Genomic DNA, 55,058 nt, shown 5'->3' with positions numbered 1-55,058 from the left:
TCACCTGCGTGTCCTTGCCGCCGTCGTACCTCAAGTCGTAGTTGACCGTCAGCCCGGTGGCCGTGCCTGGCGTAATGGAGAAGTCGCTTTTTGAATCCGGGTCTGCCTGCGTGCTGCTGATCCAGTCCTCTGCCGAGGCCTCGGAGATCCCGTACCGCTCTACACCGTCCCGGATCAGGGCGAAGTACTCCTCCGGCGAACCGGCGGTGAGGAAGTAGGTCACTTCACTGAAGTCCGTCTGAGTGTCCGTGGTGTTGAAACGGATGCGGTCCGTCTCCGCGGTTATTTCGCCGTTCGGGGCCACGATGCTCAGGCTGATCTTGCCCGAGTCCCGGGTGTTGATCTCGGGCCCGTAGCTGTCCTGGGCAACACGCACGGCCTCCTTCTCAAGGCGGCCGGAACTCATGTCCAGGCGGGCGGTTTTGGTTTCCCGGATAGCGTCCACTCCGGCAGCGTCAAGGGTGGAGAATTCGGAGGTTTTCACGGTGCTCCCGGCTGTTGTTGAGGTGGCTGGAACGGGGTTGGCAGGCTGGCAGGCGCTGAGGGCAAGGCCAACTGCCAGCGCCGGCAGTATAAGAAGTACGACGGCGGGACGGTGCCGTACGTGCCTGGTGGCGGCGGGGCTGGTGTGCATCACTGGTGGACCTCCGCGTCAAAGCCGTCCAGGAACCTGTCCATGATGCCCGGGATGTTGTTGGTGGGCCGGTACTGTTGCACCCGGTCATCGAAGTCCGAACCGATGATCTGCGCCGCCCGGTCCGGATCGGTGGCCAGCAGATTCTGGTACGCAGGCAGGGTGTCCTGCCGGATGAGTCCCCAGCGCTGGCCCGCATCGGCGATGTTGCCGTCCGGAAAGCCGGTGGTGAAGTCGGTGCGGAACTGCGCGGGGTTGTCCCAGCTTGTCAGCGGAATGTTCTCCGGGCCGGGGCTTTCAACACTGAACGTGTAGGGGAACACCTCCGGATAGCTTCGCGCGCCCGGGATCGAAGGCTCGCCGGCGAGGGTCACCATGTAGGTCACGGCCTCGCCGCCGGCGTGGCTGCGCATGTTGTCGTAGTCGTCCGCGATGATTTCGTTCTGTTCGCGGTACAGGAGGGTTGTATTGCCCTTCTGGACCAGCTCCGGATCGCCGGAATCGATCTGGGCCCAGGCGTTGGCCGTGGACACGTCGATGACGCCGGAATCCCGGAGGCGGTTGATCTCGTCAATGCCGCCGCTCAGGTATGCCTGGTGCTGACGCGCCTGGTCCAGGAAGATTTCCTTGTTCATGTCCAGCATGCTGGTTTCGTAGAAACGGATCTCTTCATCTGTCATGCCCGCCAGCTGTTCGATCTGGTCCAGGACGGGAAGCGGGATGTCCGAGGCCGGATTATCGGCGATTTGCTGGGCGAGGTCGCGAAGCATTGCCATGTCGCGGAAACCTCCGGCGAAGGACGGCCCGATCATGTTGGCCATGCCTGCCCATTGCAGGTCCGGGTTGGCCAGATACGCCTGGCCGTAAAAGTCGTAGACCTTTGCAATGGTTTCCCAGTTGTGTTCCGTGCCCTTGGAGGTGTCCCAGTCTGCAGGATCGATGCCCATGTCCAGCATTGCCTGTTGGTTCCAGTAGGAGCTGAGGAACTCCTGGTACCCCCTGGAGTTGACGGGGATCATGCCCGAATCCGCAGCGGCGTCCAGGGCGGCCTTCGCCGCCTCCGGGTTTGCCAACGCCCACCGCTTGAACTCGCCGCTCTGCAGGTACTGCTTACGTTCTTCTGGTGTCATCGAGTTCAGCGTGTCTGTCAGTTCCTGCGCCGTCCCACCGCCGGAACCGCCCGGGCCGCCGGGGTCGCCGCCTGGCCCGCCGCCGGCCCCTCCTGTACTGGCCTTTTCCTGCTCGTCGGCATTGGCGAGCAGCACCTTCGACGCCGACTCGAGCCCGGCTGTGGCCGACCTGAGCAGCTTCACGTGGGACGAGGTCCACTCGCTCCGGAACCGCTCGCCGTCGTGCCCTTTCCACAGACCTGTGCCGATGCTGCTGCCCAACTGCTGGCTGAGGGCGTTCAGCCTGTTCGCACCGCTCGCCAGCTCTTTCGCCAGCCGCCGGAGCTGCGCCACGTCGCCGCCATAAAACGTCCCCGCCATGATTCCCCCTGATCGGATGCCCCCGGCTGCCAGCCTAACCGGGACGGGTGGCAGGCGGCGATGGGGAGAGGTCCCCGATGCTTGTTGTAGGGGCGGCGGGCAGCCTGGTCAGTCTGCGGCGAGCAGCCCCGTGGTGCGGTAGGGAATGACTTCCCGGAGGAACATGCTGGTGGAGGTGCGCACAATGCCCGGGCATAGCCGGATCTCCTCGGAAACCCGGTAAAGGTCGTCCGGGCTGGTGGCCACAACCCTGATCAGCAGATCGGTATCTCCGGCCGGGGCGTGGCATTCGAGGACCTCGGGGATTTCGCGTAGGGCCGCGATGGCCTCGTTGAGGTGGCTCTGGTCGAGCTCGGCACTGACGGATGCGGCCACTCCGCGTCCCAAGGCGGCGGGCAGCACCCTGCTGCTGTTGGGGCGGAGCGCGCCGGAGGCTGCCATGCGTTCCAGCCGGGTCTGCACCGTTCCGCGCGCCAGTCCCAACCGCTGGGCGAGCACCATGATGGGAACGCGCGGGTCCTCGTCGAGGGCACGAAGGATCCGCTTGTCGGTGGGGTCCAGCTCCTGCAATCTGATCAGTTCCTGTCTCGGGAGCGCGGGAGGATTGATCGGATTGACCAGTACAACTCACGCCGGTTGCACCAACTGTAGGGTGTCTGCTGAAATATTGGCAACTGGGCAACGGCTACCGCCGGACCCCGCAGGCCAACGGCATTTCGGCACACCACCCGGGCGCTGCAGACCGCCTCCCGCAAGGAGGCCGCCGCTGATTGACTCTTGTTCACGCATCGTCATTCCGCACCTTTCACGGCAAGAGCCCCTGAGCCACCGATCATCGGATTTCCGTAGCAATCGGTAGCTGAGGGGCTCTTGTGTTGTCCGCATAGGCTGGATCCATGACCTCAGCCGGCCGCTTCGCCCCCAGTCCTTCCGGTGAGCTTCATGTGGGCAATCTGCGCACTGCCATGCTGGCGTGGCTGTTCGCCCGCTCCACGGGGCGGAGCTTCCTGCTCCGGGTTGAGGACCTGGACCGCGCGCGGGCCGGCGCGGAGGCAGTGCAGTTGCGGGATCTTGAGGCGATCGGCGTGACGTGGGACGGCGGCGTGGTCCGGCAGACTGCCCGGGGCCGGCTCTACGAGGATGCCATCCGGCGGCTCGGCGATGCCGGGCTGACGTACGAGTGCTTCTGCACACGCCGCGAAATCCAGGAGGCGCCGTCGGCCCCGCATGCTCCGCAAGGAGCCTACCCGGGTACCTGCCGGAACCTGGGCCCCGCGGAGCTGGAGTTCAAGCGCTCCATCCGTCCTGCGGCCATCCGCCTGCGGTCTGCGGTCCAGGAGTTCACTGTCCACGACATTCTGCACGGCGGATGTACTGGCGTGGTGGACGACTTTGTCCTGCGCCGGAACGACGGCGTGGTGGCTTACAACCTGGCCGTGGTGGTGGACGATGCCGCCCAGGGCGTGGACCAGGTGGTCCGTGGCGACGATCTGCTTCCCTCCACCCCCCGGCAGGCCTATCTGGCATCCCTGCTGCATATTCCGCTACCGGAATATGTCCACGTCCCGTTGGTGATCAACTCCGACGGCGCCCGGCTGGCAAAGCGGGACGGGGCGGTGACGCTTGCCGACCTTGCCGGGGCGGGCATTTCCGCTGATGCCGTGCGGGACCGCCTGCTCGCCTCCCTGAACCTTCCCGCCGGCACCCTTGAACAGGTGCTGGCAGCCTTCAATCCGGCCGCACTGCCGCGGGAGCCCTGGATCTGGAGCGGCCCGTAGGCTTGGGGCATGTTAAATGACCATTTTCCGGACCACAGCCCGGCCCCCAGGTTCACCGTAGAGACTGCCAAGGTCCTGGCCGAGGTGGCCCACAACCGGCAGAAGGACAAGTTGAAGAGGCCTTACCGGGAACACGTCCTGGCTGTGGGCGACGCCCTGGCGGACTTCGACGACGATATCCGGATCGCGGGATACCTGCACGATATCGCCGAGGACACTCCGATCACCCGGCAGGCCTTGCTGGAGATGGGCGTCTCCGAGCGCGCAGTGGAGATCATTGAGCGGGTCACCAACCGGCTCCACAGCAACCCGGACGATTACCAGGCCGGGATTCGCGAGATCGCCCAGGACCACGACGCCGCCCTGGTCAAGATTGCGGACAACGCCCACAACTCCTTGCCGGAGAGGGTAAAGGCTCTTGCTGAAAAATGGCCGGACAAACCGCCGGTCACCAAATACCGCGACGCCCGGCCCGTGCTTTACGCCGCCGTCGAGGTGGAGGAGGTCCGCAAGATCCTGGCCCGGGTGAATCCGTGGCTGCTGGAGGAGCTGGACGACCGCCTGGACGAGGAAGACACCACCGACTACGAGAATCTCTCCTATGGTGAAGCGGACGCCGGCGCCGCATCGGCTGACGCTAGGGCTGAGGAGCGGTAGTTCCTGCTTCCAGCCTTTGCACCGCATGGTGCAGCCGCTCTGTTCCGCGGCGCTCATCGATGACAATGGACGCTGCCAGCCCCAGCACGATGACCAGCATGCACACCGGGACCGATGCCCCCAACGCCGCCAGGCCAACCGCCCCGGCCAGGACCACCATTATCCCGGCGGCAACGGCAATCACCGTCCGGTCCGGCCCCATCATGGTGCTGTACAGCCACGTTAGTGTGAGTTTGAAGACGGCAACCGGCACGGCAATGGAGGCGACGGCCGCTGCGGCACTGATGTGTGCCTCGTGGTCGATGTAGTAGGCGGCCACGTGGAGCCCGGCGCCGGTGGCCGCGATCGCCGCGAAGAGCGGAATGTGCCCGTAGCCGAAGAGGAACGAGCGGTGCCGCTGCAGGTGCAGGGCCCGTCCGGCCGGGAGCATGAAATACACCCACCACATCCCGAAAGCCAGGGCCGTACCGCCAAAGCCCACCAGCGCCGCTTCCACGCTCCAGCCGTGGTTTGCCACGATGGCCCGCAGGGTTTCGATCGCCCCGATCAGGCACTCACCCAGAGCGATGATGGCCAGCAGGCCGTACCGCTCGGCGATGTGGTGTGCATGCCATGGGGTCCTGTCATCGCGTTCCGCGGCATAGGGAGTGCCCATCTCCAATGCGATCAGGGGGATGGCAAGGAGGAATGTTGTGGCCACATCGGTGTCTACGATGAGCACGGCGATCCAGCCGAGCTGTACGAGAGCCAGGTATTTGGCATAGCGCAGGCACGTCTGGCGGCGCGCAGGATCCTGGCGGGACGCCCGGATCCACTGCGTTACAAGTGCAAGGCGCATGATCACGTAGCCGGCCACGATCACCCGGTTGTCCACGTGCCGTCCCTCCACAATGGAGTGGAACATCGGCTCGATCCCCATCGTGAGGATCAGCACCCCGACGATCTGGACCATGGTGACCACCCGGAACACCCAGTCGTCTGTGTCGTAGGCGCTGGCGAACCAGGTGAAATTGATCCAGGCCCAGATCACCGCAAACATCGCGAAGGAGAACCCGATGAGGCCCTCCATAAAGTGGGCCTCGGCAATCTCGTGGGCGAATTGGCTGCCCGCCACCCCGAAGGCGATGACAAAGGTCAGGTCGAAGAAGAGCTCCAGGGGCGTCGCGGCCCGGTGTTTTTCGTGCGGGTCACGGCCGCCCATGCGCGCGAAGGCATGCCGGAGAGGGTTTGAGGACATGCCTCAAAGATTACTCTGGACCGCCTTCTGCTCCAGGGCAGCCGCGAAGTCCTCCGTGAACCGCCGCACGCCATCCCATTCCGTCCAGATGTAGCCGCCCCTTCTCAGACGCGGGCCAGGGCGTCGATGTCCTCAAGGAAGTCCTGGTGGACCTCCTTGCTGACGGTGGTGCGGGTTTCGGCGATGGCATCCAGATAGTCCTGGGTGGACGGGCCTTTCCGCACGGCTTCCCGGACTGACGGCCGCGCTCCGGAGGCCAGCCCGCCGTCGTCGTACACGGCCTTTTCCAGGGCGCGCTGGGACGCGCTGCGGGCCGCGTACTCGATGTCCGCGGGGGAGAAGCCCTCCGTGCGTTCCACCAGGAGCTCGACGTCCACGTCGTCCACCACGGGTGCTGGGATGAAGCGCTGCCACATGGCTTCGCGTGCGTGGCGGTCGGGCAGGCCGATGGGAATGACGTAGTCGAACCGGCCGTGCCGCAGGAACGCCGAATCGAGCGCCCGGATGAAGTTGGTGGCGCACACCAGCAGCCGGCCCGGCTGTTCGCGGAAGGCAGGGATGATCTTCAGGAGTTCGTTGGTGACGCCCTGCAGCGGCGACGGCGGTTCACCGGACCGCTGCGAGGCAATCTCTTCCACTTCATCGATGAAGACCACCGCGTGTTCCAGTTCCGCGATCTCCAGGAAAGTTTCGCGCAGCGCCCCGGCCAGGCCTTGGGGATCGGCGGCCAGGCGGGACGGGAAGACCTCCACGAAGGGCCATTCCAGGCGGGAGGCGATGGCCTTGGCGAAGGTGGTCTTGCCTGTGCCGGGCGGGCCGAAGAGGACGACGGCGCGTGGCGGGACCACGCCGAATTCATCGGCCAGGTCCGCCTCGGCCAGCGGGAGCACCAGCCGGCGTTCCAGCAGTTCCTTTTCCCGGTGCATGCCGGCCACGTTTTCCCACAGGTCGCGGGCCAGGACCCGGCCGCCCAGCTGGCCCAGCGCGCCCAGCTCCTGCCGCTGGACGGGGATGGTCCGCTCGAAGTAGCGCAGGTTCTTCTTAAGGGCGAAGCCGCGGCCCAGGAATGCTTCCACGCGCGTTTCGGAATCCGGCATCAGCGCCGAAAGCTTGTTCAGTCCGTGGGGTGCCATCCGGTTTTCGACGGCGGCCAGCAGCGAGGTGCCGATCCCGCGGCCGCGGTATTCGGGGAGCGTGGCCAGGAAAACGATCCAGCCCTGGTCGTGCGCGGCGCGTCCGACGGCGGCGCCCACCACCTGCTCTCCCTGCACCGCTACCACGGCATGGTCCTTTTCGCAGGATGCGAGCACCTCTGAGAGGGCGTAGACCGGCTCGACGTTGCTCGCCTTCAGGGTTTCCCAGAGATGCAGGATCCCGTCCAGGTCGGCCGAATGGAAATCCCTGATGCGCCAGTTGGTCATATCCGCCTAATCTCCCGGGTGGTTCGTCATTGAGCCGGCATGTCCGTGCCACTGCCGAGCTTAGCGAACGGCGGCGGGCTGAAGGTTGCGGCGGCGTTGCATTACGGCGCTCTGGAACTGGCCGCCCGCGTGGGTTCAGCCACCACCGCCCGCGATTGTGGTGGTCCCGCTACGAACTGCGTGCCTTGGGCGAGGTGCAGGACCGGCGGGCACGTGCCCTGTTGGTGTACCGCCGACAATGCCAGCATGCCACCAACAAAGGGTAGGCCGGCGTGCCCGCAGGGTAGCCGGGGGCGTTGAGAGCCCCATTTCCGAGGAGTAACGTGTGGCTCACCTCACCCGCACCCCATTCAGGAGCAACCATGCCATATCTGGGACGCCGGTTTGCTGCCGTAACGGCAGCGCTGGCGATGAGCGTGACCACCGGGGCGATCATGAGCCCCGCCTCTGCGCACGAGCGGCAGAAGGACGTTTTCGTGAAGACCCCGACGGCTACCGGCTATGGCGGCGCCGTCAGTACCGTCGATGTGGACGCGTCTGCCGCAGCGATCGAGGTCCTGCGCAAGGGCGGGAACGCTGTGGATGCCGCCGTCGCCGCGGCCGCCACCCTCGGCGTCACGGAGCCCTACAGCGCCGGCATCGGAGGCGGCGGCTATTTTGTTTATTACGAGGCCAAGAGCGGGGACGTCGACACCATCGACGGCCGGGAGACTGCGCCCGCCGCTATGCCCAGGGACGCATTCATCAACAAGGCCACCGGGGAGGCTTACCCCTTCCGTAAGCAGGCAACCAGCGGAATTTCCGTCGGTGTCCCTGGAACCCCGGCCACTTGGGAACGTGCCTTGGACCGTTGGGGCAGCATGACCCTGGGGCAAACGCTGGAGCCCGCGATCGAGGTTGCTGAAGACGGCTTTGTTGTGGATGCGACCTTCAGGCAACAGACGCTCGACAACAGGGACCGGTTCCTTCCGTTTGAAGCCACCCGGGAACTGTTCCTCACCGGTCCAGACAATGATGCACCTGCGGTAGGGAGCATTCTGAAGAACGAGGATGTAGCCGAGACGTATCGACTCCTGGCGCATGAGGGCATGGATGAGTTGTATGACGGCCCGATCGCAGAGGACATTGTGTCTACAGTCCAGAACGCGCCCAGCAGTACGGACCCAAACGCCGTCCCCGGACCTGCGGGTGTTATGACAGCGGAGGATTTGGACGACTACAAGGTCCTGGATCAGGACCCCACGCACGTAAACTACCGCGGCTACGATGTCTACGGCATGGCACCTTCCAGCAGTGGCGGCACAACCGTGGGTGAGGCTTTGAACATCCTCGAGGTGTTTGACCTTGGCGAGCTGGCCAAGGGCGAGGGTAAGGGCAACGACAACACGGCCCGTGCTCTGCACCACTATCTTGAGGCCAGTGCCCTTGCTTTTGCTGACCGCGGAAAGTACGTGGGTGACCCCGCCTTTGTGGATGTTCCCACCGATGAACTACTGGACCCTGTCTTCGGAAAGGAACGGTCCTGCGCCATTGACCCGCACAGGGCAGCAACCAAGCCTGTCGCGGCAGGTGACGTTTATTCGTACGACGGCGTGTGCCCGGCCAAGCCGACGGCGCTGAACCACGCACCGGATACCGAGAACATCAACACCACCAACCTCACGGTTTCGGACAAGTGGGGCAACGTGGTGGAGTACACGCTCACCATCGAGCAGACAGGCGGATCGGGCATCACGGTTCCCGGCCGCGGCTTCATCCTGAACAACGAGCTCACGGACTTCTCGCCTGTCTACAGCGAGACGGACCCCAACCGCATCGAGCCTGGGAAGCGGCCGCGCTCATCCATGTCGCCGACCATTGTGCTCAAGGACGGCGAACCGTTCCTGGCGCTCGGGTCACCAGGCGGTTCAACCATCATCACCACCGTTCTGCAGACGCTCATCAACCGGATCGACCTCGGTATGAACATTCAGGACGCCCTGGCAGCTCCGCGTGCCTCCCAGCGCAACACAGCCAATGTGACCGCTGAACAGGCGTTCATTGACGCGCCTTATGGAAAGGACCTTGCCACGCGGTATGGGCACAATTTTGCCGCTGCAGGGGCCGCCGGCACCTCCGCCGCGGAAATCGGCGCTGCCACGGCCATCGAGTTCCGCCATGACGGCAGCACTGTGGCCGCAGCCGAACCGGTCAGGCGCGGCGGAGGCTCAGCGATGGTGGTCAAGCCGTCGCGGTAGCCTTCCGGCCAACCCCTTAAACCCTGACGGCGGCACCTCTGATTCCATGGTTGTGGATCCGGAGGTACCGCCGTCGGACGTTTGGAAGGGTTACTTCATGAACGTCTCCGCGGGCGGGTTTGCGACCACCGGGGAGAGTCCGGTGTGGCCGTCCCGGGTTGCGGCGATTTCGTGGATGCGTTTGCGGCAGGCGTACCAGCCGAAGACCATGAGGATGGACGCGATGGCGGTGACCAGCATGGTGAGCGGTGATTCGATGAAGACCATCACCAGCACTCCCACGAGGAAGAGCAGCGAGAGGTAGCCGGTGTAGGGGGCGCCGAACATCCGGAAGGAGGGGCGCTTGAGCCAGCCCTTGTCGGCCCAGCGCTTGAGCTGGATCTGGCACAGGACGATGGTGGCCCACGTCATGATGATGCCCACGGAGGCGACGTTGAGGACGATTTCGAAGGCTTCGGCGGGCACGAGGTAGTTCAGCGGGACGCCCAGCAGGGACACGCCGGCGGTGATGGCGATGCCGCCGTAGGGGACGCCGGCTTTGTTCATGCGGGAGGCGAATTGGGGGGCGGAGCCGTTGACGGACATGGAGCGCAGGATCCGGCCGGTGGAGTAGAGGCCGGCGTTAAGGGAGGACAGGGCGGCGGTGAGGACGACGAGGTTCATGATGACGTCCACGCCCTGGATGCCGATGGAGCCGAAGAAGGTGACGAAGGGGCTGACGCCTTTTTCGTAGGAGGTGTAGGGCAGCAGCAGGGCCAGGAGGATGACGGAGCCGACGTAGAAAACGGCGATGCGGAAGACCACGGAGTTGATGGCCTTGGGCATGATCTTTTCAGGGTTTTCGGTTTCGCCGGCGGCGGTGCCGACGAGTTCGATGGAGGCGTAGGCGAACAGGACGCCTTGCATGAGGATGATCATGGGCAGCAGGCCGTTGGGGAAGATGCCGCCGTTATCGGTGATGAGGCTGAAACCGACCTGCTGGCCGTCGACGGGGGTGCCGAAGATGACGAAGTAGGTGCCGACGATGAGGAAGATGACCAGGGCTGCGACCTTGATCAGGGCGAACCAGAATTCCATCTCACCGAAGACCTTGACGGAGACCAGGTTCAGGGCGAGGACGACGACGAGGGCGATCAGGGCCCAGGCCCATTGCGGGACGGCTGCCATCCAAGGGATGTAGTTGCCGAAGAAGTTCATGTAGAGGGCTGCGGCGGTGATGTCCACGATGGTGGTGGTGGCCCAGTTGATCCAGTAGAACCAGCCGGAGACAAAGGCTGCTTTTTCGCCGAAGAATTCACGGGCGTAGGAGACGAAGGAGCCCGAGGAGGGCCGGTGCAGGACCAGTTCGCCCAGGGCGCGCAGGATCAGGAACGCGAAGAATCCGCACACGGCGTACGCGATGACCAGGGACGGTCCGGCCGCGTTGAGCCGGCCGCCGGCGCCCAGGAACAGGCCGGTACCGATCGCGCCGCCGATCGCGATCATCTGGATCTGCCGGGGCTTCAGGTTCTTGTGGTAGCCCTTGTCCTCCGCGTGCAGCGCCTGCTCCGATGCATGCGCCTGCGGCGGGATGGTGTGGTCTGTGACGGGGGGATTTGTCATGGGGGTGTCCTTCTAAGTCCGTGGTGTTCGGGGACTACTTGCTGAGGTTTGCCAGGCGTTCGGGGCTGAGGAGTTCCTGGAGCTGGGCGCCGGTCAGGAGCCCGTGCTCAAGGACGAGTTCGGCGACGCCCTTGCCCGTTGCGAGTGCTTCCTTCGCGATGGCCGTGGCGGTGGCATAGCCCAGGTGGGGATTCAGGGCTGTGACCAGGCCGATGGACTGCTCCACGGTGCGGCGGAGGTGTTCGGTGTTGGCGGTGATGCCCCGGATGCAGCGTGCGGTGAGGGTGCGGCAGGCTGCTTCCAGGTGGGAGATGCTCTTGTGGAGGCTGTGGACAATGACGGGTTCGAAGGCGTTGAGCTGGAGCTGTCCGGCTTCGGCGGCCATGGTGATGGTCACGTCGTTGCCGATGACTTCGTAGGCCACCTGGGAGACCACTTCCGGGATCACCGGGTTGATCTTGCCGGGCATGATGGAGGAACCGGACTGGACGGCCGGCAGGTTGATTTCGCCGAAGCCGGCGCGCGGACCGGAGGAGAGCAGGCGGAGGTCGTTGCAGATCTTGGAGAGCTTCACGGCCACGCGCTTCAGTACGCCGGAAAGGTGGACAAAGGCGCCCACATCCTGGGTGGCTTCGATGAGGTCGACGGCGGTGACCAGCGGCAGGCCAGTGACTTCAGCCAGGTGCCGGCAGGCTGCCTCGGCGTAGCCGGCCGGTGCGTTCAGGCCCGTGCCGATGGCGGTGGCGCCGAGGTTGATCTCGTGGATGAGCAGCTCTGCTTCGGCCAGGCGGAGCCGGTCTTCGCCAATGGTGATGGCGTACGTGCCGAACTCCTGTCCCAGGGTCATGGGTACGGCGTCCTGCAGCTGGGTGCGGCCCATCTTCACCACGGTGCGGAATTCCAGGGCCTTGGCGGCGCAGGCTTCCTCAAGTTCGGCCAGCGCGTCCACCAGTTCCCGCGCCGCGAAGATGGTGCCCAGCTTCACGGCGGTGGGGTAGACGTCGTTGGTGGACTGGCTGAGGTTGACGTGGTCGTTGGGGTGCAGCCGCGCGTAGTCACCCTTGGGATGGCCCAGGATTTCCAGGGCGCGGTTGGCGATGACCTCGTTGGCGTTCATGTTCGACGACGTGCCGGCACCGCCCTGGATGACGTCGACGACGAACTGGTCGGCCAGTTGTCCGTCCAGGATGTCCTGGCACGCCTGTTCAATGGCATCTGCGCGTTCGGCGTCCAGCAGCCCGAGCTCCCGGTTGGTGCGTGCGGCGGCGAGCTTGACCGCTGCGAGGCCGCGGACCAGGTGCATGTTGGAGCAGAGTTTCTGGCCGGTGATGGGGAAGTTTTCCACGGCCCGGAGGGTGTGGACGCCCCAGTAGGCGTCGGCCGGAACGTCCCTGTCCCCAAGCAGGTCATGCTCGGACCGGGTGGTTGGAACGGATGTGGCGTCGGTGGCGGATTCGATGATGGTCATGGGAGTCCTCACAGGGCTTCGTTGTCGGGTTTGGACAGGCTGTTGCTCAAAAAGTCGGTGGCTTGCAGCAGGCCCACCTGGTGCCCGCCGCCGAGTACCGGTGCGGCGGCGATGCCAGCCAGCGCATCGGTGTCCACGCCGATCGCTTCCAGCAGGGCCACGGTGGCCGGCATCCGGGCACGGTCGCCGCCGTCGGAAATCTTCACGACCACGGCGCGGCCGTTGGGCAGGCCTACCAGCTGGACACCTTCAAAGCCGTCCTTGGCCACCGCTCCGGGGAGCAGCCGCATGAGCTCGGTGACGTCGCGCCCTTCCCCGGCCACCATTTCCGGGTGCTGCTGCATGGCGAGGCCGACGGCGGCTTCCGCGCCGCCGTCGTGGTTTCCGGTCTTGAAGGAGGCGGCACGCGCGATCCGGCCGAAAGCGAGGGCCATGCCGCCCAGCGTCAGCGCGAAGAGCGGGGTGCCGCAGCCGTCGGTGCTGACGGCGGACGGCTCCTCACCGGCCAGCTCAATGACAGTGGACCGGACGAGTTGCTGCAGCGGGTGCTGCGGGTTCAGGTAGCCCTGGACGGGCCAGCCGTTGATGACGCAGGTTGCGGCCATGGCGGCATGCTTGCCGGAACAGTTCTGCGTGAGCTGGGTGGCGCCGCCTCCGCTGCGCAGCCAGTCTTCGCGTTCGATACCACCGTAGGGGAGGTCGGTGCTGTTTTCCAGGTCGGTGACGGACAGGCCATGCATTTCGAGGATGCGCAGGGCGCCGTCACGGTGCTCTGCCGCGCCGGAGTGGCTGGCCGCGGCCAGGGCCAGGAGGTCTGCCGGGAGCTCAAGTCCGGCGCGGACCATGGCGACTGCCTGCAGCGGCTTGAGTGAGGACCGGGGGTAGAAGGGGGTTGCCGGGTCCCCTGCCGCTGCCAGGATGGAACCCTCAGCATCGAGGGCGATGGCCGAGCCGTAGTGGACGCTCTCCACCATTCCGTCGCGGATGGCGGCGACCAGGGGAGTGTGCTGCGGCAGGCTTGATGGTGCCGGCCCAGCAATGCGGGCAGCGGAAAACACAGGGGAGGGCATGGGGTCCTTGGGGTTGCTTTGTTGCTAGTTGTTGAGGATGGAGTCGAGGGCCTCGCCCACGGCGCGCAGGTGGTTGGCCATGGCTGCACTCGCGTCAGCAGCGGAGCCGGCCTCGATGGCTGCGAGGATCCGCTGGTGTTCAATGTCGGAGGCGTGCTGCCGGTCGGCCACCATGTTCAGCGTTTCCGACTGGTAGGCCAGGGCGTCACGGATGTCCGCCACCACGCTTTCAAAGACCTTGTTGCCGCTGGCGCGCGCGATGGTCGCGTGGAAGCTGGAGTCCAGGGCCACCCAGGACTCCGGATCCGTTTCGGTGGCCATGGCGCCCACGACGTGGCGGAGGGTTTCGAGCTCCTCGTCAGACCGGCGTTCTGCAGCCAGCCCGGCTGCCGGAACTTCAATATGCGGGCGCGCCTCGGTAAGATCCCTCGCCGAGTACTGGCCGAGTGTGAGGTCGTTGGCCACCTTGTTGGCGACCACGAACGTGCCTTTGCCTGTCTTGGTGACCGTCAGGCCCATAGCCGTGCAGGAGCGCAGCGCTTCGCGGATGACCGACCGGCTCACCCCGTACTGCTGGGCAAGCGTGGCTTCAGAGCTGAGCTTGCCGCCCACCGGAATCTGCCCGGACTCGATATCACCGCGGACGGCGTTGAATACCGCTTCGGCGGCGCTAAGCCGCGTGAGGGGGAGCGGAGCAGGCTGTCCTGCTGTCCGGCTGTCTGACAGGTTCACGCTTCAAATATGGCACCGGTCACAGACGGTGTCAATTCTCCGGGGGCCGAAGGCGTCAGATGAACTTAGGGTATTTCTCCCTGGAAACCCTGCCGTCTGAGGCGCCCGCCCGGTAGCCTCCTGCCATGGACGAATATTCAGAGGAACTGGTTGAGCTTGCTTTCATGGCTTTGGATCACGCGATCGATTCAGTGGTCTCGTCGGGCACCGATCTGGTGCCTTTTGTCATCCGGGAGCAGGCGGGCCAACGGAGCCTGCAGCGCTACCTCGTTGGGAACCAGCTCGAGGCAGGCGTTGCCGCAGCTAGGCAGTCCGTCAAAGACGAGCCGCTTCCGGACCGCGTGGCAGTAGCCTGGGATGGCTACATGACCACGTCCGAGGGGCGGCAGGAGGCGGTCTTCGTCGAGTCCTACGAGCATGGCACGCCTGCAGGGTTCATTATGGCCCAGCGCTATCAGCGGGCCGGGTTCCTCAAGAAGAAGCGTGAATCCGTAGGGAACCCCGCCCTTGTGGAGAAGAACACCGCACCGCTTTTCTGACCGCCTTTCCGGCGGGCAGGAGAAGCCTACCGTCAACTGACGCGGGCATGGTCCTCAATGGAACGCAGGATGCCGAACAGTTTCACAACGCCGTCGTCTCCGAACAGGATGTCCGGGCCGGAAGGCGCCAATTCGTTGTACGGCGAGTCGAAGAGGGCTGCTGGGTTAACCTTGCCGTTTTCCACCAGGTGGTTGGTCAGGACCTGGAGGAAGTCGAGCTGCTGGGCTGTCAGGGTTGTGCCGGCAACAAATTCCCCGAGCGCTTCCTCTACTGCCTCGCGATCCAGGCCCACCAGCGACCGGACATAAAGCCCCAGGCCGTCGGCCGCGGCCCTGTCCAGGTCTTCCCGGGAACCGAGGCCGCTTTCCAGCAGGATCCGCTCCAGTTCGGACAGGTCCATGGCGGTCAGCTGCCTGTTCCGCCGCAGGCGCTGGATGGAAGCGTGGTCCTGGTGGTCGGCAAGGTACAGGCGGATCTTCTCGCGGTATCGGGCCAGATCAAGGGTGCCATTGGCTGCACCCGTGAGCTCGGCCTCCTCAAGCTCCCCGAGCTCGTCCAGGAAGTTGGTGTAGACAACGTTGCGCTTGCGTTTTTCGATCAGGTGCACAAGTTCGCGAAGCCGCAGCCTGATTTCTTCGAGCCATTCCGCTGAAACGGACTCCCACTCGCCGTCGTCCAAGATGGCCTCGATCAGGGGCAGCTGCGCTGCGATGGCTGGAACGTCCGGCTGGTCCTGAAGGGCGGCGGCCACAGCCTGGACTTTCTTCCGGAATGGGACCAGGGGCTTGCCCTGGAGTGCTGCCAGTTCGGTCTGCAGCAGGAGATAGTCGAAGCGCTTGGCTTCTTCCGTGTCGGGCAGTGCACCGATGGGTGCCAGCCGTGCCACTTCCGCCTCTAGGGCGTCAAAGTCCTCTGCACCCAAAGACTCCCAGGCGGATGGTTCAACAAACTTGTCTACCCATTTGCGGGCTGGCTTTACCAGGAAATTCTCCAAGGGCAGCCTGCCCACCGTGTGCTTCAACGACTCCTGCAACTCCACAACAAAGGGCAAGTTCGAATCCCAGGCGAGGTCCGCCGTCGTACGCAGCAAACGGACGCGCGTGGCGAAGGTGCTCTCTGCGAGGGACTTGCCTAGGGATCCTTCGTTGCCGGGCATGCCGGCATTGAAGTATTCCGCGTTGCGGCAGAGGTCGAAGATGAAGAAGTCCTTCTTGTCCTCGCCAGGGCCGAAAAGGTCGGGGCAGAGGCGCGTGCCGCGGCCCACCATCTGCCAGAACTTGGTCTTGGACCGGACCATTTTGAAGAAGACCAGGTTGACGGCTTCGGGAACATCGATGCCCGTGTCCAGCATGTCCACGGAGATCGCGATGTGCGGGTCGGCGTCACGCCGCGAGAAGTCGTCGATGAGGTTCTGCGCGTAGTTGACCTGGTACGTGACCACCCGGGCGAAGTGGCCCTTGAGGTGCGGATAGTTCTTGTCGAAGCGTTCGGCAATGTAGTCGGCGTGCCGGTTGTTCTTGGCGAAAATGATGGTCTTGCCCAGCCGGTCGCCGCCCGCCACCTTGTGGCCGTGCGTCATCAGCACTTCGAGCGCCTTGTCCACGGTATCGGTGTTGAAGAGCCAGGAATTCACGACGGCGGGGTCCACGGATTCGGGGATCTCGCCGTCCTCGTTCCAGTCGAGCTCGTCCCATTGTTCTTTTTCGTGCTCGGGGAGGTCGTCGTACGCGATGCCTTCATACGGGAACTTCAGCGGCACCGGCACCACGCGGGGCGGTACGAGATAGCCGGCCTCGATAGCCTCGTTGAGTTCGTAGGCAAACGTGGGGACGTTGTCCTCGATGCCGAACAGGCTGTAGGTGTTGCGGTCCACCTCCGACTGTGGGGTGGCGGTGAGGCCGATCAGGAGCGAGTCAAAGTAGTCGAAGATCGCCTTGTACTTCTGGTAGATGGACCGGTGGGCCTCGTCCACGATGATGAGGTCGTAGTGGCCCACCCCGAACCGGCGCTGACCCAGTTTCCCTTCGGTCTGGTTGATGAGGTTCATCATCGTGGGGTACGTGGCCACATGGATGCGGCTGTCAGTATCTTCGCCGGCGCCGAGGATCACCGGGCCCGAGCCGGGCAGGTGCGTCTTGAACGCGTTGGCCGCCTGTTTCACGAGGGCGACGCGGTCAGCCAGGAAGAGAACGCGCTTGGCCCAGTTGGCTTCCTGCAGCAGTTTGGTAAGTGCGACGACGGTGCGCGTCTTGCCCGTGCCCGTCGCCATGACCACCAGAGCCTTGCGTTCGAAGCCGTTCTCGTAGGCTTCGGTGACGGCGCGGATGGCGTTGTGCTGGTAGGGCCGTTCGACGATTGCGTCGTCAATCTGCTGCTGCGCCAGCGGTTTGCGGGTCTGCCGGCGGTTGACGAGGAGCTGCAGCTGGTCCCGGGTGTGGAAACCCTGGACGGCACGCTCGGGATACATGCTGTCGTCCCAGATCCAGGTTTCGTAGCCGGACGTGTAGTAGATGATGGGCCGCCTGCCGTACCGGCGTTCCATGCAGTCGGCGTACAACTTTGCCTGCTGCTTGCCTACGTGCGGATCTTTGGTGGTCCGCTTGGCCTCGACGACGGCGAGCGGGAGTCCGTCGGCGCCCCAGAGGACATAGTCCACGTAGCCGGTGCCGGTGAGCGTGCCGCTTTGGGTAGGCATGGTGTCCACCCTGAATTCGCGGTCTTCGGGATTTTCGAGTGGCCAGCCCGCTTCCTTGAGGTCCCAGTCGATGAGGTGCCGGCGGGTCAGCGCCTCATCGTAGTCGTGCTGGTCGGGGACTGCCTGGTTCTGTTGCTTGGTGGCGGCGATTTCGGCCTGCAACTGCGCCAGCTGTGCTGCGAGGTCTGCCGATTCGGCCGCGGCCTGAGCAAGGGCCTCGTCCTTTGCCTTGAGCTCCTCCTCCAGTTTCTGGAGTGCTTCGGGGGAGTGCTGCTGGGCGGGAGTGGCGCTGGCCGGAGCGAGGTGGCCGGCGTCGAACGCCAGCGACGGCGGCAACTGGCTGCCGTTCTTCGCGTAGTTCCGGGCAAGCCAGTAGCAGACGTGGTGCAGTTCCCGGAGGACGATTTCCGCGCCCTGCGCGGTTGGGTTGACGGGGTTGTGTACGGCGTTGTTGCCGGCTTTGCGGATGATGGTGAGCTTGCTGCCGATGGCGCCGCCCACCAGACCTTTGAACGCGGGCTCATTGAGCAGAGCGTTGAGGTCGTCCTTGTACGGGAGGGCCAGCGCCTTCTCCACCTTGTAGAGCCATTCAACCAGCCGCTCAACCGTGTACCGGGAGTAGAACATGGAAGCGCGCGGGTCGATGCGGGCGAACTTCTCGGCCCGGCGGGCATTCTGGGCAAGGTCGGGCCAATCGGCCAGGAGAAACCTGAAGTTGCTGTTGCCTGCCCCCACTATTGACCCCCGTTACTGCCACACCGCGTATGGGCACTAGTCAACCATGGGCAAGCGACAGTCCAGAACTTGTAGAACAAAGACTACTTCGGGAATACACTGCACGTATGGATAAGGTCGGCGTTCGGGAGCTCAAGCAAAATCCCAGGGCTGTCATAGAGCGGGTTGAGCACGGAGCCACCGTGGAGATCACCTTGCAGGGGCGGGCTGTGGCCAGGATGTCACCCATTACAGACCGCAGGAGGTGGACGCCTTCCGCCGACGTGGCCCGGGCTCTTGGAGTGGCCGGGCTCGGCGCGGACCAGACCGGTTGGCTGGAGCAGCACCGGGAATCCCGGGACGCGGACCCCTTGGTGGACCCATGGGAGTCTCAGTGATCCTCCTTGACACAAACATCCTGATCAGCCCGCCGTCGCAGTGGCCGGAAGGGGAGATGCTGGGTTCGAGCATTATTTCGCTGGCGGAACTGCACTTTGGCATCCGTTCGTCCGTCTCGGAGGAGATCCGGCGGCAGCGGGTACGACGCCTCGCCGTCTGGCGGGAGCTGATGGACTGGATCCTTTTCGATGAGCCAGCGGCGGAGAGCTACGGCGAGCTGGCGGCCAAAGTACGCTCACTCAGGCCGCAGCATGCCAGAAGCAAGGACATCATGATCGCAGCGCAGGCCCATTCGCTGGGCATTCCGCTGATGACGAGGAACGCCCGGGACTTCGATCTGGTCAATGACGTGGTCGAGATCATTGAGGTGTAGTGACGCGGCCTGCCGCTCATGTCAATAGGCGCCTAACGCGTCATCGGATCCATCCACAGGTGCACCGTGCGGCCATGAGACCTCTGCGCCTTGTGCACGCAAAGCGTCAGCAACAATCAGCGGGTGCCGGCGGCTCATCGCCCTAAGTTGCCGCTCCCTCCAAAGTTTGCGCCCCGTGGCCAAGTGGTCACGGAATCCGGGGAGCGTGTCGAGCCGAAAATCTGTTGCCAAAAACTCGAGAATGTCTTCCAAACAAGGCCGGAAGCGCTTGCCGCCAACCGGAATGTGCAGATGTGACAGCTTAGGAATGCTCAGGCCGCTCGAATTTACTTGGTCTTTCTTCCCCGCGCGGGCCATGGCGTAGACGAATTCGTCACGGTGCGCGTGGACATTTACATGCGCGCCAGCAAGACCACCGAGAGGGTGACGAAGATAGTCGAAGCGAAGCAATGGTTCGCTGACGCCACTCAGCCCTATTTTGAACTCAGACTCCTCGACAGCCAGGTAATCCCCGTCCCACGTGCACTTGTACTTGAGTTGCACGGTGAATAGGCGGTCGCCATCCACGGCTTTCAGGTCGAGGCCGAGACGGGGCTCCTGGGTGATCAGGACGTTCCTGTGGCCACTTCTCCCTTCGCTCACAAGCACGTTGAAGGGCGCGAAGGGCCCAGGAAAGGTGTTGGAAAGAGTCTGGTGAAGTTCGGAAGCGAAGTTTGCAGCGGCCTTATCAAGTGCATTGGCGCCGAGGTCGGTCATGCCGACTGGAGGAACTTCAGGTCCTGGATCTCTTCGTAATCGGCCTGCTCATCCACGGTCAGTTGGTAGTTAGCAGCGCGATCTGCCAGTTCTTCGTCGGACATGGCGAAGTGAGAACGGAGCTGGTCGATTCGATCGCCAACGTCAGCGCGGCTTAGGTGAATTACTTTCGGTGTCATAGTGGCCTCCTTTGGTGGTGGTTCCATGGTGCACCGTGGCTATGACAATCTTGGCACGCCATGCCTACTCGAAGAAGTCCTCATCCAGTTCCACCACGTCGTAGCTCTGCTTCACCTGGACGCCTACCCGGTACTTGATCATGAGACTCACCAGGCGGGCGGAGTCGATCAGGATGATCCGGGAGGGAACGTTCTCGGCGTACTGCCGGGCGCCGGATGTGAAGGTGCTGGTGGTGATGAAGACTCCGCGCGATGCCCCGACGCCGTGCAGCGCGCCCACAAAGGCCTGGATGGTTTCGCGCCCCACCGTGTTGCCATCGGCGTAGCGTTTGGCTTGGACGTAGATCCTGTCAAGCCCGAGTGCGTCTTGGTCGATGACGCCATCGACGCCGCCGTCGCCCGATCCGCCGATGCGACGCCCCCGCTGTTCTGCGCCGCCGTAACCCATCTTGAGGAGCAGCTTGACCACTGCCTCTTCGAAGAAGTCGGGATGGCCTTCACGGAGCCTCCGGATGAGCGTTGCGCCTACCTCATCGTGGATGCGGTTGATACCGTCCTCGATTTGTTCGACGGGTTCCAGTTCTTCCACGGCTGGAAGGCTGGTGGTCAATTCTTCCCGCGTCGGTATCTGCTTCTCGGACTTGGGCCAGTACTGGGCGAAAAGCTCGTGGGCCTGGCTGTAGTTGATTCCATCCGGGTTGGTGTGAAGCCACTGCCTGCCGGCATCGGTGATGCAGTAGTGGCCCTTCGCCGGACGGTCGATCCAGTTGGCGCGCGTGAGGTGGCTGAGGACCCACCCCATGCGCTGTTCGTAACGCAGTCCCCCGGAATTGAGCGTTTCCAGTCGGGCCGACTCAGAAAGTCCTGCTTGCTCCGCCGCCTGATGGAACAGGTCCTTACGGTGCAGCGTCCGACCATCTTCAAGAGCCCGCAGAACAGGAACAATCAATGCTGGCCAGATCGGAACTTCTGTAGCTGTCGACTCCGCTTGAACTTCCGACATCACAGTTCTCCCTTGAACGCTCGGTGCTGAAGTGATGCGAACAGGACGTCCAGCTCAGCCAGGTGCATGCGGTGCATGTCCCTTAAACGCTCGACGGCGGCAACGCGGTTAGCGAAGGTCTGCTGAAGCTCGAACGGCGGAAGTTTGACGGGAGCGGCTGACAGTTGGGTTTTGTTGATCGAAGCGATTCCGGTCGTCTGCTTTGCCATCCGCAGGAAGTACGACTTCGCGTCACGGGAAGAGAGATACCAATTGAGATAAATCGGAACGACATCCTTTTGCGGACGGACCCGGAAAACGTGGTTCTGATGTAGGCACCAAGGCAACTCATCATTCCAGATAGTCCCTCGGCCCAGCTTGTCAGGGTCACCGCCTTCGGTTAGCAGGAGGTCACCCCGTTTTAGCCGATACCGTTCCGCTTCAAGTTCAGTGACTTGAATTTCCTTCACAATCGACATGTCGAGGGCACGATCCTGGACGTTGGAAACGGCAAGGTATGGGAAAGCGGTGAGTTCGGTTGCCGAAGTCTTGCGACCTTTGGTTATGCCCGAGCTGATTTCGCACAGATCGTCCAGTCTTACCTTTTCAAAGCCTCCTCGGGCATTGCTGAACATGGAGTGGAAGATCGACTGGGTGAGGGTGGCGAGGTGGGCAAGGGCTTCGCGGCGCTTGGTGCGAAGCTCGTCGACCTTGTCCAGGATCGCCGCAATCCGCCGCTGCTCGTCGAGGGGCGGAAGGCTGATTGGAATCCGAGAAGCCGCTGCTTTGGTTAACTTTGCGCGGGTTGTTCCCGTTAGGAATGGGCGAACGTCATAGTTTTCGAGAACGCGAGCAAGAAATGCAATATCCGTACCGGTTCGGGGGCGGAGTACATGCGCATGGTTGTTTACCCAAGACTTACCTTCGATCCTGTATGCGATGCCACGGCTCGGGTTGTCAAAATAGCCGCCGTCTTCGGCTAGGAGGACGAGCGGTTCATCGAAAATGTGCCCGCGCACGGAATCTTGTTGGCCGTTGGCTCCGTAATAAGGAATTTCACCAGGGATGCGGTCCTTCGCAGTAATTGGGCTGCGACGATGATCGAGGAACTCAACAACGTCTCCGAGCTTCACCTGGGAGCTGGGTATCTCTGCTTTCATCACTTCAGCAGCTCCCGCAGCTCTGCCAGTCCTTCGGCAATCTGAGCCTCGAGCCCGTCCAGCGCCGCCAGAATCTCCTGCGGCTCGGCGTGCTCGACGTCTTCGTGCTCGATTTCCTTGTACCGGTTCAGTGACAGGTCGTAATCATTCGCGACTATCTCCGAAAGCGGCACGCAGAACGACTGGTCCGTGCGCACCCGCTCAAGCTCCGTCGTCGTGCGATTATTCCAGCGGGCGAGGACATCGGGAAGGTCGGATGTGCCGAGTGGGGTGCGCTTGTCGTCGAGGCTGAAGCCGTCGGACTTCACGTCGTAGAACCAGACGTTGTCCGTACCGCCGGAGTTGGTCTTGGTGAAGAACAAGATGGCGGTTGAGACCCCCGCGTACGGCTTGAAGACGCCGGACGGGAGCTTTACCACGGCGTCGAGCTTGTGGCCCTCGACGAGCGTCTTCCGCAGGGACTTGTGCGCCCCGGTGGAACCGAACAGCACGCCGTCGGGAACGATGACAGCCGCCCGGCCGCCGGGCTTGAGCAGCTTGATGAAGAGCGCCAGGAACAGGAGTTCCGTTTTCTTCGTCTTGACGACCGTCAGGAGGTCCTTGGCGACGTTCTCGTAATCCAGGCTGCCGGCAAACGGCGGGTTGGCCAGGATGACGTTGTACTTTTCCTCCTCCTCGGCGTGGAGGTCGGCGAGGGAGTCCCTGTACGAGATGTCCGGGTTCTCCACGCCGTGCAGCAGCATGTTCATGGAGCCGATGCGGAGCATGGTGTTGTCGAAGTCGAAGCCGTGGAACTGGTGGTTGTGGAAGAACTTGCTGCTCTCGTCATTGGTGAGCAGGTTCGGGTTGTTCTTCCACAGGAACTCGCCGGCCTGGACCAGGAAACCGCAGGTGCCCGAGGCTGGATCGCAGATGGCTTCCAGCGGCTTGGGCGCAGTCATGGCCACCATCAGGTCGATGATGTGCCGGGGTGTCCGGAACTGGCCGTTCGTGCCGGCGGAGGCGAGCTTGGACAGCATGTACTCGTAAAGGTCGCCCTTGGTGTCCTTGCCGTCCATGTTGATGCTGTCGAGGACATCCACAACCTGCTTGAGGACACCGGCGTTCGGGATCTTGAACTGCGCGTCCTTCATGTGGCGGCTGTAGGTGGAGTCCTCACCGTTGGACAGCTTGGGGAGTTCGTTGCGCAGGAACGGGAAGATGCTCTGCGAGAAGACGGTGAACATCTCGGCCTGAGAGAAGTCCTTGAAGCGGGACCAGCGGAGGTCCGAGTAAGGCCGGCCCTGCGGGTCCACGCCGTCCGGGAACACGGCGTTCTGCAGCGGCTGGCCCAGGAGATTGGCCCGCTTTTCCTCACGGGTGTGGTTCTCGTCCAGGCGCTTCAGGAACAGCAGGTAGGTGATCTGTTCGATGACTTCCAGCGGGTTGGAGATGCCCCCGCTCCAGAACGTATTCCAGACCTTGTCTACTTGGGACTTGATTTCACCTGTGATCACCCATGTGAGTTTAGTGCCCAGACCGGTAGCGCTCGGCCTTCGTCGGTTGTGCCGCCAAGTGTTGGATCGAACACTCAACGCGGCGCCGGCTGACTGTCTGAACCATGTGTGAAGATGTCCCCTATGAATGATTTGAATCCGGACCTTGCCCTCTACGTTGAAGGCGAGACCGCCTTGGTAGCAGGGTCACCTGACGCGATTGCGGAGCTCTTCCGGAAGCTTGATGTACCGCCCGAATCAACCTCAAAGGTCGGGACGGCCGTCACTGACATGCTGGCAGCTGCAGGCGGACTGCTAAGCATGATGGGCCAGGGAGCAGTCAGCGGCAACTCTTTCCAAATGACACCGGAGTCCTACGCCAAGTACCTGGAGTTGGCCGGTTCCACCAAAGAAGCGTTCGGCATCGTCAGCGGCGTCCTTCGCCAGCCTGATGGAAGAATCGACACCGTCGTCGAGCTGGTGAAATCCTCCCCCGTGGGCCTTCCAGCCGGGCCAAACCCGGCGATGTTAGCGGCCGCGATCGCGATTCGATCTGCTATCCACAGCTTGGAGGTGCAGCTCGAATCCATTGACGCCAAGCTCGATACAGTGCTGCGGGATACCCGGAACGAAGCGCTGGGCAACATCCAGGGGACCACCTTTATCTTGGACAAGGCCTTTGGGTACTTTGAAGAAACTGGAGAGCTGACCCCCACGCTGTGGGACCAGGTGGCGGGGCAAGCTGCTGCTCTGTCACAAATGCACGCGGTGGCTCTGAACCACATAGATGCGCTTGCGGATGGACTCAGCGCCAAGAGCTTCGGAAAGCGGTTAGAGGGTGCACGGAATGCCGCGTCCGGTGAACTCCAGCACTGGCTGATTATCACGGCAGTCGCACTCACGAACATGGTTCGGATGGATTCTCTCGAAATTGTCCATGGCGCCAAGGGGGACCAGGCAGGCGCGCATATCCGGCACGTGGAGCATGCCAGGGACCGCCGCCTTGAGCTCACGAGGTCCAAAGTGCAGAAATTGGCAGACGCCGCCGCGAAAGCCTCCAAAGTGGACACCCTAACCCGCGTGGCGAATCCCTTCGAGCTGCCGAAACTCTATGACGCGGTATCCGAAATCCAGCGGCTTCTCACGGTGTTCTCTAAGGCTTACGGCATGCCGGCGACGGAGGCATTCGAGCGCAAGGAATGGCATACGTCCCTTCTCGATCTGGGCCACGCAGCCGGAAGCGCCGTGGCCGGAGCTCTTGGTGCTGCGGCTGGCACCGTTGCGGCAGCACCAAAGGCCATCGCCGGAGGCGTGGAGGACGGCATTCTGCAGGTCGCCCAGAGCATTGAGGAACGCCGCAAGAGCGCCCACTCGGACGATCAAACGACGTCCTGATTCGACAATTACAACAGCGGGTCCGAAGAGCATCCAAGCTCTCGGACCCGCTGTCCTTGGGTGTTTAGCAGGGGCTCCAGGTCTTCCCGCCCGGTGCGTAACACCTCGGACCTGTGTATTTGGACGGTGCCGGTGGTACATACGGGGCAGGAGCCGGTGGAACGTATGGCTGGGGGGCCGGAGCCACGTATGGCGCCGGTACGGGCAGCTTACGGAGCCGCTCTGCTTCCGCAGCGGCCTGCCGGGACGCCTCCTCTGCGGCTGCCTTGGCCGCGGCAGCTGCTTCGTCGGCAGCCTTCTTCTCAGCTGCCGCACGTTCCTCCGCGGCCTTCTTTTCTGCGGCAGCGCGGGCTTCAGCTGCCAGGCGTCCTTCTTCCGCCTTCTTTTCGGCTGTGGCCAAGCTTGTCTGTAGGGACTTGAATTCGTCCCGCTTCTTTTCACCCAACGAAATCTTGCTGTCGAGGATAGACAAAGCGGCCGCAGTTGCGGCAGCGGAAAGCCCAGCCCAATAGATCGCCCTGTTTGCGTCCTTTGTCGCAGCAAAGACTGCCCGTAGAGACTTTGCGGTTGCCAGTTCGGTCGCGAGCAGTGCGGCGGCTGCGCCGGCGGCGGCCGAAGTGGTTGCAGGTGCAGCACCGGCAGCTTCTTCGAGTGCCTGCGCAGTTTGGGCCAGCTGTGCGGGTAGTGTGCAATCCATGGTTTCGGAGAAGAGCCCCGTCTTCGCGGTTCGCGCTTCCTCGTAGGCTTCTTCCACCGGCGGCAGGAATTTGACGTTCCCGTCGTACTGAACCGGTATGCCCAGTCCCTCACGGGCGATTTCTGCGTTGACGAGTGTGCCGTCAGGAGCGAATACGCCTGCGAGAGTACGGCCGAAGCGGTCGTGCCGGTCCTTGTCGAACTCAAGGCGAACGGAGGTGCCAGGCGGGAGGGTGCTGGCAAGGTAATCAGTGGCCTGCGGCCCGAGGCATTCGACAGGCTGGTTCGGGTCCTTGGTCTCTGGGGTGTCCACGTTCAGCAGGCGGATTGTGTGATCCGCGTTGTTGATCGACACCACCAAGGTGTCGCCGTCCACAATTCTGACGACCGTGCCATTATCAGCGTTGGCTGCTGCGCTGACGGCTATCGAGCCTGCAACCAGACCGGCCGTTGCGACTGATGCAATGATTAGATTCTTGATGGAGGTCCCCCTTGGGTTGGCGCATCAGAAATCCGCGGCACCCTGCTTGACCTCGATGAACCCTGAAGCTTTCTCCTTAATGCTGGGCGCTACCCCTCAGCTTCAGCTCAAGTTCTGCTCAAGGTTGCCGTAGTCTTGCCATCCCCCTCCCATTCGCCCAAGGGTAAACCGGCACGTTCGTGCCGCTTTACCCTTTCCTCCGCGTGGCTCCGCGAGTAGGCTTGCGAATACGCCTAAGACCAGCACGAACGTACCTATAGGACTGTCATGGACCAGAACTTCACCGACTCTCTGGCTTTTGAAGTGCGCTCACGCCGGAGCGCCCTCGGCCTCACCCAGCGGGACCTGGCCGACATGGCCGGGGTCTCGGAGCGCTTCGTTCGCTTCGTCGAGCAGGGCAAGCCGAGCGTGCAGCTGGACTCCCTGGTCGCCGTACTTGAGACGTTGGGGCTGGAATTGAAGGTCGTCGCGAGGACCAGCCGTGCCGGCCTTGCGCTTGCCGGGCTGCCCACTGACAACAGCACTGAACAATGAGGCACCGCATCGCCGATATCTACAAAGCGGGGATCCTGGCCGCGAAGCTGGAACGGTATGACGGCGGAACCCGCTTCAGCTACCTCCCCGCGTATCTCGCCTCCGGGGGTCCCGCCGTCGCCTCTTCCCTGCCGCTCACCCGCGAGCCCGTCCTGTCCGCCGCCGGGGCCGCCCCGCCGTACTTCACCGGGCTGCTGCCGGAGGGCCGCCGGCTCAACGCGCTGCGGCGTTCCATCAAAACCAGTGCGGACGATGACCTGTCCCTGCTCATCGCCGCCGGCGGAAACCCGGTGGGGGATGTCCAGATCGTGGGCCACGGGGAACCGCTGGACCCCGACGAACACGCGGTGCAGCTGGACCCGAAACAGCCCGTGGATTTCGACCAGTTGCTGGGCGATCCGGACCTGATCGACCCGGTTGCGCTGGCCGGCGTGCAGGACAAGCTGTCGGCAGGCATGATTTCGCTTCCGGTGGCCAGTGCAGGCAAGAGGTTCATCCTCAAGCTCAACGCCCCCGAATTCCCCCACGTGGTGGAGAACGAGCTGGTCATGTTCCGCTACGCCGCCAAGCTCCGGATTCCGCTCAGCCGGGTCCAGCTGATCCGGGACGTGGCCGGCCGGCCGGGCCTGCTGGTGGAGCGCTTCGACCGCATACCGCGTCCAGGTGGCGGGCCGGACGATGTGCTGCGCCTCGCCGTCGAGGACGGCGCTCAGGTTCTGAAGCTCTATCCGGCAGACAAGTACAACGTAGGGTACGGACAGGTCTGCCACGCGCTGGCGGACCACTGCTCGGCACCGCTTCCCGCGCTCCGCAACCTCGCCCTCCAGGGCGCCTTTGCATGGCTCACCGGCAACGGCGACCTCCACGCCAAGAACGTCTCCATGGTCCAGCAGCCACATGGCGAATGGGCGATCGCTCCGGTCTACGACATTCCCTCCACAGTGGTTTACGGCGACAAGACCCTGGCGCTGACCCTGAACGGCAAGCGGACAGGGATCTCGCGCCGCCACTTCCTGGGCTGGGCCACGGAGCTCGGACTCCCCGAACGCGCAGCCGCCCAGGTGCTGGAGCTCGCCCTTAAAGCATCGGGACCCCTGGTAGCGGACCTTGAGGCAGGAACGGCCTTCGCCGTCGTCAAAGGTTCACAAAGGGACGACGACGGCGGCTCACCCTTCCCGGACATGGTCACCAGGGCGTGGGTCAAGGAGCTGAAGCACCGCCGGCGTCTCCTTGAGGGGTAAGGCAAACCCCGCCTGGTGGAGGCTCAAGGACCGTCGAACCAACGGAGAACCCGAAGGGCGCGCAGCGTGTTCCAGCGGCTGGGGCTGCCATCGCCGTCCTCCAGCGCAAAATGGACCTTCCCGGGATGCGTGTTCTCCAGCAGCCAAGTTCCGTCCGGCTGCTCTTTCTTGCGGACCAGCTCCACGCCCTCTGCCAGGCGCTGGTCCGGGGCAGCTCCCGCGGCCCGAAAGTAGTCCAGGCCGCGGAGGACGTCATAGAACCAGCGGGTCGGATAGGAGAAGCGAAGCCAGTCCTCACTGATGATCTCCGCGGTCGCTTTCCGCCGCATCAGCCGGCGCTCCAGGAGGTAGTCTTCAGCCCGTTCCCGGGCAGCCCTGGATGCGGTCGTCCCGCCGGTGGCCTGCTCGTATTCCAGCAGTCCTTCGAGGACGCAGATGGTGCTGTGGAATGAGGAGCGTGTGGAGCCATTGACGGCCTCGCAGTTCCAGCCGCCGTCGGGCAACTGGTCACCCGTCAGCCGCTCCACAACGCTGTCCACGTTCTCCCCGAAGTAGGCGCCCAGCTCCGTGGCCATGCCGTTGATGCAGGGCTCCACTTCACCTTCGAAGAACGGCTGGTTGCCTTCTTCCCAGCGGCTGTTGTCCCTGACGAGCGAGATAGCACGGCGGGCCTGCGGGCTGCCCGGGACCAGACCGAAGTCCTTCAGGAGCAACAGACTGTAGGTGGTGGCGGTCCAGGGCTGGTTGTCGGGATCATCGTCGACTGCCGGCCAGTAGGTGCCGCCGGCCCACTGCCCGTCCGTTCCCTGCAGGGCGAGCAAACGGGAACCCCAGCCTTCGGTGGCAACGCGGTTCCGTTCGGCCCTGACTTCGGCGGCAGGAGCATCAGCGAGGTCCCGCAGGGCCTGCCAGCGGATGGCAGGGTCGCCGGCCAGGAGCCAGTCGAGCACCATCCGCTGCGCGGCAGGTGTCACAGGTGCTGGATGCCGGCCCGCTGCATGGCGTCTTTATAGATCTCGACGTTCTTTGCCAGGAGTTCTTCCTGCTTGGCTTCGGAGACGGCGAACGCCCGGCCTCCGAGCGCGGTTGCCTTGTAGATCTTGATGCCGCTGTTCTTCAGTGACGAGTGGTAGGTCTTCTCGTAGAGGGTGAGGAAGGCGGAGGCGTCGGTGCCGTGGGCGATGATCGCCGAGACACGGGAGTTGATTTTGAGGAACTGGCGGAACGGGCGCAGGCCGTCGGTCTTCTCCTGCACGCTCAGCGCTGACGGGCTGCCGGGCTCCCGGACCCAGGGATAGGCGTTCCACGGCATCACATAGCGGGGGTCGAGCTCAGCGAGTTCGTAGATCTGGGTGGCCCGCCGCGCGGCCTCATCGTCATTATTGTGCGACACAAAACCGGACTCGGTGCCTTTTCCGGGGCTGCCCTGCAGGCTGACGATCCGGCATTCGTCCTCGTCGTGCACCGGATCAATGTACGGAACGGTGGAGCCGGGCTTCCTTTCCATAAGTTCGTCGCAAAGCTGGGTTACCTTCGCGATGTTCGGTTCCTGTAGCAGGGCCTTCTTTTCATCCCAGTCAATCGTCACGATCTCTCCCTCACAGCAAGGTGGTCAGAACCAGGCGTCTTAGGCCACTCTACGCTTCCGCTCTGAGGGTAGGCAGGAAAATTTGGGCCATGGCACCCTACCTGGAGCAGTTGATTGAAGTGCGCGCGGGAAAACGGAACGCAGCAGCGCGGGCAGGTGCTGTTGAATGACACTATGCAGTTCACCAGGAAGGGCCTGAAGGCCGAAGGCTTTGCCGGCTTCCGCCTTGTCCGTGACCTCGAGACCATGCGGGTCCCGCAGGGGACAGGGCTCTTCGCTGTCGTGGCCCCGGAAGGCTTCGAGCCGCGCTTCCTGAAGAAAAGCAGGGCCGGCACCTTCAAGAAAAAGGACCCGTCCCTCCCCGAAGCCGCACTTATCGCGGCGTGGGTGGACGCCGCCGTCGTTCTTTACGTCGGAAAGGCGGGGCCGGGTAGTAAGGGCAACCGGGGGTTACGGCGCCAGATCCAGGAATTTGTGGACTTCGGGCAAGGAAAGCCGCCCGGGCACTGGGACGGCCGGGCCATCTGGCAGCTCACTGATGCCGGATCGCTGTCAATTGCCTGGAAGGAACTGGCCCCCGAACAGCTGAACGACGCGGAAGCTGACTACCACGCAGCATTCCTGCAGGAATTCGGGAAGCTGCCGTTCGCCAACCTCGTGCAGGCGCGCACAAAGACCGGCCGCTGACGCCAAGACGAGTTCGCAACGGGCACGAGCTCGGTGTCCCTGGCCGGCTCGTCAGGCCTGCCCGCGGAGCCGCTCCATCTCGCGGCGGTCCTTCTTGGTTGGCCGTCCGGTGCCCCGGTCCCGCTGCGGGAGGCCCAGCGCCGGCGCGAGCGGCCGGGGCGGGGTGTGGTCGGTGAAACAGTGCGATGCCGCTTCCGCGCCCACCCGCTTGGCGATGAGCCGCCGCACTTCGAGGATGCGTTCGTATCCGGGCATTCGGACTGTCACGGTATCGCCGGTCACCAAAGTGGCAGAGGCTTTGGACGGGCTGCCGTTCAGCCGGACGTGTCCTGCCCGGCAGGCGGCTGTGGCGGCGGAACGGGTCTTGTAGGCGCGGATGGCCCACAGCCAGGCATCAATACGGACGCTGGCGGGGGAGGCAGGAAGGCTGGTCATGGCTGGCACCGAGTATAGCCCCGGGCGCGCCGGCATTCAGTGCTGGGTCATTCCACCGTTACGCTGACCTGCTGCACCATGTTGTTGCCCATCCCCTGGTAGTTCCAGTTTTGCTCCAGGGGCTGCGTGGCGCTGGTGGCATCCGTGGCCCGGCAGGACAGGACGTGCTCGCCCGGGTCCGCCACCCAGGGCAGCGTCCACTTCCGCCACGCGAATCCGCCGGCGGGCTTGTCCAGCTGGGCGGGCAGCCACGTGCCGTCGATCCCCACCTCCACGCCTGTCACCGCGCCCCCGCCGGACCATGCACGGCCCTGTAGCAGCACCGGGCCCGGGGCCAGGATGCGTTTGCGGGTGAAGAAGTCCGGGACGCCCGGCGGAACCATCAGCGAACGCACCCTGATCCGCGAAACCGGGGTGCCGGCGTCGTCCGCGGAGTCCTGGTAGCGGTAGGCCACCTGTTGCTGGTATCCGGTGAACGGGGCGGTGACCACCTCGATGGACTCAAGCCACTTCACGCTGGCCATGCCATACCAGCCCGGAACCACCAGGCGGAGGGGGTAGCCGTGCTGGGGCGGCAGTTCGGCGCCGTTCATTTTGTAGGCGAGTACGACGTCGGCACGCAGCGCTTCACGGATTGGCAGGCTCCGCGCGTAGTGGTGGGGGACGCCGCCCTGGACCCCTGCATCGGCACCTTTGAAGACCACTTCCACGGCGTTCTGGAGAACGCCAGTTTTGCCCAGGAGGTAGGCGAGCGGAACACCTGTCCAGTGCGCGGTGCCCACTCCTTCCTGGATCCAGGGCTGGCTCATGGGCCGGGGCGAGAGGAGCGACCGGCCGTTGCCGGCGCACTCCAGCGTCACGGGTACGGTGATGGCGGGGTCCTTGCGGAGCGCCGCCATGCTCAGCTCGAGCGCGCGCTCCACCGCGCCGCTGATCCGCAGGTGCCAGGAGCCGGCGTCGAGGTCCGGAATGTCGAAGTGCGTCAGGACGTAGTGGAGCCCCGGCGGTGTGACATCCCTGCGAAGTGCCTCCAGCGGCATCGAATGGTTCCGGGCGGACAGCTGCAGCTCTTCCCGGGTCAGGGGGCCGGTGGTGGGGCCTGCCCCCGGCTGGACGGGTGCTGAATCTGGACCGGTGGGCTGCTCATGCCGGGAGGTCTGGGTCATGCCACAGGTCTACGCCCGCACCGCCGGCACGTCAACGCCTCTTCCCGGCCTACGCCTCCCGTTTTGGCGGGGACTGGGTCTTTGCCGGGTCGCGTTCCGCCAGCGAGCCGATGGCGTTGTCAATTTTCTTCAGGACCTCCGGCTCCAGCGTCACGCCGGCCGCCGCCACACTGTCCGCTATCTGCTCCGGACGGCTGGCACCCACGATGGCAGACGCCACATTGGGGTTCTGCAGCACCCAGGCGACTGCGAGCTGCGGCATGGAGAGGCCGGCTTCCTCCGCAACGGGCTTGAGGTCCTGCACACCGGACAGGACGTCGTCGCGCATCCAGCGCTCGATCATCTTGGCTCCGCCCTTTTCATCCGTGGCCCGGCTGCCTTCCGGCGCGGGCTGGCCGGGCAGGTACTTGCCGCTGAGGACGCCCTGGGCCATGGGTGACCAAACGATCTGGGACACGCCCAGTTCCTCCGACGCCGGCACTACCTCGGCCTCGATGACCCGCCACAGCATGGAGTACTGCGGCTGGTTGGAGATGAGCTGGAAGCCGAGCTCTTTGGAGAGGGCGTGGCCTTCGCGAAGCTGGTCCGCGGTCCACTCGCTGACCCCGATGTAGAGTGCCTTGCCCTGCCGGACGATGTCCGCGAACGCCTGCATGGTTTCTTCCAGCGGCGTTTCGAAGTCGTAGCGGTGCGCCTGGTAGAGGTCCACGTAGTCGGTCTGCAGCCTGCGCAGGGAGCCGTTGATGGATTCCATGATGTGTTTGCGTGACAGGCCAAGATCGTTTTTGCCCTTGGGGCCCGTGGGTCCGTAGACCTTGGTGAAAATCTCCAATGATTCGCGGCGCTCGCCCTTGAGCGCCTCGCCCAGGACGGTCTCCGCCGCGGTGTTTGCATAGACGTCGGCCGTGTCGAAGGTGCTGATCCCGGCGTCCAGGGCCGCCCGCACGCACTGGGTGGCGACGTCGTTCTCCACCTGGGAACCATGGGTAAGCCAGTTGCCGAACGTGATTTCCGAGACTTTGAAACCGCTGTTTCCGAGGTATCTGAATTCCATGCGCTTCACGCTAGCCCAGATGGTTGCTCAGGGTAAGGGCTTTTTTCCATCCGTCTGTTCGCTGGCGGGCGACGTTTCCTTGAGTATCTGCTGGGGGCCGGTCAAGGACACGAGCGATCCTGTGTCCAACGGCGCGAGGGCTGGCGGGTGCGGAGGTTTCTTGAACGACCGTGGAACCTCGTGCGGAGGCCGGTGGTTGTGCAGGGAGGACTCAACCAGCGGGGCCACTTCAGCCACCTTCTCCGCCGGCACCTTCGGATCCGGCAGGTCCCGTACGGAGAGTTTGATCTCGGGCGCGGCTGCCCGTGCCCGAGCGATGGCACGGGCGTCGGCCTCGGCCACGGCGGAGGCCCAGTCCTCGGCCAGGACGGGCGGTTCACGCCGCGCGGCGGTCAGCGCAGGGTGATGGTCGACGGCGGTGCGCAGCGCCGTTTTAAGGTGTGCGGGCTTCAGCGCGGCGCGCCAATCGCGCGGCTGCCTCCCGCCGTTCGGCCCCGCAGCGGGTTTCCCGGAGGTGCGGGCAAGCAGCCCCGGGCGCGCTGCGCCGGATGCTGATGCCGCCGCAGCACCGCCGTCGGCGGCATCCTTCCGGCCCTGCAGCCGGGTGCCGTAGAGCTGGACAAGCGGTAGGGATTCCTTCCGCGGACGCCAGCCGAACAGGCCCATCAGGATGATGGCGGCCAGCCGTCCCACGCCCGCGAGCACCAGGGTGATGACGCCCAGGAGAAAGAGGATAAAGAACATCAGGAAGGCAACGCCCACCGTGCCCAGGAAGGTCAGGTTGAGGACGAGCGTATCCGGATTTTCCACGTCACCCCTCCTTTCTGCAGGCAGCGGACCCCCGCCTCTGCCACTGTGCCCGGGCCATGGCACCTTCTCCACCATACGGATTTTTGGTGTTCCATGCCGCCGGCGGAGGCGGTGTGCCGGGGGTTGTAGCGAAGCTGTTACCGGATATGACAGCATCCCGGGTATGACAAAAAGTGCGGGGCAGGAAAACTGCGTGTGCCTGTCCGGGGAGCCGTACGCGCAGTGCTGCGGGCGCTTCCACTCCGGCGCGGCGGAGGCTGCCACCGCGGAGCAGCTCATGCGGTCCCGCTACAGCGCCTTTGTGCGTCTGGACGCGGACTACGTTCTGCGCACCTGGCACCCGGACACCGCCCCTGCCACCCTGGAGCCTGATCCGGGGATGGGCTGGCGCCGCCTGGACATCCTGTCCACCAGCGGAGGCGGTCCTTTCGACACCGCAGGGACGGTCGAGTTCAAGGCGTACTACCGGTACGGCTGCGAGCGGGGAGTCCTGCACGAGGTCAGCAGGTTCATCCGAATAGACGGCCGGTGGTACTACGTAGACGGGGACGTCAGCGCCTGAGGTGTGGGACTGTGCTGCTGTAGCCACGGCTTACCCACTGAATTACTCGTCGTCGTAGTCGCTGTCCGGCGTGAACCCGGCCCGGTCCACTTTGCGGTGGAACCTCATGCCGGCGAGTCCGCCCAGGACTGCACCCACCAGGGCAACGGCGGCAACCACGACGGCAGCGATGATGCTGGTGGTGGTCAGTTGGCCCTCATTGATGGGAATGCGGGGGAAGCTGTTCAGGTTGGCCAGCACGTTAAACTGCTGGCCGGCCACGAGGCCCAGGATGGATACGAGGATCGCCACGATCAGCGCCCAAATCCATACCATCAGGCCCTGCTTGGCGCCGTTGAAGCGGGCCATCCGCCCGGCCACGTAGCCGCCGCAGTAGTAGGACAGGAACAGGATCACCAGCAGGACGATGATGCCCACCAGTCCAACCGTGCCCTGGTTTTGTGCCGCCTGGTTCACTGCCTCGTTGACATCAGTGTTGCTGGCAAGGCCCACTGCTGTTCCCGCGGCTGCCACCAGGGCGGTCAGCAGGACTGCCATGCCGGTGGCGGTGAGCCAGCCGAAGAAGGCTGAGCCCACCTTGATTCCGCCGAACTGTTCCTTTTCCCGCGCCACTGCGGTCTGCTGGTCAGTGAGGTTCGGATCCACCGCCGGGGCAGTGGCGGCAGGAGTGTAGTCCCGCTCGGCATAGGCTGCAGGCCGCTCCGAATACGTGGAGGCCGGCGCGGCGTCCGTTGCCGGCACCTGGTCAAAGGAGCGGGTGCTCTGGCTGTCCGCGTCTGCGGTGCGGTGGCTCCCGCTCGGGGTGTCGTCCTCCCGGGCGCGCCGCGGAGGCAGGTTCTCTGGGTCAGTTGAGCTGCTCATGCTTCAACTCAACCATTGACGCACAGCGATAGCAAGCCTGCTTACTATTTTGTGACCTGCGGTTTTACCGGTACCGGCGGTGCAGATTGTCCTTTTTGGAGGGGCCTGGGGAGGCGTCGGCGATCCATGGTCCGGTCCCTTCGGACTGGTCCAGGACGCCTTCCTCCAGCCACGTGTAGTCCCCGGCGAGGACCTTGCGCGTGAGCCCGTGGTCGGCGTCGTCCGTGTTACGCCACAGCTGGTCGAAGTATTCCTCCACGCGCACCCGTGCCTGCTCGCAGTACGCCTCGGCGAGCTCGTAGGCGCTCGCGGCCCGCTCCGGAGCCGTCTGCAGCAGCATTTCGGCGCGGACGCAGCAGGCCGTCATGGCGAACAGCTCGGCACCGATATCCACCACGCGGCCAAGGAACGCCTGTTTACGCTCCAGTTTGGCCTGCCAGCGGCCCATGCCGTAAAAGGTCTGCCGGGCCAGGCGGCGGGACGAGCGCTCGACGAAGCGCAACTGTTTGGCCAGCCTTCCGAACTCCGTGTAGGACCGCGGATCCATGCCGGCTCCGGCCACGAGTTTAGGCAGCCACTTGGCGTAAAAGCCCGAGGCGCCGACGGCGGCCTTCGCTTTGTCCGACAGGCTCGCGTCCATGGACGCGAGGTCGCCCGCTGCGGCAAGGTGCGCGTCCACCGCTTCCCGGGCGATCAGCAGGCGCATGATCTCGGAGGATCCCTCGAAGATCCTGTTGATGCGCAGGTCCCGCAGCTGCTGCTCAGCCGGTACGGCCCGCTCGCCGCGTGCTGCCAGTGACTCCGCTGTCTCGAAGCCGCGCCCGCCCCGGACCTGGACCAGTTCGTCGGCGATCCGGCAGCTGATCTCCGTTGCCCACAGCTTGGCCAGGGCGGCTTCGATCCGCACGTCCTTCTGGCCGGCGTCGGCGAGTTCGGCAGAGAGTTCAAAGACGGCATCCAGGGCAAACGCGGAGGCGGCGATGAAGGCAACCTTCTTGCCCACGGCCTCATGTTCACCCACCGGCCTGCCCCATTGCGTGCGCGCGTTGGACCATTCGCGGGCGATCTTCAGGCTCCAGCGCCCCGACGCCACGCAGAGCGCGGGGATGGAGAGCCGGCCCGTATTAAGGGTGGTCAGCGCGATCTTCAGGCCCTGGCCTTCGCGCCCCAGCCGGTTGGCCGCGGGTACGCGCACCTGGTGGAATCGGGTGACCCCGTTTTCGATCCCGCGCAAGCCCATGAAGGTGTTCCGGTTTTCCACGGTGATGCCGGGTGAGTCCATGTCCACCACGAAGGCGCTGATCCCGCCCTTGTGCCTGGTTCCGTCGGCGGCGGTATAGGCCGGAACTACCGCCATCACCACCACCAGTTCCGCGATGACCCCGTTGGTGGTCCAGAGCTTCACGCCGTCCAGGAGGTACGCCTCGCCGTCGTCCGTTGGCGTTGCGGTGCTGCCCATCCGGGCGGGGTCGCTGCCCACGTCCGGCTCGGTCAGGAGGAACGCGGTGATGGCACCGGCCGCGCAGCGCGGCAGGTACTCCCGTTTCTGTTCCGGGCTGCCGAACACCTTGACCGGCTCCGGCACGCCGATGGACTGGTGTGCCGAGAGCAGGGCTCCGAGGCTGGGATGCACGCTGCCCAGCAGGGCGAGTGCACGTCCGTAGTACACCAGGGAGAGTCCCAGGCCGCCGTACTCCTGCGGGATTTTCATGCCGAAGACGCCGAGATCGGCCAGGTCCCGGATGTATTCGTCCGGAATCTTCGCCTCACGCTCAATGATGCGGCCGTCCATGGTCCGCGCGTACCCAGTCAGGCGGGCCATGAACGCCTCGCCGCGCTCCACGTCCGCAGGGTCCGGGGTGGGCCAGGGATGGACCAGGCTGAGGTCGAAGCTGCCCAAATAGAGGCCCTTGGCGAAGCTGGGGCGGTCCCAGTCTGTCTGGCGGGCGGCTTCTGCGACGGCCCGGGCATCGGCGGACGTGGCGCCGGAGCCAATATGGCCGGCCGGTACGGGAGTTTCCTCGGCGGGGGCGTCTGTGGACGGGAATTCAGTGGCGGAGGTCATGGGTTATCTCCTTGGCCGGAGTGGCCGGTGAAGCCATGGATCCGCCGGGTTGGAGAACCCTTTAGCTGTCTCTCAATATTACCCGCGGGTAAGTTCCGGTGCTAGGGGTGGACTGGGCCTGGAGTTCTCCGGCTACGTCCACTGTTGACGCGTGGTTGATCAGGCGGTCCCAACCCGCGTTGATGCCGTGGACCACTGCCAGGAGCGAGTTCACAACCATCACCCATGCCAGCCTGCCGACGCCCAGCAGCACCAGGGCCGCCAGCCCTGCGGCTAGGACGAAAGCTGCCAGGATGAACGCGAAGACCAGCGTTCCGATAAAGACCAGAGTGCCGGTTTCGAGTGTGCTTAGGTCGAACTGCATGTATCCCCCTGCTGCTGCGGCGTTGCGATGGCGAAGATCAGTAGCAGAAGCGTAGGGGTACTTCTTCGCGGTGGGCCAGAGCCCCGGCCTGCGGAGACCGCTGTTGATATGGGATCGAAATCCTACGGCGCAGTAGGTCACGGAGGGGTCGCGGCCGCTGGGTTAACCTTGTAGCTGGCAGTTTTCCGTTCCTGCCCCCGCCCCCGCCCCGCAAACAGCCCAAGGAGAGTGTGTGCCCCGCTCCGCCAGGTCATCCGCTGACGCCATCAGCGCCCGGCTCCGGGACCTCGAACTCCTCACCAAAGGGCCCGCCTGGGCCCTGACGCGGTCGGCGCCCTGGGTGATCGCGGTGCTGCAGGCATCCTTCACCCGCACCCGTCCGCAGCTGCCGCTTGAGGAGTTCCACGCCGACGTCGACTCCTTCCTCGAGGAGCTGCGCCGCCAGGACCCCGGACTGGGCGGCGGAGCCAACGGCAAATCCTTCGGCGACGAATGGACGCGGCGCCAGTTCCTGACCCGCCGGAACCAGTCGGGCCAGATCGTGTACGAAGTTACCGAGCCCGCCGCCCGTGTGCTCGCCTTCCTGGACAGCCTGTCCAGTGAGCGCTCCACCCTCAACGGCTCCCGCCTGGGCACCCTCCTGGGGGACGTGGAAAAGCTCGCCAACGAGACCAACCCGGACCAGAGTGCCCGCCTTGAATCCCTTGAAGAGGAGATCGAGGAGCGCCAGCAGCTGATCCAGGACATCAGCAGCGGCGAGTTCGACGGGTTGCTGGACGATGACGAAGCGGTGGAGGCCGCCGGCAACATCCTTGACCTCGCCGCGAGCCTGCCGGCGGACTACAAGAAGATGCGTGACCGGATCGAGGAGCTGGTGGGCGAGCTGCGCAACCAGATCATCGAGGAATCCCTGACCAAGGGCGCCACCATGGCCCAGGTGCTGGAGGCGGACAAGCGGCTCCGCCAGAGCCCGGAGGGCAGGACCTTCCGCTCGTTCACGGCCTTCCTTGAGGATCCCCAGCAGCAGCTGCGGTTCCGCTCGGCCATCGGCGAGGTGCTGAGCCGGCAGTTCGCCGACGACCTTTCCGCCGAGGACCGCGAAACCCTGAAGAACCTGGTGGCGGAACTGCGCCAGCAGCACAGCCAGATCCAGCGCATCTACGGCAAACTCAGCGAAAGCCTCAACACCTACATCCAGAGCGACGACTTCCGCCAGTCCATCCGCCTGCGCCAGGTGCTGCGCGAGGCCGAGCAGGCCATCCGGTCACTGCCCTACGAGCGCGACCGCCCGGGACTGGTGCCCGGCCCGGTGCTCTACAACGCGGGCTTCGAATCCCTCTCCATGGTGAAGCTCTTCGACCCGGACGAGTTCGCCGCTCCGCCCAAACTCGCGGACCCCATCGCCTTCAGCGACTCGGACAGGGTGCGATCCGTGCGGACGGGCAAGGCCAAACCCCAGGCCATCCGCTCCGCCATGGCAGGAGCCGCCACCCTTGCCGAGGCGTGGCAAAACCTGCCGCCGGAGGAGCAGCACATCAACTCCATCCGGGCGCTCCTCTCCCAGGCCCTCCACGACGGCGCGAACTTTGACCGCGAAGCCATCGACGGCCTGGACTTTGAACAGATAGACGGCACCACCCGCAGGGCCTACCTGCCCGTGGTCACGCTCGCAAAGGATTGACGATGACTGAAGACAGCACGACGGCGGTTCCGGCAGCCGAGCCTGCCGGGACTGCGACCAGCCCGGTTATCGGCGGCGTCACTCCCCGCGACACCTTTGTTGACGGTGCTGCCCTGTTCCCGGGGGACACTGGAGTGCTGTCCATGAAAGTGCGGCAGGCGCTGGTGAAGCTCCTGAAAGGCCCGTACATCGACGGCGGCCGGGACGAGAAGCTGTGGACCGTGCTGCTGGACAACCAGGTGATCCTGCGGAGCCGGCTGTCCGAACTGTTCCTGGCCATGCAGCTTGACCACGAGCGCAAAATCGCGGTCCTTCGCCCGGTGGACCCCGAGGTGATCGGCGGCGGCGCCCGCTCAAGCATCCTGCGGCAGCAGCGCGCACTGAGCCGGGTGGAGACCATCGTGCTGCTCCGGCTGCGCCTGCTGCTGGACCGGCACGTCACGGCGCAGACGGATCCCACCATCACCCGCGAGGAAATCGCCGACCTCGTGGCCCACTACCAGCCCGCCGGCCAGCAGGACGCCCTCCGCGATTCCGACGTCGTCACCCGTGCCATCACCAAACTACTGGCCCGCCAGCTCCTGCTTCCCACAGGCCTGGACGACGTCTACACGATCTCCAACGCCCTGCCCCTGGCCCTCCCGTTCGAAAACATCGGGGACATCCCGGCCCACATCGAAGCCTTGGTGGCCGCATCAGCAGACCAGTCAGGAACAGAACCACTCCTGGATCTGGAAGCGGAAGAGGACGCTGCCGAGGACGGTGACGACTCCGAAGGCGACGATAAGAGCGACGACGACGGTGCTGCCGCCCAGGGAGTGGCATCGGGCCTGTCGGAGCCGGGCGCATCGTCCGCAGGACGATGGCCGCCCGGCGAAGGGGCGGGGGCGGCAGCACCGTCGTCGGCCCCAGCCACGACCACGGAGGAGTCAGGACAGTGAGTATCGCGAGCATACTTCCGATGGGTGAGGTGACCAACCCGGGCCAGATGCGGCTTGCGCTGGTGCAGGTGGTCAACTGGGGCACCTTCCACGGCGCGCACACGATGCACGTGGACCGGGACGGCACGCTGCTCACCGGCAACTCAGGCGTGGGAAAGTCGACCCTGTTCGATGCCATGCTGCGGGTGTTCGATGCCCGGCCGCGGTCCAACGAGGCGGCGGCGCAGCGTTCGGGCGGGGCCGTGGAGGACAAGCGGACCACATTCACGTACATGCGCGGCAAGGTGGGCGACAAGGCCGTGGGCGAGGGATCGGCGAGTGCGTTCCAGCGCCCGGGTGCCACCTGGTCCGCCGTCGCGCTGACGTTCGACAACGCCGCGGGCACCAAGGTGACGGTCTCGGCGCTGTTCGACCTGCCGAAGAACGGCACGGAGTCCAGCGTGGGCCGGTTCTACCTGATCGACAGCACGCCCCTGGACCTGGAGGCCGTGGAGGGCATCGCCGCCAAGCGGTTCACCAAGGCTGTACTGGAGACGACCTTCCCGCACGCGCAGGTTTTCGACGTGCACAAGGCCTTCGCCGAGCGCTTCCGCCGGCTGCTGGGGATCAACTCGGACCAGGCGCTTCCGCTCCTGCGCGTCATCCAGGCGGGCAAGGGGCTGGGCGGCAGCGTCAACACGTTCTTCCGGGACCAGGTGCTGGACGCGCCGGCCACACTTGCCGCCGCTGACGACGTGGTGGAGGAGTTCAGCAACCTGATGTCCATCCGGCAGCGGCTGGAGGACGTGCGGCAGCAGCGCGACCAGCTGGCTCCCGTTCCCGGGCTGAACCGCGAGTACGCGCAGTCGCTCCTTGACGCGAACCGGCTGCGGGAGCTCGCCGGCGAGGAGTTCGAGGCGTACCGGCAGCGGCTGGCTGTCACGGTCCACGAGAAGACACTGGCCCGGTTCAAGGAGCTGGCACAGGCGAAGGCCAAGGAGCTTGGGGCCGAGCGCGCGGTCCGGGACGGCCTGGCCAAGGAACTGCGCCAGCTGGAGACCGACTACAACAGCCAGGGCGGCAACGCGATTTCCGCGATTGAGCAGTCGCTTGAAAACGCCCGGGTGGGGCTGAAGCTCCGCCAGCAAGTGGAAGGATCGGCCCAGCAGGCGCTCGCCGACGCCGGGCTGCGGCTCGAGTGGACGGCCGGGGGCTGGGAGCAGGCGCATGAGCAGGCAGCGGCGCGGTCGGCCGAGCTGAAGGACGATTCGCAGGCCCTCCAGGAGCTGCGGTTCGAGGCCTTCGACGCCCAAGCGACGAAGAAGCGCGAGCTGGCAGCGGCTGAGCAGGAACTTGTCTCGCTGAAGACGCGCAAGTCCCTGCTTCCGCCGTCGAGCATTGAAAACCGTTCCGCGATTGCTGCCGCCACCGGCATCCCGGAAGAGCGGATGCCGTTCGCGGGTGAGCTGATGGACCTGGCTGAGGGGGAGGAGCGTTGGCGGCCAGCTGCTGAACGTGCGCTCCGCAGCCTCGCCACCACGCTGCTGGTTCCGGGCAAGCACTTCGCCGCCGTCACGCGGTACCTGAATGACAACAAGGTGCGCGGCGCGTTGCGGGCAGTGGATGTCTCCAAGCCGCTGGCCGGCGGCGCACTGGCCGTGGAGGACGTGCGCGACGGCGACCTGCTCACCAAGCTGGACATCCTCGCCACGGGTGCGGCTGCTGAGGCCGGAGCCTGGATCCGTGAACGGATCGCACTCGACTTCGCCTACCCCTGCGTGGAGGATCCGGACGAACTGGCCGGCCTGGACAAGGGCCTGAGCCTGGGTGGCGTGGTCAAGCGCAACCGCCACACCGTGGAGAAGGACGACCGCTTCACCAGCCGGCAGGATTATGTCCTGGGCTTCGACAACGCCGCCAAGCTGGAACTCGTGGCCGGCCAGGTGGAGGATCTCCGGCAAGAGGTGGCCAAGGCCGCCGAACTCGCGCAAAGCCGTGAGGATTCGCACCAGGGCATGAGCCGCCAGCTTGAAGCCCTGCGCCGCATTGCGGAGGACGACCGCCCCTGGGAACAGGTGTCAGCTGCGGTGGCAGCGGATGAGCTGGCGCGCATTGAGCAGCGGCTCAAGGACGCCCTCGCCGCCCAGGCGGACCTTGAACCGCTGCGTGCCACCATTGAGGAGGTGCGGCAGAAGCACCAGTCCAGCACCGAGGCTGCCGCGGTCCTGCAGAGCGAGTACAAGGCCCTGGACCGTCAGCTGACCGCTGCCGATTCCCTGCTGGAAGGCGCACGTGAACGCCTGGCCCAGGCGCCGCCGTCGGACGCCACGGTTGCCGCGCTGGAACCGCGCTTCGCCGACTTTGGCGACGTGGCTGAAATGCACGAACTGGACAACCTGGCCAACCGGGTGCGGACGGCGCTGCTGGCGGAGCTGCATGCTGCCGAGTCCCGGGGCCAGGCCACCGCCGAGCGGCTGACGCGGATCTTCGAGGGCTTCGTGCGGGACTGGGGGAGTGCCATCTCCGCCGACCATGGCACCACCATCGGCGCCGCCAGCGAGTTCGAAAGCCGGTACCACGCTATTGTCAGCGACGGGCTGCCGGCGCAGGAGGCGGAGTTTCGGCAGTTCTTCAACCAGCGCACGCACGAGTCCTTCAGCACCCTGCTGCACCTCCTGGACGAGGAACGCCGCTCCATCACCAGCCGGATCCTGCCCCTCAACGGCATCCTGTCGCAGGTGAACTTCCATGAGGGCAGCTACCTGGAATTGGATATCAAGCAGACCCTGCCGCCCACGGCCAAGCAGTTCAAGGACGCCATCCAGAACGCGCTCAAGGCCCGCCACACCCGGCCTTCCCGTTCCGATGCCGCGGGAGCGGAAAAGAACGACGACGACGAGCTCACCGCGCGCTACAAGTCGCTGGAGACGCTGGTGAAGCGGTTGGGCTCGCAGGCGCCGGAAGACCGGCGCTGGCGGGCCGAGGTGCTGGACGTCCGCGGACACCTGTTCATCCAGTGCAAGGAGCACCGTGAGGTGACCGGCGCGCCGTCGGGCAAAAAGGCGGGCAAGAAGACCGACGTCTTCATGCATGCGGACACGGGCTCCATGTCCGGCGGCGAGCGGCAGCGCTTTACCGCGTTCATCATGGCCGCCGCCCTGAGCTACCAGCTGGGCATCGCCGAACAGGGCTTCACCACGTACGGCACCGTGATGATGGATGAGGCGTTCGTCCTGGCCTCCGAGGAATTCGCCGGTGCCGGCATCAAGGCGCTGCACGAGTTCGGATTCCAGCTGCTGCTGGCCGCGCCGGAGAACGTGATCGACCTGTCCCGGCACCTGGGCTCGGTGACCGAGATCCTCCGCGACAGGCGCACCAACCGTTCGGGCGTCCTGACAGCCCCGGTGATCACGCCCCGGCCCGGTGAAGAGCGGTCTTGGCGGTCCGAGGCTAACCCGGTGGATATCGTGCTGCGCTGATCCGAAACCGTATATAACAAATTGATGGATTTATTGTTCAGGCTCTAGAAGCAGGTGTTTTTGCTGTGCCACTCTTGGCTCTACCAACTCGCCTCGCCTGAGTAAATCCCACAGGTACTGCGGACAAACTGGGGTTCCGCACTGTCCCCAAGAGGACGATGGCGTCATCTTGAAAGGCATTCCGATGCACCCACAACACCGAGCATTCTTCCTCCTGGCCGCGGTCACTGCGGCGGCGCTGTCCCTCGCGGGCTGCGCGGTAGGCACTTCTGGGGGGAGTGGGGAGACCGCGGGGCCTTCCGCACAAACGGCCACGTCGAGCGGGGGGGCGTCCGCAACGCCGGCCGCCCCGACGGTCACGACGAGCCCCGATCCATCAATTGTTCCCGCCGCCACCTCGTCCCCCGTGCCCCCGGGACCGGAAGCCTTCACGTTCGCGGACGGCCGCCTGTCGTTTGCCTATCCTGCGGGCTGGAGCGTGAAGCATGAGCAGGTGTCAGCGTCCCCCGCCGTGGAGACGGCGACCGTCTTGGACGCCAGCGGCAAGGAGCAGATCGCTGTGTACTACAGCCAGGTCGGTGACGCCACGGCCGGAAACGTCACCAGGAACATCATTGAGACGGATCCGGTGCCGGGACTGATCGGCGCTTCTGTTCCTACGCCTAGTTCTTCGTTCTTTATTGATCGCACTGATGGCGCTACTCATTACCGGATGGGCCTGACACCAGGAGCGCCCGTCTCGCCGGACGGGCAGGTGCAATACGGCCTTGTCAGAATCGGCGACCGCATTTTCACCGCAGATGTGCTGTTCGATGAACCGCGGTTCGAGGGTCCTGAGGCAGCACAAGCCTGGTACTGGAGTGCCGAAGGCCGTGCCCTGAAGTCCGTGCTCATGAGCTTCTCCTACCGCTGACCGGCAGGCGGGGAAGCCCTCCTCCACTTGGGGGAGGGTTTCCGCCTGCAGGGCTGGCCTGCGCGCCTACTACTGACCCTGCACGCGGGCCAGGAATTGGGCGGCGCGGTCCTTGAGGCCTTCAATCTGGCGGAGGACGACGGCGGCCGGGTCCGGATTGATCTCGTTGGCCGGCGGTTCCTTGCGCACGTTGCCGCAGCACAGGAAGTCTGCGCAAATAAGGGTGCCCACCGTGTTGCCGTCGCGTCCGGACTGGCCGGCGCGCCTGGCCACCCAGAGGAGTACGTCCTCCTTGGAAAAGACGTCCCGGCAGAGCTCGCAGAGCACTGAGCGGTTCTTCCGGGCGCCGCTTTCGGGGGCACGCAACATGATGCCGGTCAGGCCTTTAGTGTCGGGGACTACCAGGTACCCGCGGAGGGGCATCTTCCCGTCCCGCCAGCCCAGGAACTCGAGGTTGTCCCAGTCAAGGGAGTCGAAATCCTTGGGCAGGTTGAGTTTGGCCGCCTCGGAGCGGCTGGCATTAATGAAGGATGCCCGGATCTGTTGGGGCGTGACTGATTGCATGGCTGTGCTTTCGTAAGAGATGGGACCCGACGTGGGTCAGGGAAACAAGGGGTCAGTCATTCCCCGCGGAGCAGGCCAAAGCGGCCGCCCCGCTTCCCGTGGCAGCCGCGGCCCTCAAGGCCCTCCGCGTGCACATTTCTCCGTGGTTCCCATCTCTTCTGCCGGCTGGTTGGCCATGTACGGAACCAGCAGTGTCATCCTGCCAAAAGAGGCACCGCCTGTCCAAGGCAGCGACACGCGTCAGTCCTTGTGTCCTTCATCACGTTGGGGAATAAGATACGTAAACGTTGCGTAATGCAGCACAGGGTAGGCTAGCCTTACTTAAGTTCGCATCGTTCACTTAAGGAGTTCCGTGACTTCCCCCCTCTTCACAGGCCTTGGTGCCACACGCCGCACGCTGTTCAAATCAGCCGGCAAGGCGACGGCCGTTCTGGCCGCAGCGGCGCTCACCCTCTCGGCCTGCTCCACCGGCCCCGCGTCCTCCACCACGGACGCCGGCACTTCCAGCTCCAGCAGCTCGCAGTTCCCGGTCACCATCGAACATGCATTCGGTGAAACCATCATTGAGAAGCAGCCCACCCGTGTAGCCACCGTCTCCTGGGTCAATGACGACGTCGCCATTGCCCTGGGCGTTGTTCCCGTCGGTGTCCCCAAGAATGAGTGGGGCGGCAACGAGCAGGGCTCCACCCCCTGGAAGGACGCAGCCCTCGAGGAGCTCGGCGCCGGCTTCGGCTCGGACAAGGCCCCCGTCCAGTACTCCGAGGCTGACGGCATCAACTTCACCGAGATTGCAAAGCTCACCCCGGACGTCATCCTGGCCGCCTACTCGGGCCTGACCGAGGAGGACTACAAGAAGCTGACCGAGATCGCACCGGTTGTTGCCCATCCGGAGCTGGCCTACGGCACCTCCTGGCAGGACTCCACCTCCATCATCGGCAAGGCCCTCGGCAAGGACGCCGAAGCCACCAAGCTCATCTCCGACACCGAGGCCACCATCAAGGAGAAGGTCTCCAAGTACCCGCAGATCGAAGGCAAGAGCTTCATCTACGGCAACCTGGAGCCGGCCAAGGGTGACGGCGTCAACGTCTACACGGCCAACGACAACCGTCCCCGGTTCCTCTCCGAAATCGGTATGACGCTTGCCCCCGTGGTGGAGGAAAACTCCAAGGATTCCAAGGAGTTCTTCATCCCGTGGTCTGCCGAGAAGGCCAATGAGCTCGAATCCGACGTTTTCGTGACCTGGGTTCCGGACTCCTCCACCGCGGACGCCATCAAGGCCGACCCGCTGCTGAGCCAGATCCCCGCCATCAAGAACGGCGCCCTGGTTGCAGATCCGGACAACACGCTGACGCTGTCCATCTCCGCTGCCTCCCCGCTGAGCCTGCCGTGGTCGCTGGACACGTTCCTGCCGCAGCTGGCCACCGCGGCGGATGCAGTGAAGTAAGCACCGCTCCGTGACGCACAGTACGACGACGGCGGCCTCCCCGGGAGGGGACGCCGGCACTGCGGTGCAGGGGAAAGGACCGAAGGGTCCCTCCCGCGGCCCCGCTTCCGGAGGAAAGCGGGCCGCCTGGCTGCTGGCCGCCGTCGTCGTGCTGGCCATCCTGGCCGGGGCGTCCCTGGCCATCGGCGCCCGCGCCATTCCCCTCGGCATCGCGTTGGAGGCGCTGACCTCCTTTGATCCCGCAAACGGGGATCATGCAGTAGTCCACGCCCGGATCCCCCGCACCGTGCTCGGCCTCCTTGCCGGCGGTGCGCTGGGCCTTGCCGGCGCGGCCATGCAGGGCGTCGCCCGCAACCCGCTCGCCGATCCCGGCATCATCGGCGTTAACGCCGGAGCCGCCCTGGCAGTGGTGACCGGCATCTACGTCTTCGGCGTCGCCACCTTCTCCGGCTACATCTGGTTCGCCTTCATTGGCGCGGCGGTTGCCGCCGTCGTGGTGTACCTCATCGCTGCCCTTGGCCGGGACGGTGCCACGCCCGTGAAGCTGGCGCTGGCCGGCGCCGCACTCAGCGCGGGACTGTACTCGCTGATGAACGTCATCCTGGTGTCCAGCCAGGACACCCTGGACCGCTTCCGCTTCTGGCAGGTGGGCGGCGTGGCTGGCCGTGACTGGTCCGTCGTTCTGCCCGGGATACCCTTCCTCGCCGTGGGCGCCGCCATTGTGCTCCTGACCGGACGCATCCTCAACAGCCTGGCCCTCGGCGACGACATTGCCCGCGGCCTCGGCCAGCGCGTGGGCCTGGCCCGTGCTGTCACTGCCCTGGGCATCGTCCTGCTGTGTGGAACGGCCACCGCCCTTGCCGGGCCGATCGCCTTCGTCGGCCTGGTGGTTCCGCACGCTGTCCGGTTCCTCACCGGGCCCGACTACCGGTGGATCCTGCCGTTCTCCCTGGTGGCCGCCCCCGTGCTGCTGCTCGCGGCCGACATCATCGGCCGGGTTGTGCTGCTCCCCGGTGAAGTTCCCGCCGGCATCATGACCGCTTTGGTGGGTGCACCCGTGTTCGTCTGGCTGATCCGCCGGGGGAAAGGGGCCGGACTGTGACCCTCACCCAGATGGAGCAACGCCGCGGCAGCCTGCGCCTGAATCGGACCGCCGTGCTGGCCGCCGGCGTCGTCCTCCTGTTTGCGGTGTACGTCCTGCTCGGCAGCTACACCGTCACAATCCCGGACTTCTTCAAGATCCTGGTTGCGCACCTGACGGGCGGGGAAAAAATTCCCGGTGCCAGCTTCATCGTCATGGAAAACAAGCTTCCCCGGGCAGTCATCGGCACCATGATCGGCCTCGCGTTCGGCCTCGCCGGTGCGCTGTTCCAGACAATGCTCCGCAACCCGCTGGCCAGCCCCGACGTCATCGGCATCAGCTACGGTGCCAGCGCCGCCGCCGTCTTCGCCATCGTCGTTTTCGGCGCGTCAGGCGCCGTGGTCTCCGGCGCGGCCCTTGCCGGTGCCCTGGCTGTGGCCGCACTCATCTACGCAATCTCCGCTGGAGGAGCCCTGCGCGGAACCAGCCGCGGCAGCGCCGCCGGCAACCGGCTGGTCCTCGCCGGCGTGGGCATCGCGGCCGCACTCCACGCGGTGGTCAACTTCCTGATGACCCGGGCCGATATCCGCACCGCCGCCGACGCCCTCGTCTGGCTGAACGGGTCCCTGAACTCCGCCAACTGGGACCGCGCAGGTGTCTTGTTTTTCGCCCTTGTGGTCCTTATCCCCGCGGTGGCCGTCATCGCCGGGCCGCTGCGGATCCTTGAACTCGGGGACGATGCCGCCGCAGGCCTGGGTGTCCCAGTCAACGCGTCCCGCCTCGCCCTGGTGATCATCGCCGTCACGCTTGCGGCCGTCGCGACGGCGGCAGCCGGCCCGGTCGCTTTCGTCGCCTTCCTCGCCGGGCCCATAGCCCGCCGCTTCACCGGCAAAGCCAGCCTCCCGGCGTCGGCCCTGGTGGGAGCGCTCATCGTCCTCGCGGCCGACTACTTCGCCGCCAACCTTGCCCCGCTGCTGCTGGACGGCACCGTCCTGCCGGTCGGCGTCATCACCGGCGCGCTCGGCGCCCCCTTCCTGCTGTGGCTCCTGGTCGCGGCCAACCGAAAGGATGCCTGACGTGGCTGTTCTCAATGCCAAGGACCTGACGCTGAAATACGACCAGCGCTGCGTGGTGGACGGCCTCAGCGTGGAAATCCCCGAGGGCAAGGTGACCATGATCGTGGGCGCGAATGCCTGTGGGAAGTCCACGCTGCTCCGCGGCCTGTCCCGGCTCCTCAAACCCGCGTCAGGCGCCGTCACGCTGGACGGGAAGGACATTCACGCCCGTCCTGCCCGGGAGCTGGCACGCACCCTTGGCCTCCTCCCACAGCACCCCACCGCCCCGGACGGCATCACGGTCCGCGACCTGGTGGGCCGCGGCCGCTACCCGCACCAGGGCTTCTTCCGCAGCTGGAGCGACCAGGACGACGCCGCCGTGCAGCGCGCGTTGGAAGCAACCGAGACGCTGGCCCTCGCCGGGCGCGACGTGGACGAACTTTCCGGCGGGCAGCGGCAGCGGGTGTGGATCGCCATGGCCCTCGCCCAGGAAACCGACGTCCTGCTGCTGGACGAGCCCACCACCTACCTGGACCTCGCCCACCAGGTGGAGGTCCTGGACCTCGTGACGGACCTGAACCGCAAGCGCGGCACCACCGTGGCAATCGTCCTGCATGACCTCAACCTCGCCGCCCGGTATGCGGACAACGTCATCGCCATGAAGGCCGGCGCCGTGGTGGCCGTGGGCAAGCCGCGTGAGGTAGTCACCGAAAGCCTGGTCCGCAATGTCTTCAACCTCGACTCCCGCGTCATCCCCGACCCCGTGTCCGGAACGCCCCTGATCATCCCCATCGGCCGCCACCACGTCCCCACCGAACTGGAGCTTGTTTCATGAAGACCCGAAATGCTGCGTCCGCCAAGCCGATGAACGCGCAGTCCATGAATACAGAGCCGATGACCCTGGCGTTCGAGGTCACCGTCTCCTCGGTCCAGGAACTCAGCCCCAACTTCCGCAGGATCACGTTTGGCGGCTACTCGCTGCGGGACTTCGGCGTCCACGGGGACACCCTGGACCTCCGGATCAAACTCATGATCCCGTCCCTCGCCGCTGACGGCACGCAAATTCCGCTGCCGGTCTTCGAAATGGCCGAGGCGGGATGGTACCGCGAATGGCTGGAGATGGACCCCGCCGTCCGTGGATCAATGCGCACCTACACGGTGCGGCAGGCCCGGCTTGACGCGGTGTACCCGGAGATCGACGTCGATTTCGTCATGCATTTCGATGACCACGGCCACGGCGGTCCGGCTGCCAACTGGGCCCTCAACGCCAAGCCCGGGGACGCCATCACCATCATCGGCCCGAACAACCGCGCCGCGCACTGCGTCACCGCCGAAATCTACTCGGGCATCGAATGGCGGCCGGGCCTGGCCCAGCGGATCCTCCTTGCCGGCGACGAAACAGCTGTCCCGGCCATCTCCGCCATCCTGCAAAGCCTCCCGGAGTACATGACCGGCCACGCCTTCCTCGAAGTCCCCGAGGCGGGCGACTTCCTGGAACTCACCTCACCCGCCGACGTCGAAATCACCTGGCTGGCGCGCGGTGCGCAGATCGGACGGTCCCGGCCGCACGGCGAACTGCTGCAGGAAGCCGTCCGCAAAGCCGTTCCCGTACCCGGCTGGGTGGGGATCAAAGAAGTGGACGGCGGAGCCGGGCCCGAGCCCGAAGACGTCAACGTGGACGTGGACATCCTCTGGGAGACCCCTTCCCGGATGGAAACGTCGGAGATCATTGCCACCAAGAACCCGGGCATGCCGGCGGGCGCCATGCCTTTCTACGCGTGGATCGCCGGCGAAGCAGCCGTCATCAAGGACATGCGCCGGTACCTCGTCCGCGACGTGGGCATCGACCGGAAGCAGGTTGCGTTCATGGGGTACTGGAGGCAGGGCAAAGCCGAAGGGTAAGCCCTTCCGCCTGGTTGGGTCACCGTGACTGCCGGCTTGCCGTCGCTTAGCGGTTGGACCCTTCCCAAACTTCGCAAGCTCAGTTCGGGGCCCTCGGGTCCGCCCTTCCTCCCTACTCTCCGTTCCGGCCGCGAACGGCCTCCACTGCGCTCCAGTCGGCGATGCGCTCCTACGCAAAAGTGCGCGCCGGCTTGATCTGCACGTCGCCAAACGCCCGCTCACTTCTGGCGGCTAAAACCCGGACGCGCGCTCACGTTTGGCGGCGTAAACCCGACGCTCGCTCACTTACTGTTAATCCCGGCGTCGTACTTCCTTTTCTTTCGGTGGCTAGGTTGGCGCTGTGGTGCGTGAACCTTTGCTTCCTGACTCCGGGCGGCGGGTGTTCGTTGCCCTCGGGGACTCGTTCACCGAGGGTGTGGGGGACCGGGACGAGCGGCTGCCCAACGGGGTGCGGGGCTGGGCTGACCGGGTGGCAGAGAAACTCGCCAAGGCACAGCCCGGGTGGAAGTACGCGAACCTGGCCATCCGCAGCAAGCGGCTCCGGCACATCATCGATGAGCAGTTGGAACCGGCACTGCGGATGAGGCCGACGCTGGTCACCCTCTATGCCGGCGGCAACGACATCCTCGACCTGAAGACAGACATGGCTGTGCTGATGGCTGACTATGAGGAGTTCGTCCGTCAGCTGGCGGGAACTGGGGCCACCCTTGTGCTGTTCACGGGCTTCGACGTCAAAGTGTCGGCGCTGCTCGAGCCGCTGAAGAGGCGCAACTCCTTTTACAACGAACGGGTCCGGGAAATTGCCGCCAAGTACGGGGCGGTCCTGGTGGATTACTGGTGCCTCGACGCCTTCCACGACCGCCGGATGTGGGACTCGGACCGGCTCCACATGTCAAAGGCCGGACACAAGTACCTGGCCGGGCAGGTACTGGACCAGCTGGGAGTCCCGCACAAAATCAGGCCCAAGGACTGGCAACCGCCAACCCGACTTACCCTGCGGGAATGGGAGCGGCGCCAGCGCCGCTGGGTGAATGACTGGGTCCTGCCGCTCTTCGGACGCAAACTGCGGGGCGTCACCCTGGGGGGCCAACTGAGCCCGCGCTGGCCCGAACCGGTCAAAGTCCCCAGGAAAGGCGGGCTGAAGAAGGTGGCGGCAGAAAACGCTGCAGCCGCAGAAGGCGCCTAACTGTCCAGGAGGTTCTCGAAGCCCGGCGCCACCCGGCCGGCGTGGAACTCCACCACTTCGAAGTCGGCCACGCCATTGGTGTAGAACGGGTCCTGCGCCAGGCTGGCGTCCAGCGTGACACGGTCCGCCCGGGAAAGCAGCAGGCCCCCGGTCCGGGGAACCTTCCGGCCGGCGGCGATGAAGACGCCGTCGTCGAAGGCTCTCTGCAGCCAGCTGATGTGCGCATCATTGTGGAAATCGACGATGTCCTGCGGAACCCGGTAGGTCAGGGAGACAACATACATGCGCCATAGCCTACCGGGGGCCTGCAGCACCGGAACCCGGCCGGGGGCGGCGAAGCTTGAAGGATCAATCGTAGAATATGGGAATGACCGAACCGCGGTGGCTCAACCCCGATGAACGACGTGCCTGGCTCGCCCTGGTGAGCATCAACACCCTGCTGCCCGCAGCCCTGGACACAAAACTGCACGCTGCCGGGAAGCTTTCGCTCTTCGACTACACCGTTCTGGCAATGCTTTCGGAGGCGGACGAGCGGTTCCTGCCCATGAGCGAGCTCGCGGCCCGGAGCAGCGCGTCCCTGTCCCGGCTTTCCCACGTGGTGACCAAGCTGCAGAAGCGCGGATGGGTGGAGCGCCGGCCGCACCCCCACGACGCCCGGGTCACTATCGCCCACCTCACGGAGGAAGGCATGGCCACCATCGTCGGCCTGGCGCCGGACCACGTGGAGTCGGTACGCAACCTCTTCCTTGACGCCTTGACCGAGCAGGACGTCCTGGACCTCGCCCGGATCGGCGAAAAAGTCGTGGGCCGCCTGGACGCGGACCATTGGATCCTGCGCGAAAGCTAGGGACCCGCACCTACGCCTCCCGTCCGGTTGGTTGCTCCCGGCAACGGATGGCAAACTAGCCGCTATGGATTTCACCTCCCGGTTCGTGGCCCTTGGCGACTCCTTCACCGAAGGCGTGGGCGACGACGATCCCACCCGTCCCAACGGCGCCCGGGGCTGGGCTGACCGTGTGGCAGAGCAGCTTAGTGCCGCGGACCCAGGATTCGGCTACGCCAACCTAGCCATCCGCGGCAGGAAACTCCGGCAGATCCTGGCCGAGCAGGTGGACGCCGCCGTCGAGCTCAAACCCACCCTGGTGAGCATCTACGCGGGTGCCAACGACATCCTGCGCCCCCGGATCGACATCGACGACCTGCTGGCAGAGTACGACGACGGCATCCGCAAGCTGGCTGCCACCGGCGCCACAGTGCTGACGTTCACTGGATTCGATGCCCGCGGCTCCAAGGTTTTCGGCACGATGCGCGGCCGCACAGCCATCTACAACGAGTTGGTCCGCGGCATCGCAGGTGATCACGGGGCCCTGCTGGTGGACTACTGGCGCTTTAGCGAGTACTACGACTGGGGCATGTGGGCGAAGGACCGCATGCACATGTCCGCAGCCGGGCACGCCAACATGGCCAAGCGGGTCATGGAAGTGCTCAAATACGACCACTCCATTGACATCCCGCCCATGACGCCAGTGCCGGAGCTGAAGGGCGCTGAAGCGCTCCGCGCCAACGCCCAGTGGTTCCGTGAATACGCCGGCCCGTGGGTGGTCCGCCGCGTCACAGGCAAATCCTCGGGAGACAACCTCTCGCCCAAGTACCCCCGGCTGACCCGGCTCTAGGCGGTCGGGAAGGTGCCGCGGTCGGGCCCTGCTTATACACCCAGTTCCCCCGGATTGGTCTTTAATTGCGCGAACTCGTAGACTTGGTAGGCGCTAAGTGCGCGGAGCGTGCGCAATTGCTCCGGTTGCCCGGTATTTTCTCCAGGGTGGCCGGTAGTTAGGGGCTCAAGTTGCGTGACTAACCGTTCGCCCTTTTTATTTTTGGGTCGCCCTTAGCAGCATGGTCCAGCAGCAGATATGCGGATCATTACATTCAATTCTTGAGGAGAAGTCATGGCAGCACACTGCCAAGTGACCGGGGCCGAGCCGGGCTTTGGGCACAGCATTTCGCACTCGCACCGTCGCAACAAGCGCCGGTTCGATCCGAACATCCAGAAGAAGCGCTACTGGGTTCCGTCCCTGCGCCGTAACGTCACGCTGCAGGTCTCTGCTCGTGGCATCAAGACCATCGACGTACGCGGCATCGACGCAGTCGTCGCCGAAATCCTGGCTCGTGGGGTGAAGCTCTAATGGCAAAGGACAAGGACGTACGTCCGATCATCAAGCTCAAGTCGACCGCGGGCACGGGTTACACCTACGTAACCCGCAAGAACCGTCGTAACGACCCGGACCGTCTGGTCCTGAAGAAGTACGACCCCAAGATCCGCCAGCACGTCGAATTCCGAGAGGAGCGCTAAACATGGCTAAGAAGTCCAAGATTGCTCGCAACGAGCAGCGCAAGGTCATCGTTGAGCGTTACGCTGCCAAGCGCCTCGAACTGAAGAAGACCCTGGTTGACGAAAACGCAACCGACGAAGCACGCGAAGCAGCCCGCCTGGGCCTGCAGAAGCTGCCCCGCAACGCGTCCCCGATCCGTCTGCGTAACCGCGACATCATCGATGGCCGTCCCCGTGGCACCTTCCAGAAGTTCGGCATCTCCCGTGTCCGCTTCCGCGACATGGCCCACAAGGGCGAACTTCCGGGCATCACCAAGTCTTCCTGGTAATCTCGCAAGGCTGATACCAGCTGCTTGGAAAGGGCCGGCAACCATCACGGTTGCCGGCCCTTTCTTGCGTTAACCCACAGCCGGAACGGCCGGCGTCCACTGTGCTGCAGGACACAGGAAGTATTTCGACGGCGGGTGGTTGTCTGGGTGGGTTGGTGGGTGGTTTTGGCGCGTGTTTCCGGGGTTTTGGTGGGGTGGTGGGGCCGGGTTGCGGTGGGGTGGGTGGGGGTGTATTGTTTTCTGAGTCGCCGCGAGGGAGACAGCGAAGAGCTGGTTACCGCGGGCGGCCAAACCCCTAAAACAAAGACCAAAATCTGGTGGCCCGTTTGGGTGCCGGAAACGGGTGGGGGACCGGTTGAGAGGGACGCGGGTCGCGGAAACGCTGATTTGCAAAGTTCTTTGAAAGCCGGTAAGTTTGAAAAGTTGCTCCGGAGCGATCCTGAATGTTTGGTTTGGGTGGTGCCGGGTGTGTCTGTTGTTTGAGAACTCAATAGTGTGCCAAGTTTGTTGATACCGATTATGTATGTAATTGGTTGAATTTGCCGGATCGTGCCGCCCCTGTGGCATTGGTTTGGTGTTTTTGGCTGGTTTCAAATTTTGTGCAGCCTTTGCTGGTGTTATTTCCACTGGTTTTGGT

53 protein-coding genes (1 of these 53 running past the window's edge) are annotated in these 55,058 nt (G+C 64.8%); 26 read left to right on the top strand and 27 right to left on the bottom strand.

The annotated features are described in order from the left end of the window. The 3 genes from AC5RU7_RS08480 to AC5RU7_RS08470 form a co-directional block, all read right to left on the bottom strand. Window positions 1-634: the 5' portion of a hypothetical protein gene (locus AC5RU7_RS08480; protein ID WP_494052013.1), read on the bottom strand. Its footprint begins 29 nt before the window's first position; 634 of the gene's 663 nt are visible here — the first part of the coding sequence; the start codon lies at window positions 632-634; its stop codon lies beyond the left edge, outside the window. Next, window positions 634-2,124: a WXG100 family type VII secretion target gene (locus AC5RU7_RS08475; RefSeq protein WP_494051874.1), complete on the bottom strand. Its 1,491-nt coding sequence runs from the start codon at window positions 2,122-2,124 to the stop codon at window positions 634-636. Before AC5RU7_RS08475 ends, AC5RU7_RS08480 begins: the two co-directional genes overlap by 1 nt. A 108-nt stretch (window positions 2,125-2,232) precedes the next feature. After that, window positions 2,233-2,694, bottom strand: a complete 462-nt coding sequence (locus AC5RU7_RS08470) for an Lrp/AsnC family transcriptional regulator (RefSeq protein ID WP_494011549.1) — start codon at window positions 2,692-2,694, stop codon at window positions 2,233-2,235. Between the two features lie 326 nt (window positions 2,695-3,020). Between AC5RU7_RS08470 and gluQRS the strand changes: the two genes are divergently transcribed. Next, entirely contained in the window at window positions 3,021-3,902 is an 882-nt protein-coding gene (gene gluQRS, locus AC5RU7_RS08465; protein ID WP_494011550.1) for a tRNA glutamyl-Q(34) synthetase GluQRS, read from the top strand. A 9-nt stretch (window positions 3,903-3,911) separates the two neighbouring features. Next, window positions 3,912-4,559 (top strand): HD domain-containing protein, encoded by a 648-nt coding sequence (locus AC5RU7_RS08460; protein WP_494011551.1) that lies wholly within the window; start codon window positions 3,912-3,914, stop codon window positions 4,557-4,559. Here AC5RU7_RS08460 and AC5RU7_RS08455 read toward each other — a convergent pair. Continuing rightward, a complete protein-coding gene (locus tag AC5RU7_RS08455; RefSeq protein ID WP_494011552.1) occupies window positions 4,540-5,796 on the bottom strand; it encodes a low temperature requirement protein A in 1,257 nt (418 codons plus the stop codon). The genes AC5RU7_RS08460 and AC5RU7_RS08455 overlap by 20 nt on opposite strands. 104 nt (window positions 5,797-5,900) lie before the next feature. Beyond that, window positions 5,901-7,217 carry an ATP-binding protein gene (locus tag AC5RU7_RS08450; protein WP_494011553.1) on the bottom strand — a complete coding sequence of 439 codons (1,317 nt, stop codon included), beginning with the start codon at window positions 7,215-7,217 and terminating at the stop codon, window positions 5,901-5,903. Between the two features lie 362 nt (window positions 7,218-7,579). On the opposite strand from AC5RU7_RS08450, the gene ggt reads away from it, so the two are divergent. Then, entirely contained in the window at window positions 7,580-9,454 is a 1,875-nt protein-coding gene (ggt, locus tag AC5RU7_RS08445; RefSeq protein WP_494051873.1) for a gamma-glutamyltransferase, read from the top strand. A gap of 90 nt (window positions 9,455-9,544) precedes the next feature. Here the strand turns inward: ggt and AC5RU7_RS08440 are convergent, their stop codons facing one another. Genes AC5RU7_RS08440 through AC5RU7_RS08425 form a run of 4 tightly spaced genes read right to left on the bottom strand, consistent with a single transcriptional unit; the run spans window position 9,545 to window position 14,326 of the window. Next, window positions 9,545-11,056: an amino acid permease gene (locus tag AC5RU7_RS08440; RefSeq protein ID WP_494011555.1), complete on the bottom strand. Its 1,512-nt coding sequence runs from the start codon at window positions 11,054-11,056 to the stop codon at window positions 9,545-9,547. A gap of 34 nt (window positions 11,057-11,090) precedes the next feature. Next, complete coding sequence (aspA, locus tag AC5RU7_RS08435) at window positions 11,091-12,524, bottom strand: aspartate ammonia-lyase (protein ID WP_494051872.1); 1,434 nt, start codon at window positions 12,522-12,524, stop codon at window positions 11,091-11,093. 8 nt (window positions 12,525-12,532) lie between these two features. Then, window positions 12,533-13,594 (bottom strand): asparaginase, encoded by a 1,062-nt coding sequence (locus AC5RU7_RS08430; protein ID WP_494051871.1) that lies wholly within the window; start codon window positions 13,592-13,594, stop codon window positions 12,533-12,535. A gap of 24 nt (window positions 13,595-13,618) precedes the next feature. Further along, a complete protein-coding gene (locus tag AC5RU7_RS08425) occupies window positions 13,619-14,326 on the bottom strand; it encodes a FadR/GntR family transcriptional regulator (protein ID WP_494051870.1) in 708 nt (235 codons plus the stop codon). Window positions 14,327-14,451: 125 nt separating this feature from the next. Here AC5RU7_RS08425 and AC5RU7_RS08420 point away from each other — a divergent pair, with 125 nt between their 5' ends. Then, entirely contained in the window at window positions 14,452-14,865 is a 414-nt protein-coding gene (locus tag AC5RU7_RS08420; RefSeq protein ID WP_494051869.1) for a hypothetical protein, read from the top strand. Window positions 14,866-14,897: 32 nt separating this feature from the next. On the opposite strand, the gene AC5RU7_RS08415 is transcribed toward AC5RU7_RS08420, so the two are convergent. Next, a complete protein-coding gene (locus tag AC5RU7_RS08415; protein ID WP_494051868.1) occupies window positions 14,898-18,296 on the bottom strand; it encodes a DEAD/DEAH box helicase family protein in 3,399 nt (1,132 codons plus the stop codon). A 107-nt stretch (window positions 18,297-18,403) separates the two neighbouring features. Between AC5RU7_RS08415 and AC5RU7_RS08410 the strand changes: the two genes are divergently transcribed. Together AC5RU7_RS08410 and AC5RU7_RS08405 are read left to right on the top strand one after the other, a co-directional pair. Next, entirely contained in the window at window positions 18,404-18,673 is a 270-nt protein-coding gene (locus AC5RU7_RS08410) for a type II toxin-antitoxin system Phd/YefM family antitoxin (RefSeq protein WP_494051867.1), read from the top strand. Then, complete coding sequence (locus AC5RU7_RS08405) at window positions 18,658-19,047, top strand: PIN domain-containing protein (RefSeq protein ID WP_494051866.1); 390 nt, start codon at window positions 18,658-18,660, stop codon at window positions 19,045-19,047. The genes AC5RU7_RS08410 and AC5RU7_RS08405 overlap by 16 nt, the downstream gene beginning before the upstream one ends. Window positions 19,048-19,068: 21 nt before the next feature. On the opposite strand, the gene AC5RU7_RS08400 is transcribed toward AC5RU7_RS08405, so the two are convergent. The 5 genes from AC5RU7_RS08400 to AC5RU7_RS08380 form a co-directional block, all read right to left on the bottom strand. Further along, window positions 19,069-19,803 carry a hypothetical protein gene (locus tag AC5RU7_RS08400; RefSeq protein ID WP_494051865.1) on the bottom strand — a complete coding sequence of 245 codons (735 nt, stop codon included), beginning with the start codon at window positions 19,801-19,803 and terminating at the stop codon, window positions 19,069-19,071. Beyond that, complete coding sequence (locus AC5RU7_RS08395) at window positions 19,800-19,982, bottom strand: hypothetical protein (protein WP_494051864.1); 183 nt, start codon at window positions 19,980-19,982, stop codon at window positions 19,800-19,802. Before AC5RU7_RS08395 ends, AC5RU7_RS08400 begins: the two co-directional genes overlap by 4 nt. Before the next feature lie 64 nt (window positions 19,983-20,046). Then, window positions 20,047-20,985 (bottom strand): restriction endonuclease, encoded by a 939-nt coding sequence (locus tag AC5RU7_RS08390; RefSeq protein WP_494051863.1) that lies wholly within the window; start codon window positions 20,983-20,985, stop codon window positions 20,047-20,049. Continuing rightward, complete coding sequence (locus AC5RU7_RS08385) at window positions 20,985-22,124, bottom strand: restriction endonuclease subunit S (RefSeq protein ID WP_494052012.1); 1,140 nt, start codon at window positions 22,122-22,124, stop codon at window positions 20,985-20,987. Before AC5RU7_RS08385 ends, AC5RU7_RS08390 begins: the two co-directional genes overlap by 1 nt. Beyond that, on the bottom strand, window positions 22,124-23,620 hold the full coding sequence (locus tag AC5RU7_RS08380) for a type I restriction-modification system subunit M (RefSeq protein ID WP_494051862.1): 1,497 nt from the start codon (window positions 23,618-23,620) through the stop codon (window positions 22,124-22,126). Before AC5RU7_RS08380 ends, AC5RU7_RS08385 begins: the two co-directional genes overlap by 1 nt. A gap of 123 nt (window positions 23,621-23,743) precedes the next feature. Here AC5RU7_RS08380 and AC5RU7_RS08375 point away from each other — a divergent pair, with 123 nt between their 5' ends. Further along, a complete protein-coding gene (locus tag AC5RU7_RS08375; protein ID WP_494051861.1) occupies window positions 23,744-24,994 on the top strand; it encodes a hypothetical protein in 1,251 nt (416 codons plus the stop codon). Window positions 24,995-25,058: 64 nt separating this feature from the next. Here the strand turns inward: AC5RU7_RS08375 and AC5RU7_RS08370 are convergent, their stop codons facing one another. After that, complete coding sequence (locus AC5RU7_RS08370) at window positions 25,059-26,066, bottom strand: thermonuclease family protein (protein ID WP_494051860.1); 1,008 nt, start codon at window positions 26,064-26,066, stop codon at window positions 25,059-25,061. A gap of 372 nt (window positions 26,067-26,438) precedes the next feature. On the opposite strand from AC5RU7_RS08370, the gene AC5RU7_RS08365 reads away from it, so the two are divergent. Both AC5RU7_RS08365 and AC5RU7_RS08360 read left to right on the top strand, forming a co-directional pair. Further along, window positions 26,439-26,705, top strand: coding sequence for a helix-turn-helix transcriptional regulator (locus AC5RU7_RS08365; protein WP_494051859.1), 267 nt, complete (start codon window positions 26,439-26,441; stop codon window positions 26,703-26,705). Then, entirely contained in the window at window positions 26,702-27,946 is a 1,245-nt protein-coding gene (locus tag AC5RU7_RS08360; protein ID WP_494051858.1) for a type II toxin-antitoxin system HipA family toxin, read from the top strand. Before AC5RU7_RS08365 ends, AC5RU7_RS08360 begins: the two co-directional genes overlap by 4 nt. 23 nt (window positions 27,947-27,969) lie before the next feature. Here AC5RU7_RS08360 and AC5RU7_RS08355 read toward each other — a convergent pair whose 3' ends face one another. Next, the gene (locus AC5RU7_RS08355) at window positions 27,970-28,899 is read right to left on the bottom strand and encodes a prenyltransferase/squalene oxidase repeat-containing protein (protein ID WP_494052011.1); all 930 of its coding nucleotides are present in this window, start codon (window positions 28,897-28,899) and stop codon (window positions 27,970-27,972) included. Between the two features lie 17 nt (window positions 28,900-28,916). After that, window positions 28,917-29,534 carry a uracil-DNA glycosylase family protein gene (locus AC5RU7_RS08350; RefSeq protein ID WP_494051857.1) on the bottom strand — a complete coding sequence of 206 codons (618 nt, stop codon included), beginning with the start codon at window positions 29,532-29,534 and terminating at the stop codon, window positions 28,917-28,919. Between the two features lie 174 nt (window positions 29,535-29,708). Here AC5RU7_RS08350 and AC5RU7_RS08345 point away from each other — a divergent pair, with 174 nt between their 5' ends. Beyond that, window positions 29,709-30,221: a hypothetical protein gene (locus AC5RU7_RS08345; protein ID WP_494051856.1), complete on the top strand. Its 513-nt coding sequence runs from the start codon at window positions 29,709-29,711 to the stop codon at window positions 30,219-30,221. Window positions 30,222-30,272: 51 nt separating this feature from the next. Here the strand turns inward: AC5RU7_RS08345 and AC5RU7_RS08340 are convergent, their stop codons facing one another. Genes AC5RU7_RS08340 through AC5RU7_RS08325 form a run of 4 tightly spaced genes read right to left on the bottom strand, consistent with a single transcriptional unit; the run spans window position 30,273 to window position 33,686 of the window. Then, window positions 30,273-30,656 carry an RNA-binding S4 domain-containing protein gene (locus tag AC5RU7_RS08340; protein ID WP_494011565.1) on the bottom strand — a complete coding sequence of 128 codons (384 nt, stop codon included), beginning with the start codon at window positions 30,654-30,656 and terminating at the stop codon, window positions 30,273-30,275. Window positions 30,657-30,703: 47 nt separating this feature from the next. Next, complete coding sequence (locus AC5RU7_RS08335) at window positions 30,704-31,822, bottom strand: sulfite oxidase (RefSeq protein WP_494051855.1); 1,119 nt, start codon at window positions 31,820-31,822, stop codon at window positions 30,704-30,706. 49 nt (window positions 31,823-31,871) lie between these two features. Beyond that, window positions 31,872-32,876, bottom strand: a complete 1,005-nt coding sequence (locus AC5RU7_RS08330) for an aldo/keto reductase family protein (RefSeq protein ID WP_494051854.1) — start codon at window positions 32,874-32,876, stop codon at window positions 31,872-31,874. Window positions 32,877-32,903: 27 nt separating this feature from the next. Then, the gene (locus AC5RU7_RS08325; RefSeq protein WP_494011568.1) at window positions 32,904-33,686 is read right to left on the bottom strand and encodes a hypothetical protein; all 783 of its coding nucleotides are present in this window, start codon (window positions 33,684-33,686) and stop codon (window positions 32,904-32,906) included. Between the two features lie 163 nt (window positions 33,687-33,849). Here AC5RU7_RS08325 and AC5RU7_RS08320 point away from each other — a divergent pair, with 163 nt between their 5' ends. Beyond that, window positions 33,850-34,248: a YchJ family protein gene (locus AC5RU7_RS08320; protein ID WP_494051853.1), complete on the top strand. Its 399-nt coding sequence runs from the start codon at window positions 33,850-33,852 to the stop codon at window positions 34,246-34,248. A gap of 42 nt (window positions 34,249-34,290) precedes the next feature. On the opposite strand, the gene AC5RU7_RS08315 is transcribed toward AC5RU7_RS08320, so the two are convergent. The 3 genes from AC5RU7_RS08315 to AC5RU7_RS08305 all read right to left on the bottom strand — a co-directional run bounded on the left by AC5RU7_RS08315 (window position 34,291) and on the right by AC5RU7_RS08305 (window position 37,538). Continuing rightward, complete coding sequence (locus AC5RU7_RS08315; RefSeq protein WP_494011570.1) at window positions 34,291-35,109, bottom strand: TIGR04086 family membrane protein; 819 nt, start codon at window positions 35,107-35,109, stop codon at window positions 34,291-34,293. Between the two features lie 64 nt (window positions 35,110-35,173). Next, the gene (locus tag AC5RU7_RS08310; RefSeq protein WP_494051852.1) at window positions 35,174-37,174 is read right to left on the bottom strand and encodes an acyl-CoA dehydrogenase family protein; all 2,001 of its coding nucleotides are present in this window, start codon (window positions 37,172-37,174) and stop codon (window positions 35,174-35,176) included. Between the two features lie 61 nt (window positions 37,175-37,235). Continuing rightward, complete coding sequence (locus tag AC5RU7_RS08305; protein ID WP_494011572.1) at window positions 37,236-37,538, bottom strand: hypothetical protein; 303 nt, start codon at window positions 37,536-37,538, stop codon at window positions 37,236-37,238. A 232-nt stretch (window positions 37,539-37,770) separates the two neighbouring features. On the opposite strand from AC5RU7_RS08305, the gene AC5RU7_RS08300 reads away from it, so the two are divergent. The 4 genes from AC5RU7_RS08300 (at window position 37,771) to AC5RU7_RS08285 (ending at window position 44,531) form a co-directional block, all read left to right on the top strand. Further along, window positions 37,771-39,219 carry a DUF3375 family protein gene (locus AC5RU7_RS08300; RefSeq protein ID WP_494051851.1) on the top strand — a complete coding sequence of 483 codons (1,449 nt, stop codon included), beginning with the start codon at window positions 37,771-37,773 and terminating at the stop codon, window positions 39,217-39,219. A 2-nt stretch (window positions 39,220-39,221) separates the two neighbouring features. Beyond that, window positions 39,222-40,160, top strand: coding sequence for a DUF4194 domain-containing protein (locus tag AC5RU7_RS08295; RefSeq protein WP_494011574.1), 939 nt, complete (start codon window positions 39,222-39,224; stop codon window positions 40,158-40,160). Next, on the top strand, window positions 40,157-43,618 hold the full coding sequence (locus tag AC5RU7_RS08290) for an ATP-binding protein (protein WP_494051850.1): 3,462 nt from the start codon (window positions 40,157-40,159) through the stop codon (window positions 43,616-43,618). Before AC5RU7_RS08295 ends, AC5RU7_RS08290 begins: the two co-directional genes overlap by 4 nt. A gap of 493 nt (window positions 43,619-44,111) precedes the next feature. Next, window positions 44,112-44,531 carry a hypothetical protein gene (locus tag AC5RU7_RS08285; protein WP_494011576.1) on the top strand — a complete coding sequence of 140 codons (420 nt, stop codon included), beginning with the start codon at window positions 44,112-44,114 and terminating at the stop codon, window positions 44,529-44,531. A 69-nt stretch (window positions 44,532-44,600) separates the two neighbouring features. Here the strand turns inward: AC5RU7_RS08285 and AC5RU7_RS08280 are convergent, their stop codons facing one another. Next, window positions 44,601-45,095 (bottom strand): FBP domain-containing protein, encoded by a 495-nt coding sequence (locus AC5RU7_RS08280; protein ID WP_494051849.1) that lies wholly within the window; start codon window positions 45,093-45,095, stop codon window positions 44,601-44,603. A 352-nt stretch (window positions 45,096-45,447) separates the two neighbouring features. Here AC5RU7_RS08280 and AC5RU7_RS08275 point away from each other — a divergent pair, with 352 nt between their 5' ends. From AC5RU7_RS08275 to AC5RU7_RS08250, 6 genes are all read left to right on the top strand, one after another. Continuing rightward, window positions 45,448-46,539: an iron-siderophore ABC transporter substrate-binding protein gene (locus AC5RU7_RS08275; protein ID WP_494011578.1), complete on the top strand. Its 1,092-nt coding sequence runs from the start codon at window positions 45,448-45,450 to the stop codon at window positions 46,537-46,539. A gap of 10 nt (window positions 46,540-46,549) precedes the next feature. Continuing rightward, window positions 46,550-47,641: a FecCD family ABC transporter permease gene (locus tag AC5RU7_RS08270; protein ID WP_494051848.1), complete on the top strand. Its 1,092-nt coding sequence runs from the start codon at window positions 46,550-46,552 to the stop codon at window positions 47,639-47,641. An 11-nt stretch (window positions 47,642-47,652) separates the two neighbouring features. Next, entirely contained in the window at window positions 47,653-48,696 is a 1,044-nt protein-coding gene (locus AC5RU7_RS08265) for a FecCD family ABC transporter permease (RefSeq protein WP_494052010.1), read from the top strand. Between the two features lies 1 nt (window position 48,697). Further along, window positions 48,698-49,510: an ABC transporter ATP-binding protein gene (locus AC5RU7_RS08260; protein ID WP_494011580.1), complete on the top strand. Its 813-nt coding sequence runs from the start codon at window positions 48,698-48,700 to the stop codon at window positions 49,508-49,510. Further along, the gene (locus AC5RU7_RS08255) at window positions 49,507-50,577 is read left to right on the top strand and encodes a siderophore-interacting protein (RefSeq protein WP_494011581.1); all 1,071 of its coding nucleotides are present in this window, start codon (window positions 49,507-49,509) and stop codon (window positions 50,575-50,577) included. Before AC5RU7_RS08260 ends, AC5RU7_RS08255 begins: the two co-directional genes overlap by 4 nt. A gap of 340 nt (window positions 50,578-50,917) precedes the next feature. Then, window positions 50,918-51,763 (top strand): SGNH/GDSL hydrolase family protein, encoded by an 846-nt coding sequence (locus AC5RU7_RS08250; protein WP_494051847.1) that lies wholly within the window; start codon window positions 50,918-50,920, stop codon window positions 51,761-51,763. Here AC5RU7_RS08250 and AC5RU7_RS08245 read toward each other — a convergent pair. Beyond that, a complete protein-coding gene (locus AC5RU7_RS08245) occupies window positions 51,760-52,047 on the bottom strand; it encodes a YciI family protein (RefSeq protein WP_494051846.1) in 288 nt (95 codons plus the stop codon). The two genes, AC5RU7_RS08250 and AC5RU7_RS08245, sit on opposite strands and share 4 nt — an antisense overlap. 83 nt (window positions 52,048-52,130) lie before the next feature. Between AC5RU7_RS08245 and AC5RU7_RS08240 the strand changes: the two genes are divergently transcribed. The 5 genes from AC5RU7_RS08240 to rpsN all read left to right on the top strand — a co-directional run bounded on the left by AC5RU7_RS08240 (window position 52,131) and on the right by rpsN (window position 54,421). Then, complete coding sequence (locus AC5RU7_RS08240; protein ID WP_494011584.1) at window positions 52,131-52,610, top strand: MarR family winged helix-turn-helix transcriptional regulator; 480 nt, start codon at window positions 52,131-52,133, stop codon at window positions 52,608-52,610. Between the two features lie 64 nt (window positions 52,611-52,674). Beyond that, window positions 52,675-53,436 carry an SGNH/GDSL hydrolase family protein gene (locus tag AC5RU7_RS08235; RefSeq protein WP_494051845.1) on the top strand — a complete coding sequence of 254 codons (762 nt, stop codon included), beginning with the start codon at window positions 52,675-52,677 and terminating at the stop codon, window positions 53,434-53,436. Between the two features lie 273 nt (window positions 53,437-53,709). Then, window positions 53,710-53,946 carry a 50S ribosomal protein L28 gene (rpmB, locus tag AC5RU7_RS08230; RefSeq protein WP_009358852.1) on the top strand — a complete coding sequence of 79 codons (237 nt, stop codon included), beginning with the start codon at window positions 53,710-53,712 and terminating at the stop codon, window positions 53,944-53,946. After that, the gene (gene rpmG / locus AC5RU7_RS08225) at window positions 53,946-54,113 is read left to right on the top strand and encodes a 50S ribosomal protein L33 (protein WP_003798558.1); all 168 of its coding nucleotides are present in this window, start codon (window positions 53,946-53,948) and stop codon (window positions 54,111-54,113) included. Before rpmB ends, rpmG begins: the two co-directional genes overlap by 1 nt. A 2-nt stretch (window positions 54,114-54,115) precedes the next feature. Further along, window positions 54,116-54,421, top strand: a complete 306-nt coding sequence (gene rpsN, locus AC5RU7_RS08220) for a 30S ribosomal protein S14 (RefSeq protein ID WP_009358853.1) — start codon at window positions 54,116-54,118, stop codon at window positions 54,419-54,421. Window positions 54,422-55,058: the final 637 nt, after the last annotated feature.

The sequence above is a fragment of the Arthrobacter sp. K410C genome, assembly GCF_059090105.1.
This window is presented reverse-complemented; position numbering and strand designations above follow the sequence as displayed.

Excerpts from the sequence above, each read along its gene's own strand:
- AC5RU7_RS08475 (WP_494051874.1), bottom strand. The coding sequence starts at position 2,124 with ATGGCGGGGACGTTTTATGGCGGCGACGTGGCGCAGCTCCGGCGGCTG.
- gluQRS (WP_494011550.1), top strand. The coding sequence starts at position 3,021 with ATGACCTCAGCCGGCCGCTTCGCCCCCAGTCCTTCCGGTGAGCTTCAT.
- AC5RU7_RS08460 (WP_494011551.1), top strand. The coding sequence starts at position 3,912 with ATGTTAAATGACCATTTTCCGGACCACAGCCCGGCCCCCAGGTTCACC.
- AC5RU7_RS08455 (WP_494011552.1), bottom strand. The coding sequence starts at position 5,796 with ATGTCCTCAAACCCTCTCCGGCATGCCTTCGCGCGCATGGGCGGCCGT.
- AC5RU7_RS08450 (WP_494011553.1), bottom strand. The coding sequence starts at position 7,217 with ATGACCAACTGGCGCATCAGGGATTTCCATTCGGCCGACCTGGACGGG.
- ggt (WP_494051873.1), top strand. The coding sequence starts at position 7,580 with ATGCCATATCTGGGACGCCGGTTTGCTGCCGTAACGGCAGCGCTGGCG.
- AC5RU7_RS08440 (WP_494011555.1), bottom strand. The coding sequence starts at position 11,056 with ATGACAAATCCCCCCGTCACAGACCACACCATCCCGCCGCAGGCGCAT.
- aspA (WP_494051872.1), bottom strand. The coding sequence starts at position 12,524 with ATGACCATCATCGAATCCGCCACCGACGCCACATCCGTTCCAACCACC.
- AC5RU7_RS08430 (WP_494051871.1), bottom strand. The coding sequence starts at position 13,594 with ATGCCCTCCCCTGTGTTTTCCGCTGCCCGCATTGCTGGGCCGGCACCA.
- AC5RU7_RS08420 (WP_494051869.1), top strand. The coding sequence starts at position 14,452 with ATGGACGAATATTCAGAGGAACTGGTTGAGCTTGCTTTCATGGCTTTG.
- AC5RU7_RS08410 (WP_494051867.1), top strand. The coding sequence starts at position 18,404 with ATGGATAAGGTCGGCGTTCGGGAGCTCAAGCAAAATCCCAGGGCTGTC.
- AC5RU7_RS08405 (WP_494051866.1), top strand. The coding sequence starts at position 18,658 with ATGGGAGTCTCAGTGATCCTCCTTGACACAAACATCCTGATCAGCCCG.
- AC5RU7_RS08400 (WP_494051865.1), bottom strand. The coding sequence starts at position 19,803 with ATGACCGACCTCGGCGCCAATGCACTTGATAAGGCCGCTGCAAACTTC.
- AC5RU7_RS08395 (WP_494051864.1), bottom strand. The coding sequence starts at position 19,982 with ATGACACCGAAAGTAATTCACCTAAGCCGCGCTGACGTTGGCGATCGA.
- AC5RU7_RS08390 (WP_494051863.1), bottom strand. The coding sequence starts at position 20,985 with ATGTCGGAAGTTCAAGCGGAGTCGACAGCTACAGAAGTTCCGATCTGG.
- AC5RU7_RS08385 (WP_494052012.1), bottom strand. The coding sequence starts at position 22,124 with ATGAAAGCAGAGATACCCAGCTCCCAGGTGAAGCTCGGAGACGTTGTT.
- AC5RU7_RS08375 (WP_494051861.1), top strand. The coding sequence starts at position 23,744 with ATGAATGATTTGAATCCGGACCTTGCCCTCTACGTTGAAGGCGAGACC.
- AC5RU7_RS08365 (WP_494051859.1), top strand. The coding sequence starts at position 26,439 with ATGGACCAGAACTTCACCGACTCTCTGGCTTTTGAAGTGCGCTCACGC.
- AC5RU7_RS08360 (WP_494051858.1), top strand. The coding sequence starts at position 26,702 with ATGAGGCACCGCATCGCCGATATCTACAAAGCGGGGATCCTGGCCGCG.
- AC5RU7_RS08355 (WP_494052011.1), bottom strand. The coding sequence starts at position 28,899 with ATGGTGCTCGACTGGCTCCTGGCCGGCGACCCTGCCATCCGCTGGCAG.
- AC5RU7_RS08345 (WP_494051856.1), top strand. The coding sequence starts at position 29,709 with ATGCAGTTCACCAGGAAGGGCCTGAAGGCCGAAGGCTTTGCCGGCTTC.
- AC5RU7_RS08340 (WP_494011565.1), bottom strand. The coding sequence starts at position 30,656 with ATGACCAGCCTTCCTGCCTCCCCCGCCAGCGTCCGTATTGATGCCTGG.
- AC5RU7_RS08335 (WP_494051855.1), bottom strand. The coding sequence starts at position 31,822 with ATGACCCAGACCTCCCGGCATGAGCAGCCCACCGGTCCAGATTCAGCA.
- AC5RU7_RS08330 (WP_494051854.1), bottom strand. The coding sequence starts at position 32,876 with ATGGAATTCAGATACCTCGGAAACAGCGGTTTCAAAGTCTCGGAAATC.
- AC5RU7_RS08320 (WP_494051853.1), top strand. The coding sequence starts at position 33,850 with ATGACAAAAAGTGCGGGGCAGGAAAACTGCGTGTGCCTGTCCGGGGAG.
- AC5RU7_RS08315 (WP_494011570.1), bottom strand. The coding sequence starts at position 35,109 with ATGAGCAGCTCAACTGACCCAGAGAACCTGCCTCCGCGGCGCGCCCGG.
- AC5RU7_RS08310 (WP_494051852.1), bottom strand. The coding sequence starts at position 37,174 with ATGACCTCCGCCACTGAATTCCCGTCCACAGACGCCCCCGCCGAGGAA.
- AC5RU7_RS08305 (WP_494011572.1), bottom strand. The coding sequence starts at position 37,538 with ATGCAGTTCGACCTAAGCACACTCGAAACCGGCACTCTGGTCTTTATC.
- AC5RU7_RS08295 (WP_494011574.1), top strand. The coding sequence starts at position 39,222 with ATGACTGAAGACAGCACGACGGCGGTTCCGGCAGCCGAGCCTGCCGGG.
- AC5RU7_RS08280 (WP_494051849.1), bottom strand. The coding sequence starts at position 45,095 with ATGCAATCAGTCACGCCCCAACAGATCCGGGCATCCTTCATTAATGCC.
- AC5RU7_RS08265 (WP_494052010.1), top strand. The coding sequence starts at position 47,653 with ATGGAGCAACGCCGCGGCAGCCTGCGCCTGAATCGGACCGCCGTGCTG.
- AC5RU7_RS08255 (WP_494011581.1), top strand. The coding sequence starts at position 49,507 with ATGAAGACCCGAAATGCTGCGTCCGCCAAGCCGATGAACGCGCAGTCC.
- AC5RU7_RS08245 (WP_494051846.1), bottom strand. The coding sequence starts at position 52,047 with ATGTATGTTGTCTCCCTGACCTACCGGGTTCCGCAGGACATCGTCGAT.
- AC5RU7_RS08240 (WP_494011584.1), top strand. The coding sequence starts at position 52,131 with ATGACCGAACCGCGGTGGCTCAACCCCGATGAACGACGTGCCTGGCTC.
- AC5RU7_RS08235 (WP_494051845.1), top strand. The coding sequence starts at position 52,675 with ATGGATTTCACCTCCCGGTTCGTGGCCCTTGGCGACTCCTTCACCGAA.
- rpmB (WP_009358852.1), top strand. The coding sequence starts at position 53,710 with ATGGCAGCACACTGCCAAGTGACCGGGGCCGAGCCGGGCTTTGGGCAC.
- rpmG (WP_003798558.1), top strand. The coding sequence starts at position 53,946 with ATGGCAAAGGACAAGGACGTACGTCCGATCATCAAGCTCAAGTCGACC.
- rpsN (WP_009358853.1), top strand. The coding sequence starts at position 54,116 with ATGGCTAAGAAGTCCAAGATTGCTCGCAACGAGCAGCGCAAGGTCATC.